Here is a 57,671-nt window from a genome sequence, read left to right on the forward strand (position 1 = left end):
CAGCATGCCCTGCTGCATCGGCGACAGCGGATAGATGTCCTCGACCTGCGCGAGCGGCAAGCCCAGGCCGTCCAGTCGTTCCTGGCTCAGCGGTGCCAGAGGGAAGTCCGACGGCGTGGCGCCACGGTGCTCGGGCTGGCAGCAATGCTCGATCAGGGCCTTGAGTTCCTCGGCGTAGTCGTCGGCCAGTTGCTGGATGGTCGCCTTATCGAACATCTCCTGGCTGAAACTCCAGTTCAGGTTCAGCTCGCCGCCGTACACCTGGCCGTTGATTTCCAGCCAGTTGCCCAGGGAAGCCTCCGGGCTCTGCTCGGCGCCGGCGAAGTCGCCGGACGGCGCGAACAGACCTTCGGCCTCGCCGCCGTCGAAGCTGGCATCGAACTGGCCGAGGTAGTTGAAGGTGATCCGCGGCCGTGGCAGTTGCCCCAGCGCCTCGCGGATCCGCGGACTGCCCAGGTAACGCAGGGCGCCGAAGCCGATGCCCTTGTCGGGGATCGCCCGCAGCTGCTCCTTGATCGCCTTGAGCGAGTCGGCCAGGGTCGGCGCCGGCACCAGCTTCACCGGGTAGATACTGGTGAACCAGCCCACGGTGCGGGTCAGGTCGATGTCGTCGAACAGGTCTTCGCGGCCGTGGCCTTCCAGGCGGATCAGGGTCGATTCATGGCCGCTCCAGCGGCCGATGACCCGGGCCAGGGCGGTCAGCAGCAGATCGTTGATCTGAGTGCGATAGGCCGCCGGCGCGTCCTGCAACAGCTGGCGGGTGAAGGCCTGGTCCAGGTGGGTGGTCACGCTCAGCGCGTGGCGGTTGCTCAGGCTGGCGTGGGGGTTGGCGCACGGCAGCTCGGCCCGGGCGTCCTGCAATTGCCCCTGCCACCAGGCCAATTCGCGCTCCAGGGCCTCGCCCCGGGCATGGTGCTGCAGGCGCTGGGCCCAGTCGCGGGTCGAGCTGGTCTTGGCCGGCAAGACCACGGCCTCGCCCGCGGCCAGTTGGCGGTAGGTGCTCTGCAAGTCTTCCAGCAGGATGCGCCACGACACCCCGTCCACCACCAGGTGATGGATCACCAGCAGCAGGCGCTGGGAACCGTCGGCCAGTTCGGCGAGCACCGCGCGCAACAGCGGGCCGGCGCCGAGGTCCAGGCTGCGCTGGGCCTCTTCGCCGAGGGCAGCGAGTTCCTCGACGCCCTGCAGGGTGCTCTGCCACAGCACCCGGTCGGCCTGGTGCTGCTCGGCCGGACGATAGCTCGCCTGCCAGCCGGCGCCGTCCGCGACGAACTGCGAACGCAGCGCATCGTGCTGCACCAGCAGCGCTTGCAGGGCCTGGGTGAGGAGCGCCGGGTCCAGGCGCTCATGGGTGCGCAGCACCACCGACTGGTTCCAGTGATGACGCTCGGCGATCTCGTCCTCGAAGAACGCCTGTTGGATCGGCAGCAGCAACAGCTCGCCGCTCAGCGCCGCCTGATCGATGACCAGCCCCTCGGCGCCCTGGCGCGCGACCGCGGCCAGGCTGTGCACGGTCTGGTGCTGGAACAGGTCCTTGGGGGTGAAACGGATGCCGGCCTGGCGGGCGCGGCTGACCACCTGGATCGAGATGATCGAGTCGCCGCCCAGTTCGAAGAAGTTGTCGTTCAGACCGACCTGGGGCAGGCGCAGGACCTCGGCCCAGATCGCGGCGATCTGCTGCTCCAGCTCGCTCTGTGGCGCCACATATTCTTGTTGCAGCAGGCTGGCGTCCGGCTGCGGCAGGCCCTTGCGATCGAGCTTGCCGTTGGGGGTCAGGGGCATCTGCTCCAGGAACATCAGGTGCGCCGGCACCATGTAGTCCGGCAGCCGCGCCTTCAGTGCCCGGCGCAGGGCTTCGCGGCAACCGGCCTGGGCGGCGCTATCGCTGGCCACTGTCGGATCCAGCGCGACGATATAGCCCACCAACTGCTTGCCGCTCGGCCCATCCTGGGCCACCACCACCGCTTCGCGCACCACGTCCTGTTCGCGCAGGCGCGCTTCGATTTCCCCCAGCTCGATCCGGAAGCCACGGACTTTCACTTGATGGTCGACGCGCCCCAGGTAATCCACCACCCCATCCGGCCGGCCACGGGTCAGGTCACCGCTGCGATAGGCGCGGCTGCCCGGCTTGCCAAATGGATCGGGCACAAAACGTTCGGCAGTCATCGCCGGACGCTCCAGGTAACCCCGGGCTACGCCCTCGCCACCCAGGTACAACTCGCCGGCCACGCCAATCGGTTGCAGGTTCAGTTGCGCATCCAGCACGTAGCCGCTGCGGTTGCCCAGCAGTTCGCCAATCGGTGCGTAGGCCGCGCCACAGGGATCGCCCTTGCGGGCTTTCCACAGCAATGGGGTGACCACGGTTTCGGTCGGGCCGTAACCGTTGAACAGGTAGGTCGGACGCAGCGCGCGCCAGGCCAGGTCGTAGCTGGACTGGGCCACCGCGTCGCCGCCGAAGCAGTACACCCGCACCGCCGGTGGGTTGCCGTCGCGTTCGGCGTGCTCGGCCAGCTGTTGCAGGTACACCGGCGGGAACACACCGACGGTCACACCATGGCGCTTCATCTGCTCATAGGTGTGTTCCGGCAGCCACAGGCTGTCGTCGCGGATCAGCACCCGGGCACCGTTGATCAGCGGGTGCATCCAGCCTTCGTGGGAACCGTCGAAAGCGAAGGACATAAAGTGCAGTTCGCAATCCGCCGCGGTCATTTCATAACGCTCGCCGGTGGCGATGATATGCGCCACCAGCGGCCCGTGGGACACCGCTACGCCTTTCGGCATGCCGGTGGAGCCGGAGGTGTAGATCACGTAGGCCAGGTTGTCGCCGTCCAACTTCACGCTCGGCGCTGTGTCGTCCTGCCCTGCCCATTCCTCGCTGCGGTCCACCGCCAGACTGTCGAGCCCTTCCGGGATCGGCAAGCGTTGCTGCACCGCGGTGTGGGTCAGCAGCAGCTTGGCGCGGCTGTCCTGCATCATGTACAGCAGGCGATCCCGCGGGTACTCCACGTCCAGCGGCACATACACGCCACCGGCTTTCAGCACCGCGAGGAACGCCACCATGATCTCGGCGCTGCGCGGCATGGCGATGGCCACCCGCACTTCCGGGCCGACGCCCCGGGCGATCAGCGCCCGGGCCAGACGGTTGGCGCGGCTTTCCAGCTCGCCATAAGTCAGCTGCTGGTCACCGAACAGCACCGCCACAGCGTCAGGATTTTCCCGCGCGCGGTCGGCCACCAGTTCATGCACAAGACGCTGGGCCGGGAAGCCGGAATCGGTGCGATCCCACAGGGTCAGGATCTGCTGCCGCTCGGCATCGTCCAGCAGGTTCAGCTGGCCGATGCTCTGCTGCGGATCGGCGACCATGGCCTGCAACAGGTTCTGCCAGTGCCGCGCCATGCGTTCCACGGTGGCCGGCTCGAACAGGTCCTGGGCATAACCCAGGGAGGCCCAGATCCCCTCCTCGGCTTCCTGGATATCCAGGTCCAGGTCGAAGTGCGCGGTGCGGCTGTCCCACTCCAGGCCCTCGACCCGCAGGCCGGGCAGTTGTTGCTCGGCGCGCCCGCCACGGGCCTCGGTCTGGTGGTTGAACATCACCTGGAACAGCGGGTTGTGGCTCAGGCTGCGCTCCGGCTGCAGCGCTTCCACCAATTGCTCGAATGGCAGGTCCTGATGGCTCTGGGCTTGCAGGGCGCGTTGCTTGGTCTGTTGCAGCAACTGGGCGACGCTCATCTGCCCGTCGATATCGGCCTTGAGCACCTGGGTGTTGACGAAGAAGCCGATCAGGCGCTCGGTCTCGACCCGGTTGCGATTGGCGATCGGCACGCCGACGCGCACGTCTTCCTGGCCGCTGTAACGGTGCAGCAGGGTCTGGAACGAGGCCAGCAACAGCATGAACATCGTCACGCCCTGTTGCTGGGCCAACGCCTTGAGTTGCATGGCCAGCTGCGCGTCCAGGTCGATGCCCAGGCGCGCGCCGCGATGGCTTTGCACCGCCGGGCGCTGATGGTCGAACGGCAGTTCCAGCACCGGCTGCTCGCCGCCCAACTGCTCCACCCAATAAGCCAGCTGGCGCTCGCGCTCGCCGGCGTCCATCCAGTGGCGCTGCCAGACGGCGTAGTCCGCGTACTGGATCGGCAGGGCCGGCAATTCCAGCGCCTGGCCTTGGCTATAGGCGCCATACAGCTGCACCAACTCATCGACCATGATCTGCATCGACCAGCCATCGGAGACGATGTGGTGCTGCACCAGCACCAGCACATGCTCGTCCGCGGCCAGGCGCAGCAGCCGGACCCGCAACAGCGGCCCCTGCTCAAGATTGAACGGCCGGGCGATCTCGGCTTCCACCAGCGACTTGAGCCGCGCCTCGTCAGCCTCGCCCTGCTGGATCTCGACACCGGCGGCGGCCGCGATCACCTGCAGCGTACGCTGGCCATCGTGGTGCAAGTGGGTGCGCAGGCTTTCATGCCGCGCCAGCAGGGTGTCGAAGCTGCGTTGCAGGGCAGAAAGGTCCAGCCGGCCCTTCAGGCGCAAGGCGCTGGGGATATGGTAGGCGGCGCTTTGCGGCTCCAGCTGCCAGAGGAACCACTGGCGCTCCTGAGCATAGGACAGGGCCAAGGGCTGCTGGCGATCCACCGGCAGCAGGGCCGGCGCCTGCCCGCCCTCGACGGCGCTCGGCAAGGCGCGCACGAAACCGTCGAGGCGCGGCTGTTCGAACAGGGTCTTGAGCGGTACTTCCAGGCCCAGGGCGTGGCGCAGGCGCGACACCACCTGCATGGCCAGCAGGGAGTGCCCGCCCAGTTCGAAAAAGTGATCGGTGAGGCCCACACGCTCGGCCCCCAGGATATCCGCCCAGATCGCCGCCACCTGTTGCTCCACCGCGCTCACCGGCGCGATCCAGGCTGGCTGCGCCTGGCTGGCGTCCGGCTTGGGCAGGGCCTGGCGGTCCAGCTTGCCATTGGGGTTGAGCGGCAGGCGGTCGAGGAACAGCAGGTGCGCCGGCACCATGTAGTCCGGCAATTGCTCGCGCAGCAGTGCCTTGAGCTGTTCGCCCAGGGCCTGATGGTCTTCCGCCGAGGCCAGCGGTTGCGCCGCCACCACATAGCCGATCAGTTGGCTGTCGACAGCCAGCAGCACCGCTTCGCGCACCTCGGCCTGGGCCAGCAGCAGCGCCTCGATTTCCCCCAGTTCGATGCGGAAGCCACGGATCTTCACCTGATGGTCGACCCGGCCGACGTACTCGATCACCCCATCGGCGCGGTAACGGGCCAGGTCGCCGGTGCGGTACAGGCGCTCGCCGCTACTGGAGAACGGATCGGCCACGAAGCGCTCGGCGGTCAGCGCCGGACGTTGCAGGTAGGCCCGCGCCAGGCCGCTGGCGCTGCCGATATAGAGTTCGCCCACGGCCCCCAGCGGCGACAGGTTGAGGTCGCGGTCCAGCACATACAGGGCGCGCCCCGGCAGCGAACGGCCGATGGGGCTGGCGGTGGCGCCCACCCCTTCGTGACCGGTGCTGCAGTCCAGCACGCTGGAGACCACCGTGGCCTCGGTCGGACCATAGGTATTGAGCAGGCGCACCTGCCCCAGGCCGGCCCGCAGCCATTGGGCCGGGCCGTCCAGCGGCATGGCTTCGCCACCGATATGGATCTGCCGCAGGTTCCCGTAGGAACGCGGGCCGGCCGCCAGGCAATCGAGCAGGAACAGGTTCCAGTAGGCGGTCGGCAAGTCGGCCAGGGTGATGCTCTGGCGGATGATTTCGTTGTACAGCCGGGCGCTGTCCCACAGCTCCGGCCCGCGCAGCACCACGCTGGCGCCCCGGGTCAGGGCCGGGTACAGCTGCTCGACGAAACCGTCGAAGTTCAGTGTGGCGAACTGCAGGACGCGATCATCCCGGGTCAATTGCGAATACCCCGCGGCGATGCCGGCGAACTCGCCCAGGGCGCGGTGATCGATGGCCACGCCCTTGGGCTTGCCGGTGGAGCCGGAGGTGTAGATCACATAGGCCAGTTGCCGCGGATCGAGCGCCAGGCCCGGATCGCTCTCGGCGCACTGCGCCAGTTGCGCATCCGCGCGGTCGAGCTCCAGCACCGCCAGAGCGGCCGGCAACGGCAGGCGCTGGCGCAGGTGGGACTGGGTCAGCACCAGGCGCACGCCGCTGTCGTCGAGCATGTGCACCAGGCGTTCGCGAGGGTATTGCGGGTCCAGCGGCACATAGGCGCCGCCGGCCTTGAGCACCGCCAGCAGGCTGACCACCATGGCGAAGGAACGCTCCACCGCGATCCCCACCAACACTTCCGGGCCCACCCCCTGAGCGATCAGGTAATGGGCCAGGCGGTTGGCCTGGCGGTTCAGTTCGGCGTAGCTCAGGGACTGCTCGTCCAGCACCAGGGCCACGGCCTCGGGATGCTGTTGCGCCTGGGCCTCGAACAGCCGGTGCACCGGGCCTTGCTCCAGGACGGTCGCGCCGGCATTCCATTCCCGGACCATGCGCTGCTGCTCCGCCGCGCTCAGCAGCGGCAGCTCGCCGATCAACGTCTGCGAGCTGGCGAGCATGCCGTGCAGCAGGCCCTGCCAGTGCTGCGCCAGGCGTTCGATGGTGCTGGCGTCGAACAGGTCGGTGGCGTAGTTCAGGGACGCCCAGAGGTCGTCGCCGGACTCCTGGGTGTCCAGGCTCAGGTCGAAGTGGGTGGTGTGGCTGTCCCACTCCAGGCCCTCGACCCGCAGGCCGGGCAGCTGCTGTTCACGACCCGCACCGCGGGCCTCGGCCTGGTGGTTGAACATCACCTGGAACAGCGGGTTGTGGCTCAGGCTGCGCTCCGGTTGCAGCGCCTCCACCAGTTGCTCGAACGGCAGGTCCTGGTGGGCCTGGGCTTCCAGGGCACGCTGCTTGGTCTGTTGCAACAGCTGGGCGAGGGTCATCTGCCCGTCGAGGTCGGCCTTGAGCACCTGGGTGTTGACGAAGAAGCCGATCAGGTGCTCGGTCTCCACCCGGTTGCGGTTGGCGATCGGCACACCGATGCGGATGTCCGACTGGCCGCTGTAGCGGTACAGCAGGGTCTGGAACGAGGCCAGCAACAGCATGAACAGGGTCACGCCTTCGCGCTGCGCCAGGCCCTTGAGGCTCGCCGCCAGGGCCGCGTCCAGCTTCAGGTCGAGGCGCGCGCCGCGATGGCTCTGCACCGCCGGGCGCGGATGGTCCAGGGGCAGCTCCAGCACCGGCTGCTCGCCGCCCAGCAGGGCGCACCAGTACCCCAGCTGGCGTTCTTTCTCCCCCGCTTCCATCCAGCTGCGCTGCCACAGGGCATAGTCGGCGTACTGGATCGGCAGCGCCGGCAGTTGCAGCGCCTGGCCCTGGACGTAGCCGGCATACAGCTGCACCAGCTCGGCCACCATCACCTGCATCGACCAGCCATCGGAGACGATATGGTGCTGCACCAGCACCAGCACATGTTCGTCCTCAGCCAGGCGCAGCAGCCGGACCCGCAGCAGCGGGCCCTGCTGCAAGTCGAAGGGCCGGGCGATTTCCGCTTCCACCAGGGCCTGGAGCCGGGCCTCGTCGGCGCCCTCGGCCGCGACCTGGACGATCTCGATCCGGGCCTCGGCGTCCACCACCTGCAGCGTGCGCTCGGCGTCCTGCCGCAAGCGGGTGCGCAGGCTTTCATGGCGCGCCACCAGGGCATCGAAACTGCGTTGCAGGGCCGCCAGATCCAGCTGGCCCTTCAGACGCAGGGCGCTGGGGATGTGGTAGGTGACGCTGTCGGGCTCCAGTTGCCAGAGAAACCACTGGCGCTCCTGGGCGTAGGACAGCGGCAGGCTGTCGACCAACTCGCGGGTCGGGGCAATCGGCAGCTGGGCGAAGCTCAGGCCGCGGCTTTGCAGGCGCGTGTAAAACAGCTTGCGTTGTTCCAGAGGCAGGCGAACGAAGCGAGACACCAGATCGATATTTTCATTGGAAAGCATTTGTTCAAATCGCCTCAAGTTCGCTCATGAATTGTCTTAGATCGTCAAAGTCGTCGGCGCTGCCCGAGCGGCAATCGCCGGCGGCCTTGGCGTAGGCCTGCAGCGACTCGGTCTGGAACAGCGCGGCCAGCGGCACTTCCAGGCCCAGTTCGGCCTGCACCCGCGAGGTGATCTGGGTCGCCAGCAGGGAATGCCCGCCCAGCTCGAAGAAGTGGTCGGTAAGGCCCACCCGCGGCAGGCCCAGGACCTCGGCCCAGATCGCCGCGATCTGCTGTTCCAGCTCGCTTTCGGGGGCCACGTATTCCTGTTGCAGCAGGCTGGCGTCCGGCAGTGGCAGGCCCTTGCGGTCCAGCTTGCCGTTCGGGGTCAGCGGCATCTGTTCGAGGAACATCAGGTGCGTCGGCACCATGTAGTCCGGCAGGCGCGTCTTCAGCGCCCGGCGCAGGGTGTCGCGGCAGGCGGCCTGGGCCGCGCTGTCCGCGGCCACGGTCGGGTCCAGCGTGACTATGTAGCCCACCAGCTGCTTGCCGCTCGGCCCGTCCTGGGCCACCACCACCGCTTCGCGGACGGCGTCCTGCTCGCGCAGGCGCGCTTCGATCTCGCCCAGCTCGATACGGAAGCCGCGGACTTTCACCTGATGGTCGACCCGGCCCAGGTAATCCACCACGCCGTCGGGACGGCCGCGGGTCAGGTCGCCGCTGCGGTAAGCGCGGCTACCCGGTTTGCCGAATGGATCGGGAACGAAACGCTCGGCGGTCAAGGCCGGACGTTCCAGGTAACCCCGGGCCACGCCCTCGCCACCCAGATACAGCTCGCCGGCCACGCCGATCGGTTGCAGATTCAACTGCGCGTCCAACACATAGCCGCTGCGATTGCCCAACAGCTCGCCAATCGGCGCATAGGCCGCGCCGCACGGATCGCCTTTGCGGGCTTTCCACAACAATGGGGTGACCACGGTTTCGGTCGGGCCGTAGCCGTTGAACAGGTAGGTCGGACGCAACGCGCGCCAGGCCAGGTCGTAGCTCGACTGCGCCACCGCATCGCCGCCGAAGCAGTAGACACGGACTGCCGGCGGGTTACCGTCGCGTTCGGCGTGCTCGGCCAGTTGTTGCAGATAAACCGGCGGGAATACGCCGACGGTCACACCGTGACGGTGCATCTGCGCGTAGGTGTATTCCGGCAGCCACAGGCTGTCGTCGCGGATCAATACCCGGGCGCCGTTGATCAACGGATGCATCCAGCCTTCGTGGGAACCGTCGAAAGCGAAGGACATGAAATGCAGCTCGCAATCCGCTGGAGTCATTTCATAGCGCTCGCCGGTCGCGATGATGTGCGCCACCAACGGACCGTGGGATACCGCCACGCCTTTCGGCATGCCGGTGGAGCCCGAGGTGTAGATCACGTAGGCCAGGTTGTCGCCGTCCAGCACCACTTGCGGCGCGCTGTCGTCCTCCCCTGCCCAATCCTCGGTACGATCCACCGCCAGGCTATCGAGCCCTTCCGGAATCGGCAGTTGCTGCAACACGGCGGTATGGGTCAACAGCAGCTTGGCCCGGCTGTCTTGCATCATGTACAGCAGACGATCCCGTGGGTATTCCACGTCCAGCGGCACATACACGCCGCCGGCTTTCAGCACCGCCAGGAAGGCCACCATGATCTCGGCGCTACGCGGCATGGCAATCGCCACCCGCACTTCCGGGCCGACGCCACGGGCAATCAGCGCCCGGGCCAGACGGTTGGCGCGGCTTTCCAGTTCGCCGTAGGTCAGCTGTTGGTCGCCAAACAGCACCGCCACTGCTTGCGGATTTTCCCGGGCACGGTCAGATACCAACTCATGCACCAGCCGCTGGGCCGGGAAGCCGGAGTCGGTGCGATCCCACAGGCTGAGGATCTGCTGTTGTTCGTTGGCGTCGAGCAGCACCACCTGGCCGACGCTCTGCTGCCGGTCGGCCGCCATGGCCTGCAACAGGTTCTGCCAATGCCGGGCCATGCGCTCGATGGTCGCCGCCTCGAACAGGTCGGTGGCGTAGTTCAGGGACGCGCGCAGTTCGGCCGGCGCCTCCTCGATATCCAGGGCCAGGTCGAACTGGGCCACGCCCTCCTCCCAGGTCACCACCTCGATATCCAGCTGCGACAGGGAGCGCAACTGGCTGTCGGCCAGGGTCACGCGGTGGTTGAACATCACCTGGAACAGCGGGCTCAGGCTCAGGCTGCGCTCCGGTTGCAACGCCTCCACCAGTTGCTCGAACGGCAGATCCTGGTGGGCCTGGGCTTGCAGGGCGCGTCGCTTCACCTGTTGCAGCAGTTGGGCGATGGTGGTCTGCCCGTCGATCTCGGCCTTGAGCACCTGAGTGTTGACGAAGAAGCCGATCAGTTGCTCGGTCTCCACCCGATTGCGGTTGGCGATCGGCACGCCGACGCGGATATCTTCCTGGCCGCTGTAGCGGTGCAGCAGCGCCTGGAACGAGGCCAGCAACAGCATGAACAGGGTCACGCCTTCAGCCTGGGCCAGGGCCTGCAGCTGCGCCAGCAGCGGCGCCTCCAGGGTCAGGTCCAGGCGCGCGCCGCGATGGCTCGGCACGGCCGGGCGCTGACGGTCGAACGGCAATTCCAGCACCGGCTGTTCGCCGCCCAACTCGCCGACCCAGTAGTCCAGCTGGCGCTGTTTCTCGCCGGCCTGCATCCACTGGCGCTGCCAGACCGCGTAGTCCGCGTACTGGATCGGCAGCTCCGGCAATTGCACGTCCTGGCCCTCGCTGTAAGCGGCGTACAGACGCACCAGCTCTTCCACCATCACCTGCATCGACCAACCGTCGGAGACGATATGGTGCTGGACCAATACCAGCACATGCTCGTCCTCGCTCAGACGCAGCAGCTTGACCCGCAGCAGCGGCCCTTGCCGCAGATCGAACGGCCGGGAAATCTCCGCCGCCACCTGGGCCTTGAGGCTCGCCTCGTCGGCCGCGGCCACTGCGATCTCGATGGTCGCCTCGGCGGCGATCACCTGCACCGTGCGCTCGCCGTCCTGCTGCAAATACGTGCGCAGGCTTTCATGACGGGCCACCAGGGTGTCGAAGCTGCGCTGCAAGGCCATCGGCTCCAGCCGGCCCTTCAGGCGCAGGGCGCTGGGGATATGGTAAGCGGCGCTTTCGGGCTCCAGTTGCCAGAGGAACCACTGGCGTTCCTGGGCATAGGACAGCGCCAGCGGTTGCTCGCGGCCGACCTTGCCGATCGCCGGCACCTCGCTGGCGACATTGCCCAGGGCCTTGACGAAATCCCCCAGCAGCGGCTGCTCGAACAGGGTCTTCAGCGCCACCTCGATGCCCAGGGCCTGACGCACCCGCGACACCACCCGGGTGGCCAGCAGGGAGTGGCCGCCCAGTTCGAAGAAATGGTCTTCCAGGCCGACCTGGGCGGCGCCGAGGATATCGGCCCAGATCGCCGCCACCTGCCGCTCCTTCTCGCTGACCGGCGGCACATGGCGTTTCTGCAACAGGCTGGCGTCCGGCTTGGGCAGGGCCTTGCGGTCCAGCTTACCGTTCGGCGTCAGCGGCATGCGCTCCAGGAACAACAGATAGGCCGGAACCATATAGTCCGGCAGCGACTCGCGCAGGGCCGCCTTGAAGCGCTCGCGCAGGGTCGCCTGCTCCGCTTCCGCGACAGTGTTGTGGGTGACCAGATAAGCGATCAGCTGATCGTTCTCGGCCAGCACCGCCGCTTCGCGGACCTCGGCCTGCTCGCGCAGGGCGCTTTCGATTTCCCCCAGCTCGATGCGGAAACCGCGCACCTTGACCTGGTGGTCGACCCGGCCGATGTACTCGACCACGCCGCCCTCGCGGTAACGCGCCAGGTCGCCGGTGCGGTACAGGCGCTCGCCAGTGCTGGAGAACGGATCCGGCACGAAGCGCTCGGCGGTCAACGCCGCCCGGCCGAGGTAACCACGGGCCAGGCCGACCCCGCCGATCAGCAGTTCGCCTGCCGCCCCCACCGGGCACGGCGCCAGGTCGGCGCTGAGGATGAACAGCGCGGTATTGGCAATCGGCCGGCCGACAAAGGGCTGGGCGTCGAACAACCGGCAGGCGGCCGACCAGATGGTGGTTTCGGTCGGGCCGTAGAGGTTCCATACCGTGCCTTGCAGGTCGAGCAGGCGCTGGGCCAGATCGCTTGGCAGCGCCTCGCCGCCGCACAGGCACTTGACGCCGCGCAGCAGGGAACGCCGCTCGCTGTCGAGCAACATGCGCCAGGTCGACGGCGTGGCCTGGACCACGCTGGCCGCCTGGGCCTGCGCCAGGTCGAGGATGGCTTCGGGGTCCAGCGACAGCTCCTTGTCGCCCAGCACCACGGTCGCGCCCACGCTCAACGGCACATAGAGCTCCAGGGCGAAGATGTCGAAGGAGAAGGTGGTCAGCGACAGCATCCGCGCCTCGCGGCCAATCTCCAGGGTGCCGGCCATGCCGCTGGCGAAGCTGCTCAGCGCCTGATGGCGGACCATCACGCCCTTGGGCTTGCCGGTGGAACCGGAGGTGTAGATCACATAGGCCAGGTGCTCCGGCGCCAGGGCTACCTTGGGATTCTCGACGCTGAACAGCGCGTCGACCGCCGGATCGTCCGCCAGCAGCACCCGCGGGCCGCTCGGCAGTTGCAGGCGCTGGCGCACAGGCTCCTGGGTCAGCAGTACCCGGGCACGGCTGTCTTCGAGCATGAAGGCCAGGCGTTCGGCCGGGTATTGCGGATCGAGCGGCACGTAGGCGCCGCCGGCCTTGAGGGTCGCCAGCAGGCCGACCACCATCGCCACCGAGCGCTCCAGCGCCACCGCCACCAGCACGTCCGGGCCGACCCCGGCGTCCAGCAGGCGATGGGCCAGGCGGTTGGCGCGGCGGTTCAGCTCGCCGTAGCTCAGGGCTTCGCCGTCGAATTGCAGGGCAATCGCCTCAGGCCGGGCCAGCGCCTGGGCTTCGAACAGCTGGTGCACGCCCTGCCCCTGGGGGTAGGCGGTCGCCGTGGCATTCCAGTGCTGCACCATCTGCTGCCACTGCGGTTGGCTCAGCAGCGGCAAGTCATCCAGGCGCGCCGTGGCCTGGGTGACCACGGCCCGCAGCAGGTTCTGCCAGTGTTGCAGCAGGCGCTGGGCGGTGGCCGCGTCGAACAGGTCGGTGGCGTAGGTCAGCGACGCCCACAGGCCGTCGGCGGTCTCCTGGGTGTCCAGGTTGAGGTCGAACTGCGCGGTATGGCTGTGCCACCCCAGGCCCTCCAGCGCCAGGCCAGGCAATTGCCGGGCGTTAGCGGCAGCGCTCTGGTGGTTGAACATCACCTGGAACAGCGGGTTATGGCTCAGGCTGCGCTCCGGTTGCAGGGCCTCCACCAGTTGTTCGAACGGCAGGTCCTGATGGCTCTGGGCTTGCAGGGCGCGGTGCTTGACCTGTTGCAGCAGGCCGGCAAAGGTCAGTTGACCGTCGATATCGGCCTTGAGCACCTGGGTGTTGACGAAGAAGCCGATCAGGCGCTCGGTTTCCACCCGGTTGCGGTTGGCGACCGGCACGCCGACGCGGATATCCGCCTGGCCGCTATAGCGGTACAGCAGGGTCTGGAACGAGGCCAGCAACAGCATGAACAGGGTCACGCCCTGCTGCCGGGCCAGGGCCTTGAGCTCCGCCGCCAACTCTGGCTCCAGCGCCAGGTCCAGGCGCGCGCCACGGTGGCTCTGCAGCGCCGGGCGCGGACGGTCCAGGGGCAATTCAAGCACCGGCTGCTCGCCGCCCAGCAGGTGTTGCCAGTAGTCCAGCTGGCGCGCCTGCTCTCCGGCCTCCATCCACTGGCGCTGCCACAGGGCGTAGTCGGCGTACTGGATCGGCAGCGCCGGCAGTTGCAACTCCTGGCCCTGGCTGTAGGCCGCATACCACTGCACCAGCTCGTCGACCATGATCTGCATCGACCAGCCATCGGAGGCGATGTGGTGCTGCACCAGCACCAGCACATGCTCCTCTTCGCTCAGACGCAGCAGGGTGACCCGCAGCAGCGGCCCCTGCTCCAGATCGAACGGCCGAGCGATCTCCTGCTCCACCAGGCTGGCCAGGCGGATTTCGTCGGCCTCCTGCAGGTGGATCTGGACGGAGCTGGCGGCATCGATCACCTGCCAGGTCTGCTCGCCGTCCTGCAACAGGCGGGTGCGCAGGCTTTCATGGCGCGCCACCAGGGCATCGAAACTGCGCTGCAGGGCAGACAGATCCAACCGGCCTTTCAGGCGCAGGGCGCTCGGCACATGGTAGGCGGCGCTTTCGGGATCCAGCTGCCAGAGGAACCACTGGCGTTCCTGGGCATAGGACAAGGCCAGCGGCTGGCCCCGCTCCAACACCCGCATCGGTGGCGTATCGGCGCCTTGCACCGCGGCGCATGCCGCGGCAAACGCGCCCAGGGTCGGCTGTTCGAACAAGGTCCGCAGCGGTACTTCCAGGTTCAGTTCATGACGCACCCGGGAGATGACCCGGGTGGCCAGCAGCGAATGCCCGCCACGCTCGAAGAAGTGGTCGCCGAGGCCGATCGGCGCGCTCTGCAGCACCTCCTCCCAGATCGTCGCCAACTGTTGCTGCAAGTGGGTTTGCGGGGCCTCATAGACCTTGGTGCCCTGGTTCAGGTCGGGCTTGGGCAGGGCCTTGCGGTCCAGCTTGCCGTTGTTGTTCAGCGGCAGGCGTTCGAGCAACAGCAGGTGGCTGGGCAGCATGTAGTCCGGCAACGAGCGGGCCAGGGCCTGCAGCAATTGCTCGCGGTAGGCCTGCTGCAGCGCTGGGGTCACCTGGGTTGGATCGCTGGCCACCACGTACGCCACCAGCTGCGCGCCGGACGGGCCGTCCTGGGCGATCACCGCCGCCTCGCGTACCTGTTCCAGGGCTTGCAGGCAGGCTTCGATCTCGCCCATTTCGATGCGGAAACCACGGATCTTCACCTGGTGGTCGATACGCCCGACGTACTCCAGGTCCGCGCCGTGGTAGCGCGCCAGGTCGCCGCTGCGGTACAGCCGCGCCCCCGGCTCGCTGGCGAACGGATCGGGCAGGAAACGCTCGGCGGTCAGGCCCGGGCGGTCGAAATACTGTTGCGCCAGACCGGACGCTGCGCCGATGCACAGCTCGCCGACGCCGCCGGCCGGCAACAGCTGGCCGGCGCTGTCGAGCACATACAGCGCGCGGCCGCCGATGGCCCGGCCGATCGGCACGCCAAAGGCATCGCTGGCGTCTTCCAGGTGGCACTCATGCACGCTGGAGACCACCGTGGCCTCGGTCGGGCCGTAGGTATTGAGCAGGCGCACATGGCCCAGCCCGGCCTCGTGCCACAGGCGCAGGCCTTCCACCGACATGGCCTCGCCGCCCACGTGGACTTGGCGCAGGCGGCCCAGGGAACGCTTGGCGTCGAGCGCGCATTCCCGGGCCAGCAGGTACCAATAGGCGGCCGGCAGGTCGGCCAGGGTCACGCCATGGCGCACCACTTCGTCCGCTAGCTGGCCCACGTCCCACGGCTCGTCGCCGCGCATCACCAGCGCCGCGCCGACACAGAGCGGCGGATAGCACTGCTCGACAAAACCGTCGAAGCTGGCGGTGGCGAACTGCAGCACCCGGTCCTCGGCGCTCAGCCGCGAATAATCGGCGGCGGTCTGGCAGAACTCGCGCAACGCGCCATGGGCGATAGCCACGCCCTTGGGCTGGCCGGTGGAGCCGGAGGTGTAGATCACATAGGCCAGGTCGCTGGCGGTGGCGCGGTTGTGCGGATCGCTGTCGGCATAGGCCGCCAGCTCAGTGGGCAAGTCGCCCAGGTTCAAGCGTGGCAAGGTGGCCGGCAACACCAGGTCCGGCAGCAGCCCGGTCTGGCACAGCAGCAGGTCCAGGCGGCTGTCCTCGAGCATGTAGGCCAGGCGCTCGGCCGGGTATTTCGGGTCCAGCGGCACATAGGCCGCGCCGCTCTTGAGCACCGCCAGCAGGCTGACGATCAGCTGCGGGCCACGCCCCATGGCCAGGCCGACCCGTTGCCCGGGGGCCACGCCCTGCTCCAGCAAACGATGCGCCAGGCGGTTGGCCAGGGCATTCAACTGGCCGTAGCTCAGGCGTTGCTCACCGGCTTGCAGCGCCAGCGCCTCCGGCGTGGCGGCGGCCTGGGCGGCGAAGCGCTGATGCACCAGTTGCTCGCTGTGCAGCTGCAATGCCACCGGCTGGCTGAGGGCGAGAAGCGCCCCGTGGCCGGCCGCGTCCAGCAGGCGCAGTTCGCCCAGTGCAGCTTGCGGCTGGCTGACCATCTGCTCCAGCAGGTGCAGCAGGTTGGCGCCCAATTGCGCCACCTGGATCTCGCTGAAACGCGCCCGGTCATGGCTGAATTCCAGGCGCAACCCGGCGCCGAGCTCGATGCCCAGGGTCAGCGGATAGTGGGTACGTTCATGGTTGTGCAGCGCACCGAAGCTCAGGCCGGCCGGCGCGCCGCCCTTGAGGGCCTCGGCCACCGGGAAGTTCTCGAACACCAGCAGGCTGTCGAACAGCGCCGTGCCCTGCTGCCCGGCCCAACCCTGGATGTCGTAGAGCGGCACGTGTTCGTACTCGCGCATGCTCAGGTTGAGCGCTTGCAGCGCCGTCAGCCACTGCGCCAGCGGCTGGTCCGGCGCCGGCGCGCAGACCAGCGGCAGGGTGTTGATAAACAGCCCCAGTTGCTGCTCGATGCCCGGCAAGGCCGCCGAGCGCCCGGACACGGTGGCGCCGAACGCCACGCAATCCTGGCCGGTATAGCGTTGCAGCAGCAGGCCCCAGGCGGCCTGGATCAGGGTGTTGAGGGTGACCTTGTGCTGACGGGCGAAGTCCGCCAGGCGCTGGGTCGCCGCCGCGTCCAGGGCCAGGTGCTGCTCGGCACTGCCGCTGCCGTCCACCGGCGGGCGCAGGGCCTCGGCCAGCAGGGTCGGAGTCTGCAGCGGCGCCAGCGCGGCCTTCCAGAACTGCTCGCCGGCTGTGCTCGACTGCTGCTGCAACCAGCCCAGGTAATCGCGGTACTGGCCCAGCGACTGGCCTGGCGTTTGCCCGGCATAGTCCTGCAGCACTTCGGCCAGCAGCTGCGCGTTGCTCCAGCCGTCCATGAGGATGTGGTGGCTGGTGTAGATCAGGTGCCAGGCCGCGTCACCGCGGCGCACCAGTTGCAGGCGCAGCAGCGGCGCGCGGTCCAGCTCGAAACCGCGGTCGCGCTCGGCGCGGGCCAGGGCGTCGAGGTCGGCGTCGCGGTCCTCGATCACTTGCAGTTGCAGGTCGACCTGACGCCGCACCACCTGATGGGCGACCTCCAGCCCTAGCCAGTGGAAGCTGCTGCGCAGGATCGCGTGGCGGTTCAGCGCGGCTTGCCAGGCACGCCCGAAAGCGTGGATATCCAGGCCCTGGATATCCAGGCGCAGCTGGTTGATATAGGCCTCGGCCTGGGGCTCGTACAAGGTGTGGAACAGCATGCCCTGCTGCATCGGCGACAGCGGATAGATGTCTTCGATGGCGCCGCTGTCCGGCGCCAGGGCCTCCAGTTGCTCTTGGCTAAGGCTCGCCAGCGGGAAGTCCGACGGCGTGGCCTGGCCGGCCGGAACGCTGCAGCAATGCTCGATCAGCCCCTGGAGTTCGGCGACATAGGCATCGGCCAGCCGCTGCACGGTGGCGTCGTCGAACATCTCGCGGCTGAAGCCCCATTGCAGCGCCAGCTCGCCGCCGTAGACCTGGCCTTCCAGGGTCAGCCAGTTGGCCAGCGGCGCCTCGGGGTCCTGGGCCCGGCCGCTGCGTTCCGCGGCCGGGACCCACAGCGCGGTATCGTCGAACTGCCGGTCGAACTGCCCCAGGTAGTTGAAGGTGATGCGCGGCGCCGGCAGCGCCTGCAACAGCTCACGGCCGCCCGCCGCGCCCAGGTAGCGCAGCAGGCCGTAACCCAGGCCCTTGTCCGGCACGGCGCGCAGTTGTTCCTTGATCGCCTTGATCGCGCCCGGCAGTTCGGCCTCGGGTTGCAGGCGCACCGGGAACAGGCTGGTGAACCAGCCGACCGTGCGGCTCAGGTCGATCTCGGCGGACAGATCCTCACGGCCGTGGCCTTCGAGCTGGATCAGCGCCGCCGGCTGCCCGCTCCAGCGGCACAGCACCCGCGCCAGCGCGGTCAGCAGCAGGTCGTTGACCTGGGTGCGATAGGCCGCCGGCGCCCGTTGCAGCAGTTGCTGGGTCAGCGCGCTGTCGAGCCGCGATTCGATCTTGCGCTCCAGGCGGTTTTGCAGGCCGCCCTGTGGGTTATCGCACGGCAGGTCGGCCCCGCCCTGCTGCTGCGCCTGCCAGTACGGCAGTTGCGCGTCCAACTGTGCGGCCTGGGCTTGCAGCTGTGCAGCCCAGGCCTGGTAGGCGCTGGTCTTGGCCGGCAGGGCCGGTGTCTGGCCCGCCGCCAGTCGCTCGTAGGCCTGCTGCAGGTCTTCCAGCAGGATTCGCCACGACACGCCGTCCACCACCAGGTGATGGATCACCAGCAACAGGCGCTGGCTGCCGTCGGCCAGTTCCACCAGTGCGGCGCGCAGCAGCGGTCCGTTCTGCAGGTCCAGGCTGCGCTGGGCCTCGTCGCACAGGGCGGCCAGGGCTTCGGCGCTGTCGGCCTGGCACTGCCACAGGCCGCTCTCGCCCGACACGGCGCCGTGGCTTTGCTGCCAGCCGTCGGCGCCCTGGGCAAAGCGCAGGCGCAGGGCATCGTGGTGTTCGAGCACCGTGTTCAGCGCACCGTCCAGCCACTGCGCTTGCAGGCTCTGGCGCGGGGTCAGCAGCAGCGACTGGTTCCAGTGGCCACGCTCGGCAATCGCCTGCTCGAAGAAGTACTGCTGGGCCGGGGTCAGGATCACCTCGCCGCTGACCGGGCCCTGGTCGATCACGCTCTGGCTTTCGAACACCGCCGCCAACGCCAGGCTGCGCACGGTCTGGTACTGGAACAGGTCCCGCGGGCTCAGGCGGATGCCGGCCTGACGGGCACGGCTGACCACCTGGATCGAGATGATCGAGTCGCCGCCCAGTTCGAAGAAGTTGTCTTCCAGGCCGACCTGCTCCAGCCCCAGCACCTCGCCCCAGATCGCCGCCAGGGCTTTCTGCAGGGCGTCTTCGGGGGCGATGAAAGCCTGCTGCGACGCCGCTTCCGGCAGCGGCAGCGCCTTGCGGTCGAGCTTGCCGTTGGCGGTGACCGGCAGTTTCGCCAGGGGCACCAGGTAGGTCGGCACCATGTATTCCGGCAGGCTGCCCAGCAGCCAGGCCTTGAGTTGCTGCTGCCAGTCGGCCGCCGGTTCGGCGTCTTCCAGCACCAGGTAGCCCACCAGTTGCTTGCCCCCCGGCACCAGCACCACCGCCTCGCGCACCAGGGGGTGCTGCAGCAGCCGGGTCTCGATCTCGCCCAGTTCGATGCGCAAGCCGCGCAGCTTGACCTGATGGTCGAGGCGGCCCAGGTATTCGATGACCCCGTCGGCGCGCTGGCGCACCCGGTCGCCGGTGCGATACAGGCGCGCGCCGGCCTCGAACGGGCTGGTGACGAAACGCTCGGCGGTCAGGCCTGGGCGGCGGTGGTAACTGCGGGCCAGGCCGGCGCCGCCCAGGTACAGCTCGCCGGCCACGCCCGCCGGCACCGGCGACAGCTCGGCGTCCAGCACATAGGTGCGCAGGTTGGCGATCGGCCGGCCGATGGGCACGCTGTGGGCACCCTCGTCGACACAGGTCCAGTGGGTCACGTCGATGGCCGCTTCCGTCGGGCCGTAGAGGTTGTACAGGCCGGCAGCAGGCAGCTTGGCGAACACCTGCTGCTGGGCATCCAGGGGCAAGGCTTCGCCGCTGCAGACGATGCGCTTGAGGCTGGAACAGGCCTGTACGCCCGGCTCGTGGATAAAGGCCTGGAGCATCGACGGCACGAAGTGCAAGGTGCTGATGCGGTGTTGGACGATGGTCTCGATCAGCCGCGCCGGCTCGCGGTGGGCGCCCGGGGCGGCCACCACCAGGCGCGCGCCGGCGAGCAACGGCCAGAAGAATTCCCAGACCGAGACGTCGAAGCTGAACGGGGTCTTTTGCAGGACCGCGTCGCTGGCGTCCAGGCCGTAGGCCTGCTGCATCCAGCACAGGCGGTTGACCAGCGCGGCGTGGCTGTTGCCGGCGCCCTTGGGCTTGCCGGTGGAACCCGAGGTGTAGATCACGTAGGCCAGGTTCAGCGGCTGAGTCATCTGCGCCAGCGGTGCTTCGCTGTAGCCGTCCAGCCAGTCCCGCTCCTGGTCCAGGCCCTGATCGAGGATCAGGGTTCTGACCGCCTCGGTCGGCAGTACCGGCAGCAGCGAACTTTGCGTCAGCAGCAGGCCGATGCCGCTGTCCTCGATCATGTAGGCCAGGCGCTCCTGGGGGTATTCCGGGTCCAGCGGCACATAGGCGCCGCCGGCCTTGAGGATCGCCAGCAGGCCGACCACCATTTCGATGGAGCGCTCGATGCAGATCCCCACCAGCACGTCGGGGCCCACGCCCTGCTCGCGCAACAGGTGCGCCAGCTGGTTGGCCCGGGCATCGAGCCGGGCGTAACTCAGCTCACGCTCGGCGAACACCAGGGCCGGGGCCTGGGGCGTGCGTTGCACCTGCTCTTCGATCAACTGGTGCAGGCAGCGCTCGACCGGGTAGCGGGCCTCGGTCCGGTTCCACTCCTCGACCAACTGCTGGTGTTCGGCGGCGGCCAGCATCGGCAGCTCGCCGATCCGCTGGGCGCCATCGGCGACCATCGCCTGCAACAGGCGGGTCCAGTGCTGCGCCATGCGCTCGATGGTGGTGGCGTCGAACAGGTCGTTGGCGTAGGTCAGCGCGGCCTGCAGCCTGCCGGACTTCTCGAAGGTGTCCAGGGTCAGGTCGAACTGGGTGGTGCGGCTCTGCCATTCCACCAGGCCCAGCTCCAGGCCCGAGGCGGTGCTGACCGTGGCGATATCGGCAACCTGCGGCTGGTGGTTGTACATCACCTGGAACAGCGGGGTGTGGCTCAGGCTGCGCTCCAGCTTGAGGGCTTCCACCAACTGTTCGAACGGCAGGTCCTGATGGGCCTGGGCGCCGAGGGCGGCTTCCTTGACCTGTTGCAGCAGGTCGCCGACCCGGGTCTGCCCGTCCAGCCGGGTGCGCAGCACCTGGGTGTTGACGAAGAAGCCGATCAGCCCTTCGACTTCCGCACGATTACGGTTGGCGATCGGCACGCCGACGCGGATGTCGCCCTGCCCGGTGTAGCGGTGCAACAGCACATTGAAGGCGCCGAGCAGCAGCATGAACAGGGTCACGTTGTGCTGCTTGGCGGTGGCCCGCAGTTGCTCGGCCAGGGCCGGCTCGATGGCGAAGTCGTAGCGGGTGCCGCGATAGCTGGGCATGGCCGGGCGCGGATGATCGGTGGGCAGCTCCAGCACCGGATGCTCATCCCCCAATTGCCCCTGCCAGTACTCCAGCTGGCGCGCCTGCTCCCCGGCTTCCAGCCAGCGGCGCTGCCACAGGGCGTAGTCGCTGTACTGGATCGGCAAGGCCGGCAATTGCGGGGTTTCCTGACGCTCATGGGCGTCGTAGAAGCGGATGAACTCGTCGATCAGCACGTTCATCGACCAGCCGTCGGAGACGATGTGGTGCAAGGTCAGCAGCAGCACATGCTCTTCGGCCGCCAGTGGCAGCAGCTTGACCCGCAGCAGCGGGCCGGTGCCGAGATCGAACGGCAACAGCGACTGGCGCTGGGCCTCAGCCGCCACCGCCTGTTCCCGGGCCTCCGGCGCCAGGGCGCTGAGGTCCAGCGTTTCCACCGGCACCGCGACCTCAACGGCTACCTGCTCCAGGCGCTCGTCGGCATGGCGCTGGAACACCGTGCGCAGGGTTTCATGGCGCGCCACCAGACTGGCGAAGGCCTGCTCCAGGGCCGGCAGATTCAAGGCACCGCGCAGGCGCACCGCGCCCGGCAGGTTATAGGCGCCGCTGTGGGGGTCCATCTGCCAGAGGAACCACATGCGGCGCTGGGCATAGGACAGCGCCTGGCGATCCGCGGCGGCGATCCCGGCCGGAATCGGAAACAACGAAAAGTCGATGTTTTCCGCCCGCAGACCATCGAGGAACAGCCGCCGTTTTTCCAGCGGCAGCTCGATAAATCGACTGGCGAGTTTCAGGGACTTTTCAGCATTCATCTGGCTTCATCCATAGGCATTGGGTATCGAGCAAAGGCTCGGCTATCCCTACGGAACGGATGGGCCTGGGGAAAAATTAACCCCCACGGCGGCGCGCCAGACCGCGGCCCGCCGTTAAATTCCACGGTGGGCGACTCGTCAAGACAAGACCATCCCTTGCCCAAGGTCGCCCTCATGTCTTCTGCCACCTCCCTGGCCGGCTTGCTGGCCAACAGCCCCCTGGCGAACGGCTTGCGCAAACTGGTCGGCGCCGGTAGCCGCCAGCCCCGCGCCTACCGCCTGATCAACGTCGAACTCAAGCGGCGGATCGACCTCAGCCCGAGCCTGGCGCGCTTCGTGTTCAGCGGCGAGGACGTCGCCCACACCCGCACCCTGGCACCGGACCAGCGCATCAAGCTGCTGTTTCCCGGCACCGACGGCTGCCCGCCCGACCTGCCCCGCGAAGGCGACTGGCACGCGGCCCGGCGCAAGCTGCCGGCGGACCGCCAGCCGCCCATGCGCACCTACACCATCCGCGCCCTGCGCGCCGAGCCCGCGGAGCTGGAGGTGGACTTCGTGCTGCACGGGGTCAACGGCCCGGCGTCGCGCTGGGCAACCCACGCCAAGGTCGGCGACCACCTGCAGATGGCGGTGCCCAACAAGGCCTTCAGCGGCGACCCCGGCGGCTACGAATGGCAACCGCCGGCCGGCATCCGCAAGGTCCTGCTGATCGGCGACGAAACCGCGCTGCCAGCCATCGCCGGGATTCTCGAAGACCTGATGGAGTACCCGGTGCCGCCGGATGTCCAGGCGTTCATCGAGGTGCCCCACGAAAGCGATTGCCTGGCCCTGCGCCACCACCACCAGACCCGCCTGAGCTGGCTGCCCCGGGATGTGCTGGGGGCCAGCCATGGCGAGGCGCTGCTGCATGCCGCCCGGGAACTGGCCGAGCTGCCCGCGCCGAGCCGGCACTCCCGCGCCCTGAAACCCCAGGAGAACAGCGACGAGCTGCGCCCCTGGGATTCGGCGACCCCTGCGGACAACAGCTTCTATGCCTGGATCGCCGGCGAGTCGGGCACGGTGATGAAGATCCGCCGGCACCTGATCAACGAGCGCGGCCTGGAGCGCGGCAACCTGGCGCTGATGGGCTACTGGCGCCTGGGCCGCTCGCTGGACTGATCCTTCCCCACACACCACAAGACCCGGCGCCAGGTGCCGGGACTTCGGTGTTCGCCGCCTCTTCAGTCGGCCAACGCCAGCCGCCCGTGCCGGCGCCGATGGGGTTCCAGGTGGTCCTTGAGCAGGCGCAGCACCTTGGCTTCGTGTTCATGGATAAAGAAGTGCCCGCCGGCCAGCATGTCCAGCGAGAAGCTGCCGCTGGTTTCCCGGCGCCAGGCCATCAGTTGTTCGGTGCTGGCCCGGTCGTCCTTGCCGCCCAGTACGTGCACCGGGCACTGGAGCGGGGTGCGCTGTTGCGGGCGGAAGCTGCCGCACAGCAAGAAGTCGGCGCGCAGCACCGGCAGGGTCAGGCTCATCAGCTCCCGGTTGGCCAGCACCTCCTCGCTGGTGCCGTTGAGGGTGCGCAGCTGTTCGATCAGTTGCGCATCGCTTTTCGGCTCGCAGAGGTCGCGGTCGTACTCGCGGCGCTCGCTCGGCGCCGCAGTGCCCGAGGCGAACAGTGCCAGCGGTTCGGCGCCGCCCAGCTGGCGCAGGGCATGGGCCATCTCGCAGGCCAGCAGCGCCCCCAGGCTATGGCCGAACAAGGCGTAGGGCGCCTGGGTGTGTGCCAGATGCTCCCTGGCCAGTTGCCGCGCCAGCGGCGCCAGGTCGGTCTGCAAGGCTTCGCCGAAACGCGCGCCCCGCCCCGGCAGTTCCACCGGCGAAAGCTTCAGCCATTCCGGCAGTTTGCGCCGCCAGCGGCTGTAGACCATGGCGCTGGCCCCGGAATACGGCAGGCACAGCAGCGTCAGCTGGGTCACGGTGTTCCCCTTGAAAAAAACGATGGTAAGGAGTGAACGTGCCGCCTGGACGGCAAATTAGTCGCGGCACCGCCAACACTCCTACCGTCGATCGTCGGCGTGTGCCCCATCGGCGTCAGGCCCTGGGGCACCTGGTCGACCGCTCCCGAGGGCTGGTTGCATCAGGTGGAGTCGGTGTCCACCTCGCTGTCGGTGAATGTCTGGGTCGACTCCAGGCGCGGCGGGTAAGCCTCAGGCCAGCGCCAGCTGGCCGCAGGTCAGCCGGCGCCAGCTCTGCACCGCCGCCCCGAGCACCACCGCCCCCGCCGCCAGCGCCACCCAGAAGCCGCTGCGCGCACCGAAGGCATCCACCAGCCAGCCGGAACCGGCGGCGCCGATGGCCACGCCGATGCTCAGCCCGGTGATCAACCAGGTCAGGCCTTCGGTGAGCTTGGCCGGCGGCACTATGTTCTCCACCAGGGCCATGGCGACGATCAGGGTCGGGGCGAAGAACAGGCCGGCGACGAACACCGCCAGGGACAGGCCGAAAATGTTGCTCGCCAGCAGCAGCGGCAAGGTGGTCACCGCGGTGGCGATGCCGCCATACATGAACAGCCGGGGCAGCGGGATCTCCAGTTTCAACGCGCCGAAGGCAATGCCCGCCAGGCAGGAGCCGATGGCGTACACCGACAGCACGATGCTCGCCGCCGCGGGTTGTCCCTGCTGCTGGGCGAAGGCCACGCTGACCACGTCCACCACACCGACTATCACCCCCATGGCGATCATCAGCAGCACCAGCAGGCGCAGCTCCACGGAACGGATGATCGAGCCGTGGTGCTGAGGCTCATGGGGGTGCACCGGCGGCTCGGTCGCCCGCTGCGCCACCAGCGCAGTGACACCGATGGCCAGCATCAGCAGCGCCGCCAGCGGCCCGGCCTCGGGGAATACCGCCACGCACAGGCCCACCGACAGCGGTGGACCGACGATGAAGCACACCTCGTCGAGCACCGACTCCAGGGCGTAGGCGGTCTGCAATTGCGGCTGGCCGCGGTACAGCTCGGTCCAGCGGGCGCGGACCATGGCCGACATGCTCGGCATGCAACCGGCCAGGGCGGCGAACAGGAACAGCGTCCAGAGCGGCGCCTGCAAACGGGTGCACAGCAGCAACGCCAGCAACGCCCCGCCGCCCAGGCCCGCGGCGATCGGCAGCACCCGGCCCTGGCCGAAACGGTCGACCATGCGCGACACCTGGGGCGCGCAGAACGCCGTGGCCAGGGCGAAGGTGGCCGCCACCGAACCGGCCAGCGCGTAACCGCCCTTGAGTTGCGAGAGCATGGTGATCAGGCCGATGCCGGTCATGGAGATCGGCATCCGCGCAATCATCCCCGCCACCACGAAAGCGCGGCTGCCGGGGGCGTTGAACAGCTCGCGATAGGGATTTGCCATAGTCGGTACACCTTTTTCTGAGGGCGGTAACTTGCCAGAAAAACACCGCAGGGAAAAAATACATACGGTGCGTATGTTAAAATCATGAAAACATACGCGCCGTATGTCAAACCCTTTATCAGTCTCCTCCCACACACAAGAGTGCCTGCCATGAGCCCGCGTCAACGCGCCGAGATGATCGAGGAAACCCGCGGCAAACTTATCGCCAGTGCCCGCCAGGCGTTTGGCAGCCTGGGTTATGCCAACACCTCGATGGACGACCTGACGGCCGAGGCCGGCCTGACTCGAGGTGCCCTGTACCACCATTTCGGCGACAAGAAAGGCCTGCTGGCGGCGGTGGTCGAACAGCTCGACGCCGAGATGGACCAGCGCCTGGACGCGATCTCCCGCGGCACCGACGACCTCTGGGGCGCCTTTGCCCAACGCTGCCGCACCTACCTGGAAATGGCCCAGCAGGCGGAGATCCGGCGCATCATGCTGCAGGACGCCCGCGCCGTGCTGGGGGACCAGTTCGAGGCCAGCGAAGAACGCTGCGTGTGGTCCTTGAGCGCCCTGCTCGATGAGCTGATGCAGGCCGGCCTGGTCGTCCCCGCCCCCAGCGAGGCCCTGGCACGCTTGATCAACGGCAGCCTGCTCGACGCCTCGCTGTGGATCGCCCGGGACGAGCAGCCGGGGCAACGCCTGCAACAGGCCCTGGCCGGGCTGGCGGTATTGCTGGAGGGGTTGCGGGTGCGCTGACCAGGCTGCGCTCGAGGTCGGCGGCATTCCGACGCAGTCCTCGCCAAACCTGGGCCCGCGGTTTGTCAGGAAGAACCAGTTGCCCGGTTCACGGCCTCCGGCCGATCGCAGCCTCGCTGGCGCTCGGCAGCGGCTACAGGGGCCACGTGGGGTATCAGCAAGAACGGTTCGCGGCGACGGCGGTTTGCAGGCAGAATAGGCCGCCCGGCCTGCTCAAGGACTGCCATGCGCCAGGTACTGCTGATCATCGATGTGCAACCTTCGTTCAACCCACCGGACTGGCTGGTGGACGGCATCGACGCCCTGCTCGGCCAACTGCCGTCAGTGGCCACGGTCGAGCGCCACGACGAAAGCCAAACCCCCTTCGCCCGCCAGCTCGGCTGGCAACCCGCGCCGGACGACGACAGCCTGGTCGCCGCCGACCGGGTCTTCATCAAGCATGGCTACGCCCCCACCGCCGAGACCATCGACTACCTGCGCAGCCTGGCCCCCGAGCGGGTGCTGGTCTGCGGCATCCAGACCGAGACCTGCGTGCTCGCCGCCGGCTTCGCGCTGTTCGACGCCGGCCTGCAACCGACCCTGATCACCGACCTGACGGTGGGCTCGTCGCTGGACCGCAGCGGCCAGCTCGGGGTGCGCTTGTGGCAGCACCATTTCAAGCACCTGACCACCCGCGCCGAGCTCTTTAGCTACTAGCTCTTGGCCTCCTTGCTCATGACTTGGCGGGAGCGAGCCGGCTCGCGATCAGGCGTTCGGCCCTGCAACAAAAATCGCAGCAATGCCATCACGTTGATATCATTCATTGCCTTGGCGGCGCCCACTTCTATCGGCTATCGCGCTGCCCTCTCTGGAAATGGAATCCTCATGTATCTCGTGCGTCCCCTGGCCATCCTGGCCCTTGCCCTGTCCACCTCCGCCTGTACCGTCTTCGTCCGTTCCGCAGCGGTTTCCCATAGCCAGGCCGACCCGGTCCCCCAGGATCGCCTGCTGGCCAACCAGAGCCCATCCGCCGGCCCGGCCAAGGTGGTCATCACCCGGGATGAAGGCATGAACGCCATGGGTTGCTACGTGGGGGTCAAAGCCAATGGCACCCTGATCGGCCGCTTCGCCGCCGAAGAAACCGCCACCTTCTACTTCCCCGCGGGCGTGGTGGACATGACCGTGATCCAGGACCCGCAAGGCGGCGGCCTGTGCGGCAAAGGCTGGCTGCCCGGGGTGACCACCTCCCATCTGCTGAGTGCGCAAAAGCCGTACTACATGCGCATCAGCACCGGTAACTATCGTCGGCCGAGGATCCTGCAAACCGACGACTGAGCCAGCCATCGGCCTGTGGCTTGAGCCATCGCGCCGAGCTACGGGCCGCTGTCGTTTTCTGCCCCACTCCCACGCCCACGAGGAATCAGGCATGAGTTACTTCGTACATATCTCCTTCGATCTCAAGAATGCCAAGGCTTCGCCTCACGGCACCCATGCCTACAAGCTGATCGGCAAGGCCCTGGAAAAAATCGACTACGCCAAGGTGGTCAAAGGCAAGCGCAAGAAAACCGAAACCAAACTGACCGCCAACACCTTCATCGCCGAGTTCGAGAAGGCAGGCGCACACCAGACCGACATCACCCAATTCGTCACCAAAGAGCTGCGAAAAATATTCAAGACCTATCAAGTCGAAGAGAAATACTTCATTTCCACCGGCACCCAGTGGGCCTGGAAGATCGGCAAATTCAGCAAGAAGAAATAACCGGCCCAAGAACGCAGACAGGCCCCGCCGGCCAACGAGGCACTGGCCTGGCGCGCGGATTGAGCTAAGGTTCTGGCTTTCCTTGCCACTGGATCCGCCATGAGCCGCCCTCTCCCTGTCCAGTACGTCCAGACGCCGCGCCTGCGCATCGCCTACGAACACCACGGCCCCGAAGGCGGCGAGCCGGTGATCCTGCTGCACGGTTTTCCCTACGACCCGCGCAGCTACGACCAGATCGCCCCCGAGCTGGCGGCGCGCGGTTATCGGGTGATAGTGCCGTACCTGCGCGGCTACGGCCCAACCCGTTTCGCCGGCCCGGCCATCATGCGTTCCGGGCAACAGGCGGCGCTGGGCCAGGACCTGCTGGACCTGATGGACGCCCTGGCCATTCCCCGGGCCGCCCTCGCCGGCTACGACTGGGGCGGTCGCGCCGCCTGCATCGTCGCGGCCCTGTGGCCCGAGCGGGTGCGCTGCCTGGTGAGCGCCGACGGCTACAACATCCAGGACATCGCCCAGGCCGGCGAGCCCCGGGCGCCGGAGACCGAGCACCGGCTGTGGTACCAGTACTACTTCAATACCCGGCGCGGGGTGGACGGGCTGAGCGCCAACCGCCGCGAGCTCTGCGAGCTGCTGTGGCGCCTGTGGTCGCCGACCTGGGAACAAGGCCCGGCCCTCTATGGGCAGAGCGCGCCGTCCTTCGACAACCCGGACTTCGTCGAGGTGGTGATCCACTCCTATCGCCATCGCTTCGGCTATGCCCCCGGCGACCCGGACCTGGAAGCCATCGAGCAGGCCCTGGCGCAACAGCCGCCAATCCGCGTACCGACTATTTCCCTGTGCGGCGCCGACGACGGGGTCGGCCCGGTCATCGAGCCGGACCCCGACATCGAGCTGTTCATGGCCGGCTACCAGCGGCGCGTGCTGCCCGGGGTCGGGCATAACGTGCCCCAGGAAGCGCCCCGGGCCACCCTCGAGGCCCTGCTGGAGTTGCTGCAAGGCGCTTGAAGGGGGGCAACGGGCGCAGGCGCGCCAGGGAAAAATCGGTACACTGCGCGGCTTCGATACCCCCCACAGGACATGGAATGTTATCCGCCGCTTCTCCCCGACCCGGCCTGCGCCGGGCCCTGGTGCTCTGGCTGTATGCCGCCGGCGCCGGCCATCTGCTGGTCGGCCTGCTGCTGACCTGGGCCGGCCACAGCACCCTGTTCGACGACTACCTCGCCAGCATCGAACACGCCTTCTGGGGCGCCGCCGCTCCCGCGCCAGGCCGGGCCCAGCAAATCTGGTGGCTGGGGCTGTTCGGCGCCACGCTGCAAAGCTACTCCCTGTATCTGCTGGCCCTGGTGCACCTGGGCGCGCGCCTGCGCAGCCCGGCGGCCTGGGCCTGGCTGATGGCCGGCATCCTGCTGTGGGCGCCCCAGGACATGTGGCTGTCCTGGCAGATGCACATGCACGCCCACCTGTGGATCGACAGCCTCGCCCTGCTGGTCCTGCTGCCGCCGTTACTGTGGCTGTACCGCCACGACCGCCGGACCTGCGCTCTTCCCTCGTAAAAGGACTTCACTATCGTGGCTGATCTGCCAATCCTGCACGGGGCCATCGCCCTGTTGCTCGCCCAAGGTGTGCTCGGCGCCCTGGACACCCTCTACCATCACGAACTCACCGTGGCCCTGCCGCAACGCCACAGCGCCCGCAAGGAGCTGGGCATCCATGCCCTGCGCTCGTGCTTCTACGGGGTGCTGTTCATGGGCATCGCCCACCTGGCCTTCCAGGGTGTCTGGGCACTGGCGATCGCCGTGCTGTTCGCCCTGGAAATCGGCCTGACCCTGTGGGACTTCGTGGTGGAGGACCGCAGCCGCAAGTTGCCGGCCATCGAGCGCATCATGCACACCGTGCTGGCGATCAACGCCGGGGCCTTCTTCGCCCTGTACGGCTTGCAACTGCTGGAGTGGTCGCGCTTGCCCAGCGCCTTGAACCCGATCGACCTGGGCTGGCAAGGCTGGGCCCTGAGCCTGTTCGCCATCGGCGTAAGCGCCTCGGGGATTCGCGACGGCCTGGCAGCGTTGCGCCTGCAGCGCCAGGGCCAGGCGACCAATCCCTTCGCTGGCGGCCCCGGCAAGCGGGTGCTGGTCACCGGCGGCACCGGTTTCATCGGCGAGACCCTGGTCAACCAGCTGCTGGATGCCGGGCACACCGTCTGCGTGCTGGCCCGCGACCCGCTGCGCGCCGCCTACCTGTTCGACGGCCGCGCCCGCTGCCTGCGCTCCCTGGACAAGCTGGGCCATGGCGAAGTGTTCGATGTGATCATCAACCTGGCCGGCGCCCCGGTGGCCGGGCCGCGCTGGTCGGCCAGGCGCCAGGCGCAATTGCTGGCCAGCCGGGTCGGCACCACCGAGGCCCTGCTCAACTGGCTGCAACATGCCCGGCACAAGCCAGAGCTGTGGATCCAGGCTTCGGCCATCGGCTTCTACGGCGTGCGCGACGCCAGCCAGAGCCTGGACGAAAACGCCGAGCGCGGTACTGGCTTCATGGCCGACCTGTGCGCGCGCTGGGAGTCCTCCGCCGAACCGGCGGCCCGCTTCGGCGTGCGCCAGGTAGTGCTGCGCCTGGGCATCGTATTCGGTCCCGGCGGCGCCCTGAAACCCTTGCTGATGCCCTTCTACTTCGGCTTTGGCGGGCGCATGGGCGATGGCCGGCAGATCATGAGCTGGGTGCATCGCGACGATGTGCTGCAGGTGATGGCCCGGGCCATCGACGACCCTGCCCTGACGGGCACCTACAACCTGGTGGCGCCGGACGCGGTGAGCCAGGGGCACTTCGCCGAGACCGCCGGCAAGCTGCTCAAGCGCCCGGTGTGGCTGCATGTGCCGGCCGCGCCGGTGCGGGCCCTGGCGGGGGAAATGGCCCAGCTGTTCTTCGATGGCCAGAAGGTGGTGCCGGCACGCCTGCTCCAGGCCGGCTATCGCTTCCGTTACCCGACCCTGGACGCCGCCCTGCGCGACCTGACCTGAGGACTGTCGATGAGCAAGCCCCTGTTGTACCTGCTGGCGGGCAATGGCAGCGCCGCCAACTGGTGGGACGATGCCCTGCCGCACTTCCGGCGCTATCGGGTAGAGCCCCTGGAACTGCCGGGGTTCGGCGACAACCCACAAGCGCCCTGCGGTGACCTGGGCGAATACGCCGAGGCCCTGCTGGGCATGACCGTCCCGGGCGGCGCCATTGTCGCGGTGGGGGTCAGCGCACTGATCGTGCTGCACGCCTTGCAACGTCGCCCCGGGCATTTCTCGCGCAGTGTGCTGCTGTCGCCGGTGGGGGCCTTTCTCTGGCAACGACGCTTGCCGGCGCTGATGTCGCCGCTGCCGGTACGCCTGCTGATTCATGGCTTGCTCAGCCGCAGGCCCGAGTGGTTCGCCCACAAGTTTTCCCGGCAGCCGTGGACGCCAGCGCAGTACCGGCGCATGGGCTCGGGTTACGCCCGCTGCCGGGCCTTCGTGCCGTTGTGGGAGCAGTTGCGGGCCGACACCGCGCTGCCGCTGCTGGAGTGGATCGCAGACCCGGTGGAGCTGGTCTGGGGCGACCAGGACCGGCTGCTGGGGATTACCCAGGCCGCGGCCTGGTCGGCGATCCTGGCCCGGGCCGACCTGCGGATCAGCCTCCAGCCGGGCTGGGGTCATTACCCCTGGATCGATGCGCCCGCCGCGTTCGTCGCCTGGCTGGAGTCCGGCGACAAGGGCTTCGTCGCCCACACCAAGGGCGGTCGCCTGCGCCTGGCGGAACTGGCCGGCCAGCCGGTGCCCGGCGCCCTGTCCCTGGACAGCCCCAGCGACCCGCGCCTGCCGGCCCTGCTCGGCAGCCAGCCCGAGGCCCTGTGGGCCGTGCGCTCCTCCAGCTACGGCGAGGACCAGGCCGACTCGGCCAATGCCGGGCTCAGCACCACTTACCTGCGGGTCGCCAGCACCGACGTCGCCCTGCGGATCGATGCGCTGCGCAAGGACGGGGTCGAGGAAGTGGTGGTGCAGCGTTTTGTCCAGCCGAGCCTGTCCGGGATCGCCTTTGTGCGCCATCTGTCAGTGGAGCTGGAATGGGTCGAGGGCCATCTGGAATGCCTGGCCGACGGTCAGGTCAGCCCCCAACGGGCGGTACTCTCGCGCCTCGGCACGGCCTGGCGCAGCGGCACCTTCGCCACGACCGCCGGCCTGAGCGCCAGCGCCCTGTGGGATTTCCTGCAAGGGGTGCTGAAGGTCTTCCACTATGTGCCCGGGGATATCGAATGGGCCTGGGACGGCCGTCAGCTGTGGCTGCTGCAATACCGCCCCATCAGCGACTATGGCTGGCGCCGGCACCTGACCGCGGCCAACATCGCCGAAATCCTGCCGCCGCAGCCCAGCCGCTTCGTCGAGTACGGCCAGCGTCGGGCGGCAGCGAGCATTCCGGCGATCATGGCGCGCTGGGACGCCCGGGTACTGCAGGACAATGAGCCCTTCACCGCCCTGTTCGGTGGCGCCTCCTACATCAACAACGACCTGTTCCTGGCGCGCCTGGCCGACTGGGGCCTGCCCGCTTCCGGCTACGCCGGCGAAGTGGGCGGCGCGACACCGGCCCTGCCCTTGCGCCCGCTGCGGCTACTGCGCTCGCTGCCGCGTTTCCTGCGCATGCAGCACATCGCCCGGGACCATCTGCCGGGCCTGGAGCGCGGTCTGCGGAGTTTCGACGACGAGCTGGCGCAGTTGCACCGGGCCGGCGCCGACGGCCAGCAACTGGCGGACTGGTTCAGCCGTTTCTATGTGTTCGTGGTCCAGGGCAACCTATGCATCGCCACCGCCCTGGCCAGCAGCGGCGGCGCCTGGCTGGGGCGTCCGCCCACCGCCTACGACAACCTGGAACACAGCCCCCATCGCCTGCCCTGGGAAACCGACCCCGGCACCCCGCGCCCGCAGGGCGCGGAACTGCCGCTGCAGGCCTTCCCCCGCTGGAGCCGCGCCGTCGCCCTGGCCCATCGCCTGGGATTGCCGGGCCTGCGCGGCTATTACCTGCAAGTGCGCGAGTGGTACCGGGACAACCTGATGCGGATCTTTTTCCGCCTGCACCACGCCATGCCCGAGGCCGATCGCGGCTACTGGTTCGCCCCCCATGAGCAGGCGCGCAGCCGTGGCGGCAGCTTCTGGCAGGACGGCCGGGAAGGCAGCGAGCAAGCCAGCGGCTTCATGATCTATCCCGGGCAGGCCCAAGGCGTACTGGGGGTCGAGATCCTGTTGGAGGAAACCCTCGATCCCGGCCGTCATGCCCATTACCAGCAGGCCCGGGCCGTGATCGCGCGCATGGGTGGGCGCCTGTCACACGGCTCGACCCTGCTGCGCGAACTGCGCAAGCCTTCGGCGGTGCTGCCCCAGGTAGACCCGGCCTGGATCGGCCGCGAGGTGCGCTACGAGGACGGACGCCTGAGCCTGTTGGAGCCCTGATCACCCAGACGTCGGCGGCGCGGCGAAACGCTCCCGATACGCCTGTGGCGTCACCCCCACGCCCCGCAGGAAGCTGCGGCGCAGGGTTTCTTCGCTGCCGAAGCCGCATTGCACGGCAATGCGCTTGATCGCCACGGTGCTCTCGCCGAGCAGGCGCCGGGCGCTTTCCACGCGGATCTGCTCGATGGCCCGGGCCGGGGTCTGGCCGGTGTCGGCACGGTAGTGGCGCACGAAGCTGCGCTCGCTCATGCCGGCCTGTTGCGCCAGGGTCGGGATGCTCAGGTCGCGGCCGAGGTTTTCGGCGATCCAGGCGTGCAGGTCGTCGAAGCGGCTGCCCTGTTTCTGCAGGGCCAGGGTGGCACTAAACTGCGCCTGGCCCCCCGGACGCTTGAGGAACACCACCAGTTGCCGGGCCACCTCCAGCGCCAGGGCATGCCCCAGGTCCGCCTCCACCAGGGCCAGGGCCAGGTCGATCCCGGCGGTGACGCCGGCCGAGGTCCAGACCGGGCCTTCGTTGATGAAGATCGGATCGGCTTCGACCCGCAAGCGCGGGTATTGCCGCGCCAGTTGCTCGCAGCGGGTCCAGTGGGTCACCACCCGGCGCCCGTCGAGCCAGCCGCTGGCAGCCAGCAGAAAAGCCCCGGTGCACACCGACGCCACCCGCCGCGCCTGCGCGGCCTGCTGGCGGACCCAGGTCACCAGCGCCGGGTCCTCGGCCGCGACATAGACACCCCAGCCACCGGCGACAATCAGGGTGTCGCAGGGCGTGCCCGGCGCCGGCAAGGGCTCGGCCAGCAGCGCCAGTCCGGCGGACGTGAGCACCGGCCCATCGCTCGCGGCGATCACGCTGACCGCGTAGGGCAGTGGCAAACCTTTGCTGCGTGCCAGGTCGTTGGCCGACGCGAACACCTGCAACGGACCGGTGACGTCGAGCACCTGGGCGTTGGCGAAGGTCAGGACCTGAACGGTTTTCGGGGTATGGGGCATGGCTGGCGTAAATCGTGGGTAGGTTGGCGTATGCGCCAAATCCTAGGGCGCTAGAGTCGAATCGTCCAGCCGTATCGGGCTAGGCACCTTCGAACTTTCCAGGGAGATACCCATGACACTGCAGATCGGTTTCCTGTTGTTCCCCAACGTCCAGCAACTGGACCTGACCGGCCCCTACGATGTGCTCGCCTCGCTGCCGGACGTGCAGGTGCATCTGCTCTGGAAGACCCGCGAACCGGTGATCGCCAGCACCGGCCTGGTGCTGCAGCCGACCACAAGCTTCGCCGACTGCCCGCCGCTGGACGTGATCTGTGTCCCCGGGGGCTCAGGGGTCGGGCCGCTGATGGAGGATCGGCAGACCCTCGACTTCATTCGCCAACAGGCGGCGCAGGCGCGCTATGTCACTTCGGTGTGCACCGGGTCCCTGGTGCTCGGCGCCGCCGGGCTGCTGCAGGGCAAGCGCGCCACCACCCATTGGGCCTATCACCACCTGCTGGAGCCACTGGGCGCCATCGCGGTGCAGGAGCGTGTGGTGCGCGACGGCAACCTGTTGAGCGGCGGCGGGATCACGGCCGGGATCGACTTTGCCCTGACCCTGGCCAGCGAACTGTTCGACGAGGCCACGGCGCAACGGGTCCAGTTGCAACTGGAGTACGCCCCGGCTCCGCCTTTCGCGGCCGGCAGCCCACGGACAGCGCCCGCGGCAGTGGTGGAAGAAGCCCAGCGGCTGGCAGCGAATGCTCTCAGGCAGCGCGGCGAGATCGTCGAGCGGGTGGTGAAGCAGTGGCGGCAGGCCTGAGACAGCGCCTGTAGAGGCAGGAAGGGAGAACCAGATGCGGACCAGAGCAACCTTTTCGGCCAGCTGAGCCCTGGCCGCATCTTCGATGGACCAACGTCAGGCCGGGACTGCTTCCTCACAGGCCTCGCGGACGTAGTCGAGTACCTGCTGCACAGTCTGCAGGCCGTCGGCTTCATCGTCCGGGATGTTGAAGTCGAACTCGGCCTCCAGGGCCGACACCAGCTCGACCCGCGCCAGCGAGTCCGCCCCCAGGTCCTCGACGAACGAGTCCTGGTTGCGCAGTTGTGCCAGGTCGGCGCCCAGTTCGGTCGCCACTACTCTTTTCACACGTTGTTCGAGCGTTTCCATAGTCATTCCCTTGCAGTTGGATGCGTACGAAAAATCAGTGGCCGGCCTCTGCCGGCCACCGGGTTACTGCGTCATGCCCAGGCCGCGTCAGACCGCGGTCAGGTGCATGAAACCGCCGGAGAAGCGGCCGCTTTCCGGCACGAAGCACAGCACGCGCTGGCCTTTGTGCAGGCGACCGGACTCCAGCAGTTCGTGGACCATGATGTAGATCGACGCCGCGCCGGTGTTGCCGCGTTGGGACAGGTTGGTGTACCAGCGCTCCTGGGGAATCGCCATTTCGTTGCTTTCCAGGCACTCGGCGATCGGCTTGCGGAAGTACTCCGAGGACATGTGCGGCAGGAACCAGTCGATGGATTCGGGTGACAGGTTGTGCTTGATCATCACCTCCCGGAGCGGTCGGCCCAGGGTGTACTTCACCACGTTCTCGTTGAGCAGGCGCACGTCCTGCTTGATCGCGAAGATCGAGCGCGCAGCCCAGTCTTCCGGGGTCAGGAGTTTCCAGCCGGTGAGGCTTTCGTCCTCGGCCTTTTCCGCGCCGGCATACATGCAGGTCGGCAGCTCGTTGGCGTAGGAGAAGATGTCGACCCAGTCGATGCGCAGCGACAGGCCGTCGGTACGTGGCTTGTTCTCGACCAGGAAGGCCCCGGCGCCGTCGGACAGCATCCAGCGCAGGAAGTCTTTCTCGAAGGCGATTTCCGGACGGGCCGCCAGTTGCGCCACCAGTGCCTCGTTTTCCGCGGTGAAATTGCGCGCATGCAGCACCGGCGACAGCACCTCGGACGCCGTGGCTACGGCGTTGTCGGTGGCGCCCGAGAGTACCGACAGGTAGGCGTATTTCAGCGCGGTGAGGCCAGCCAGGCAGATACCGGCGGTGGACACCACTTCGCAAGGCTTGTTGCCCAGCTCGCCGTGCACCATCACCCCGTGGTTGGGCATCAGTTGGTCCGGCAAGGTGGTGCCGGTGGACAGGCACTGCATGTTATCCAGGGCAAAACCGTCGCCCACCAGACCCTTGATCGCCTCGGCGGTGATCTGGGCGTTAGTGAAGCGAGGAACACCGGTTTGCGGGTCCAGAACATAGTAGCGCTGCTTGATTCCGTTATTGCGCAACACTACTTGCCGAGACCGTGAAGGTCGCCCGCCCACATACCCGAGAATGCTTTCCATCGTATCGTTATCCACCGCCTCGCCAGGCATGAAAGTGGATGTTTTCGTAATATAGGCAAACGCTTCACTCATGATGAAATTTACTCCTTTTTTTCAATCGTTAGTTGCGAACCGGACGGTTGTTCGTAATAACGCTGTAATTCGTCAATACGCGCCCGGAGAATGGGTTGAAGCAAACGGCGTAACACTAGGGAAATCGGTAGAACCGTCATGATGACCAGCAACAGATAAACGATGAACAGGCACAGCAAGAGTCGCCGTAGCCATTGTCCATACTTGCCGAAACGGCAAATGATGCCCGACCAGAACTTGAAGCCTCTATAAGCCGCACGCTCGCTGAGTATCAATCCGGGGTTGACGGTTGCCGCCCCCAGCCCTGCCAGCATCGGCCCTTCGGCTTTCTCTTTATTGGCATACAGGGCGGCATTCAATGCCCGCCCGAAACGTGCGGCGCCCTGCACATCCTCGGCGCTGATCCCGGCCTTGGGCAGGCCGAGGAAGGACTCGCGGCTGCCGGTGAACATCCAGCGCGGCGTGGTGATCAGGGTGGCGAAGGTATTGGCGCGGTCGGTCAGCACCACGTTGTCGCGCAACGTCGCGCCGGCCTCGTCCAGCAGGCGCTTGACCACCTCCTGGGCCATCAGCCACATGTTGCGGCAGGCGATCACCGTGACCACCGGACGCCCGGCCAGCAGGCGCTTGCCCTCCGCGCTCTTGAGAAATGCGGTGATCAGCGGCGACGGCGACAGGAACCACACCTGATACGCCAGGATCACCAGGTCGAAGGGGCCGGTATGGTCGGTGTGCACCGGCTCGATGGCCGGCGGACTGAGTTGGACGGTCTCGGGAAACACGTCGAAGAACTTGCCCACCGGCCAGGGGAACGGATAGGCGACGCGGGGCTTGAGCACCACTTCATGGATCTGGACTTCCTGCCCCGAACGCAAGGGCGCGACCAGGCTTTCGACCACCTCGCTCAACTGGCCGCTTTGCGAATACCGAACCACTAGAACATGTTTCATAAGTGTGGGGACCTTTTGCTTCATAATCACAAAGGCACGCCAGAGATCATGTGCGATGAACTTCAGCATGAATGTCGATTTTTATTTTTTTCAGGCACGACGAAAAAAAGTGCACTTCCTTGTTGCAAGTCGAACGTAGAGACAAAAGATGATCAACGACGAAACGGCAGCAGTCTGAACAACGACCTGATAGTGAGCCGAAACCGGAAAACGCCCGCCTCGTGTGACAGACTTATTACATCCTTCCTGGATAGAAATAATCTGTGCTGGGAACAGGACCCGTCTTCTGGCTGAAACTCTATCTGCAACTCGCTCGTTGTAAACCTACCAAGTCTGGTAGGTATTGCGCCCCTATCCAACCGGCAGCCTTACATGCTCTTATCGGAACTTTTTTTCATCTAAGGAACTTGATTCGTTGGTGGCGAGTGGCCCTTATCCAGAAAGGCTTGCGGATCGGCCGGCAGGTTGTTCGGGGAGGGCTGGCGCCCGGGACTTTTTCACAGGCGAAAAAAAACCCGCCGAAGCGGGTTTTTTTCAAGACCATTACGACATCCTGTCGTTGCAATCCTTGCAATGGTCGGTCTTCCTTGACCCTGAGCGCGTCCTGCGCTGCAGTTGGTGAGAGAAGATTAAGCCTGTCGCGCAATCGGCAACAGACGAGAAAGCTGGCAGTGCATGTAAGCCTTTTGCCATAGACTGACTTCCGCAAGCCCTTAGTTCACCCAACGCCCTGGCCTGGGCTTTCCAGGGCGTGGAGGGCCAGTTCCGCCACCTGCAGTTGGTGTTCCGCGCTGGCGGTGTCGGCATCTTCCAGGAACCATGCGGCGGACAACCCGGTATAGGCCAGCACCCATTGCAGCAGGCGCCGGCGTTCCAGCCCCGCGGCCCGGGCAATGACCTCGACCTGGCGGGTGAAACGCCGCGGATCGCTGCTGGTGGGCAGGTCCGGGTTGCAGATCAGGTTGGCGAAGTCGAAACCCCGTTCGCCCATGACCCGCTTGGGGTCGATCACCAGCCAGCCGCGCTGCTCGAAATCCAGCACATTGTCGTGATGGATATCGCCGTGCAGCACCACCTGCTCCCGCGGCGTGGCCAGCAATTCGTCGGCCGTGGCCAGACAACGCCGCAAAACCCCGCCCTCGCGCCGGGCCGCCGGCCCCAGGGCCTTGAACCATTCCGGCAAGCCCAACAGCGGCGGCAAGGGCGCCGGGCGTGGCGCATGCAGGCGCGCCAGGCTGGCACAGACGATCCGACTGACCTCGTCGTCTTCGCCGGCCAGCGCCATCCGCATCAGCGAGCGCTGGCCCATGGCCCGCTCCATCAACAGCCCGTCGCCGTGCTGGGCATAGACCCGGGCGGCACCCTCCCCGGCCCACCAGGCCATCAGGCGGTTACCGTGTTTTTCCTCGTCGTCGAGGGCGATCTTGAGCATGGCCGGCGCGTCGTCCAGGCGTACCGGCAACAGGTGGCTGCCCGGTGTGACCACAGGTGCGCCATCGACCTGCAGGTTCCAGCGTTTCAGGTAAGGCTCGAACATCCGTGACTCTTTGGGTTATGACTCGACAAAGGCCTGTAATTGGCCCAGGGCATGATCCCACTGTTGGCTGATCACCTCCAGGGAATGCCGGGCCTCCACCAGCCGGGCCGGCTCGAAGGCCCACAGGCGCTCACGCCCCAGCTTGGCGTCGCGCACCAGGCCGGCCTGGGCCAGCACCCGCAGGTGCTTGGTCACCGCCTGGCGGCTGATGGCGGTACCCAGGGTCAGTTGGCTGATCGACAGCGCGCCGCCGCCACACAAAAGGACGACGAGCCGTAAACGGGTCTCGTCGCCCAGTGCCGCGAAGATCATGGCCGACCCGCCCAGCGCTGCCGTCATCGGCAGTCGGGGGGCGGCACGGTTGTCAGGGGCCAAGGTAGGTCTCGATATTGCTCATCTGTTCATCCCAGCCACGGCTGTTCATGCGAAACGCCTTGAGCCGCCGTTCGGGGGGAATGCCGTCGAAGCCCGACTCGACCACCCGCAGCAAGGTGCCGCCGTCCAGGTCTTCGAGCTCGAATTGCACCAGGGTGCTGGGCTCGCCGGAATAATCGACATCCGGCTCCACCGCGTAAGGGTGCCAGCTGAAGGCGAACAGGTATTCGGGCTCCAGCCGCTCGACCCGGACGTCCCAGACCAGGTGTTCGTACCCGGGATAGGTAATCTGCCCCCGGACGCGTTGCCCGACGACAAAACGCTGGCCCGCCAGCGCCACGCCGAACCAGCTGCCGAAGGCCTCGGCATCGGCCAGCGCGGCCCAGACCCGGGAACGGGGTGCCTTGAGCAGGATCTTTCTTTCGATACGATCGGATGAGTTCATGGGGGTCACCTCCAGTACTGAACCCTAGCTCGCCCTCGCACAAGCGCAACCTTGAAGTTGCACTTTGCGATAAAGACGGACATGCGGTCATGGGCGGGGTGCCGGAATGCGGGGCGGGGTGCCGGAATGCGGGTCGGGGAGTCGGGTCTGCGGTGGTCTTGGGATTTTTCGCGAGCAAGCTTCGCTCCTACAGGTGTTGCGGGGTTCACGCCCGTCTGTAGGAGCGAAGCTTGCTCACGATGGCGGTAGCAGCACCTAGCGCACGAACACCTGGGCGGTGGTGATCGCCATGTCCCCGCCCGGCAACTTGATGTTGCCAAGGGGTTTCAGGCTGTCGGCATCGAAGATCGCCACGTCATTGAAAGTCCCCGCCAGGTAGATCTTGCTGCCGTCCCGGTTGAAGGAAATGCAGTAGTAGGAATGATCCAGGGTGGCGGATTGCAGCAGTTTCTTCTGCTGGATGTCGTACTTGGCCAGGCGGTTGAGCACGCCGAACATCAGGTTCGGGTCCTTGGGCGAGCGCATGCCACTGAAGTAGATTTCCGTCAGCGGACCGAAGTCGGTGGTTTCGCTCTTGCCGGTCGCAAGGTCGACGCTGAACAGGCCGTAGAGGTACTCGGCGGTGGCCGGGTCCTGCTTGCCGTCCTTGAATTTCGCCGCGGTATAGAGCAGCGAGAAGTCATGGCGCCAGGTCTGCTGGTTCCACACGTACAGCACGTCCGGTGCGCTGTAGTTCGGGCGTTTCCAGTGGCGGCTGGGAATCAGCACGTCGAACTTGCCGGTCTTCACGTCCACCTTGTAGATATCCGCCCCGGCCACATACAGGGTACCGTCGTCGCCGCTCTGCATGATGGTCAGCTGCCGGGGCGCCGGGAAGCTGCGTACGGGCCTGGCCTGCAGCCCGGCATCGGTGGCATAGACGTCCAGCCGCGGCGGCTTGACCTCATACCGATCGTTGAGCATCAGCGTCGGGTTGGCCACGGTGTACAGCTCCTGGCCGTCGTGGCTGACGGTGAAGGCGAACATCGAGCGCGCCTTCTCCCCCGGTTGCTGGGTGATGCTGGCGTGGAACACCTGCTTGCAGCTGTCCAGCTCGACGCCGTAGATATCGGCGTAATGGTTGTTCAGCACATAGGCGACCTTGCGGTCCGGCGCCAGCTGCACGGTGCCCGGGCCGAAGGCATCGGGCAGCTTGCAGGTCTTGTACAGCCTGTCGCTGGCCAGGTCGATCACGTGCAGGTTGTTCGGGTAGTTGGTGGCGACCATGTATTCATGGCCGGGGTCGAGCGCTTTGTTTGCCGTGTTGTCGTCGGCCAGGACGCCGAGGGAACAGGCCCCCAGGACCGCGGAAGCGGCCAGGCCGCAGGCATTGATCAATCGCATGCTGGAATCCTTCTACTGTCCGGTTATTTGTCTTTGGCCTATTTATCTTTGGGAAACACGGTGCCGAGGTTGCGCCAGTTCTCGTTGGAGGCCTGGGCGTCCTTGTTCCAGTCGGGGTAGGTACTCATCATGTCCGGCACCTGGGCCGGCCACCAGCATGGGTCGGAGCAGCCATAGAGGTCGGCCTCCATCGGCTGACACAGCGACGACACGCCGCCGAAGGCATCGATTTCCCAACCCGGGTCGGTGGTCGAGGCGCAACCGGCCACCGAACTCATGGCCACCACTTCCTCGATCCGGTTCTCGTCGGCGGCCTGTTCCAGCTGCTGGGCTTTGTTATTGATCGGCTTGAGATGTTTCATGTCAGTGAGCCTTGCGCGGGGTGATGTAACGGCTGATGAACCCAGGGTTGTGGGCCATGATCCGGCTGTAGACCTCGATGCCGAAGTCCACCCAGTCACGCATCAGTTCGCAGTAGTGATAAGTCGGGTGCGCCGGGTCGCCGTAGCGGGCGTAGCTTTCGTGGTAGCAGCCACCGGAACACAGGTTGCGGATGCGGCAGCTGTCGCAGCCGGTGTTGGTGCGGTCCAGGCGCCGGGACAGGAAGTCGTTGAGCTCCACCTGCTTGACCCCACCGTCGCGCACATTGCCGAAGGTCGGCAGCGACGAGCCGGTAAAGCGGTGGCACAGGTTCAGCTCGCCCTTGTGGTCCACCGCCAGCATCTTCAGCCCGGCGCCGCAGGGCAGTGCCTTCTTGTGGCCTTCGTGGATATCGGTGATCAGCTGGTGCAGGTTGGAGAAACCGATATTGCGCTGCTCCAGGGCCGCCTCCAGATAACGCCGGCCCAGGCGCTTCATGCTGGCGAAGACCTCGATCAGCTCGTCGCCCGTGAGGTTGAAACTGCTGATATCCCCCGAGGTCACCGGGGCGAAGCCGACCTCGGCGAACCCCAGCTCGTTGAACAGGTGATCCCAGATCGTCTCCACATCGGTGACGCCGGTGGTCAGGGTCACCCGCGCGCCCACCGGGCGGCTGTCGTAGCGCGCCAGCAGCATCTGCGCCTTGCGCCGCACCACGTCATAGGTGCCCTGCCCGCCGACGGTGATGCGGTTGCGGTCGTGCACGGTCTTGGGCCCGTCGATGCTCACCGACAGCCCGAAGCGGTGGGCATTGAGGTAGTCCACTGTCTCTTCGGTGAGCAGCGTGGCGTTGGTGGTCATGACGAACTCGACGGACTTGCCGGCCGCGGCGAATCGCTTCTCGCAGTAGTCCACCATGTGCTCGATCAGCGGGCGGTTGCTCAGCGGCTCGCCGCCGAAGAACACCACGGTGAAACGCTCTTCGTCGGGGGATTCCTCGAGCAGCATTTCCACCGCGGCGATGGCCGTCTCGACGTCCATCTTCTTGCCCGCCGAGGGCTTGTCCAGGTCTTCCTTGTAGCAGTAGGTGCAACTCAGGTTGCAACCGGTATTGACGTTGAGTACCACGGTATTGATCGCCGTGCGCTCGACCCGTTTCAGCGCGATGTCCGGGGTCAGCGGCGAGCCGTCGCTGACCAGTTCCAGGGCGATCAGCTCGCGCAGGGTCTCGACGATTTCCTCGCCGTCGTACTGGCTGCCCAGCCGCTGGATCAGGTCGGTGGAAGAACAGCCCGGCCCGCGCAAGGCATCGATGATGCTGCCGGTCAGGGCGTCGCTGGCGAACAGCGAACTGCTGGGGATATGGAACAGCATGCGGTCGGCGTCGACCCGCACTTCGTGCAGGTTGCGCTCGACCAGATTCAAGATGGCGCCCATTGCAAACCTCCTGTGCCGGCCCCTTTTGGCGGGGCCTGCGGTCATTCCGGGAAAGTGTCTTGAGAGAACCGAGTGCGCCTTACGGAATGGGTGGATTGTTCCAGCGTTGCACGGTGACGATCAGGTGACCCTCGCCGGTCAGGGACTTCCCGGCATCGTCGACGGCGGCGATCACCTTGAGGTTGCCGGCATTGTTGGTGGACATCTTGCGCGCCGGGTTCGGCCCGGCATCGCCTGGGGTGAACACGCCCGCGTCGGCCTGCATGGTGCCGGCGAACTTGAGGTCCTCGTCCTCCCGGGCGCGGTCGTCGAAGGCCTCGACCTTCCACTGCGCGGGGAACACGCCGATGCGATACGGCTGGCCATCGGCGCCCTTGCCCCAGGCCTCGGCGTCGAAGCGGCCCTGGACCTTGGGCGTCGAACCGCCGCCCTCGCCGATTCGCGCCACCGCGAAGGCCGGCACCACCTTGACCTCGGCGACCTGGCTGTACACCGCCAGGCTCGGGCCTTGCAGACTGCCGACGCTGACCGCGCGCAGCCCCGCCGGGGCATTGGCCGCCGCCTTGACCTTGACCTTGATCCGCCCGGCGCTCTGCTCGAGCACGTCGACGACTTCCACCCCTTTGCCGAAGCTTGGCTGGCCGCTCAAACCGCTGCCGATCAGGGTCACTTCGGTTTCGCTACCGGCCTTCACATAACCCGGCTGCACCGCCAGCAAACGCTGGGCGCCCTGTTTGGCGGCGACGAAATCGAGACCGCGCTCATCGTGCTCGGCCTCGAACATCCGCCCCTGCAAGGCATTGCCCTGGGCGGCGAACACCTGGCGCAGAGTCACGCCGTCGATGGTCACATTGCCGCGCCATTCGTAGCCGCTGTAGAGGATCGCGCTGCCCTCGCCGTTGAACGGGCTGCCGTCGGCATACTGGCCCTTGACGCTGACCTTGAAGGTGTCGCCGTCACCGACCGTGACACTCATGCTACCGGCCAGCTCGCCCTTGCCCGGCATGTGACCGCTGAAGCTCCAGTCGCCGGCCAGGGTCGCGGCTTTCGGCGCCTTGCCCAGCCACTGTTTCCAGGCCGGGTTGTCCAGCGGGTAACGCTTGGCCAACAGCGGCACCATCTCCTGGCGCGCCAGGTCGAACCAGTCCCGGTCGCGGGACAGCGCCTGGTACTCCAGGGACGGCCATTGGCCGAGGTGGAAGTTCACCAGCCGCTCCCACTCCTGGGCCGGACGCCGTTGCAGGGCGACCCGCGCGCCGGAGTGGCAGCGGCCACACATCTGGCTGGTCTGTTCGTCAAAGGTTTCCACGGTGTTCAGGCGCCGCTCCAGGGCATAACGCACGCCGTCGGTTTCGCTCGGCGCCAGGCCCTGGGTGTCGGCCAGGTACTTGACCAGGGTGCGGCGATCGTCGTCGCCGATCTTGAGGCCGTGCATGGTCTGCATGCGGGCGATGCTCATCAGCCAGCCTTCCGGGGTCTTGCGTTGGTGGCTGATGCGGCTCAGGGCCCCGCCCTCTTCCGGGGTATGACACCCCTGGCAGGTTTCCTTGAGGATGCTTTGGGCATCGCGCGCGGCCAGGCTGGGCGGGGAATGCAAGGCGGCGCAGACCGCCAGCGCCAGCAGGCCGCTGGACAGGCCCGCTCGGAATCTTTTCTTCATCAAGGTCGCCCTCCAGGGAGCTTTCTTATTGTTGTGCGTCGTTCTTAGGGTTTCGGCCATGGCCGGTCGCGCCAGGCATGGAGGCAAGAGAAACAACTGAAGCGAGCAATACACGGAGCGTGCCAGCTTATAAAAGCTGCTTCTTATCAACGACTTGCCTGGACTCCAGGGCGCCTCTCCCTGGCAATCGCCGACCCGCCGCGTTTAATTTCGCGACACCTGTTCCAGTCTGAGACGAACGCGACGCAGCGCCGGCGCCTTCAGAGCCAAGCACAGGGCGAGGGAGAGAGCGACCTGCGCCACGGGCTGTGTCAAGTCGGGCGATGCGGCTTTCAAGGACCGCCGCTCAGGGTCACGGGATCGCCGAAACACCCCCGAGAATGCTGTAGCACCGCCCTCCGCAACTGCTACGATGCCTGGCTTAACCGCTTCAGCCACTGGCCCTGACGAGGCCCGACAGGAACTGCGCCATGCTCAATGCCCTGCTGTTCGATCTCGACGGCACCCTGACCGACACCGACCAACTGCACCTGCTGGCCCTGCAACAATTGCTGCTCGAAGAAGACGGCCGGGTGTTCACCCAGGAAGAGTTCGAGGCCCATGTCAGCGGCCAGGCCAACGCCAACATGTGCCGCTACCTGTTCCCCGAGCGTTCGGTGGCCGAGCACGAGGCCTTCGCCGATCGCAAGGAGGCGCGCTTTCGCCAACTGTCGCCGCAACTGACGCCGATGCCGGGCCTGCTGCGCCTGCTGGACTTCGCCCGGGAACGAGCGATCGGCGTGTGCGTGGTGACCAATGCGCCACGGGCCAATGCCGAGCACATGCTGGAGGTGCTGGGCCTGCGCGAGCGGTTCGCCACCGTGCTGGTGGCCGAGGAGCTGCCCCGGGCCAAGCCCGACCCGCTGCCCTACCTCACCGGCCTCGAATGCCTCGGTGCCCGGGCCGAGGCCGGGATTGCCTTCGAGGACTCGATCCCCGGCCTGACCGCCGCGGTCGGCGCCGGGATCTTCACCGTCGGCCTGGCCACCAGCCAGCGCCCCGAGGCGCTGCTGGCCGCCGGCGCCCATCTGGTGGTCGAGGACTTCGACGACCCACGGCTGTGGGCCGTGATCGAGCGGATGCTCGGCCCGCGCTGATCCTGCGCCATGCCCGGCCCGGCCGGGCAACTCAGAAATAACCCGAGGCTTTTCAGTTCTGTCTGATGGTTCGACGGGCGTGCGCTCTTGAAGATAGCGCCCCGCATGCCCGTTGCCCCAAGGACCTTCATGAACGCCCTCATCTCGCTCCCTCTGCTGGCCCTGCTTGGCCTCGTCGCCAGTACGAGCCACGCCCAGGACGCCCCCGAACCGGCCTTGCCGGAGACCACCAGCAGTTGCCTGGCCCGGGGCGAGGCGATCCAGCGCAGCCTGGAAAAACTCCTGCCCGACCCGCAGTACCAGCAACTGGCCGGCCTGCAGCGGGTGCTGGCCCCCCTCAGCCGTTACTGCGACGGCCTGCATTTCGAACACAACCCGCCCCTGCGCCAGGCCGAGTACCAGGTGTTGCTGCGGCAGATGGAACTGGACGCCGCGCAGCGTTATGGCGACCCGCGCATCATCGACAAACGCAAGGCCCGGCTGATCCATGCCCTGCAAGTCCTGCAGTACGCCCTCGGCGCCCACGACGGCTGAGCCGCATCCTGGCCGGCGCGTTTTCCGGCGCGAGTTTTCCCAGAAGATTCAACGACCTGCAAAATCCGCCCGAGAAATACTCAGAATCCTTCGCAAATGTGAATGCAACTAATTGTTATAAAAGGGGTTTTGTAAAAATGTATTAAAATTGTTTCCAGATTTGCCGATGGGTTTCGTAGGACAAAAGGAGCAATCTGGAAATGAGAAACAATCAACCCGTTACACAACGTGAAGTGGCTCTGGGGTCGAATCAGAAACTCATCTCCACCACCGACGCCCGTGGCGTCATCAGCTACTGCAATGACGCCTTCGTGGAAATCAGCGGTTTCGATCGCGACGACCTGATCGGCGCTCCACAGAATATCGTGCGTCATCCCGACGTCCCGCCCGCCGTATTCGCCCATATGTGGGCGGCGCTGAAACAGGGCCAGCCGTGGATGGGCATCGTCAAGAACCGCTCGAAAAGTGGTGACCATTACTGGGTCAACGCCTACGTCACACCGATTTTCGAGGGCAGCAAGATCGTCGGCTACGAGTCGGTGCGGGTCAAACCCAGCGCCGAACAGATCCGCCGCGCCCAGGACCTCTACCAACGTCTCAACAGCAAACAGCCCGCCATCCCTCGCCGGCATCGCTGGCAGCCGGCCCTGTTGGACTGGGCGCCGCTGCTGACCGCGGGCCTGGCCGGTTGCCTGGGCGGCCTGTGGCTGGCGCCGCCCCTGGCGCTGGCGGTGGCCGTCGGCGTATCCGTGCCCCTCGCCCTGCTGGTGAGCCAACGCCAGGGCAATGCCGCCCGGCGCCTGCTGCGGCTGGCCGATTCGTCCACCTGCGACCCGTTGATCGCGCAGATGTACAGCGACGCCCAGGGCCCCCAGGCCTGCCTGGAAACCGCCTTCGTCAGCCAGGATGCGCGCCTGAAGACCTGCCTGACCCGCCTGCAGGACAGCGCCGAACACCTCAATGCCCTGGCCGGCCGCTCCGATACCCTGGCCAGCGACAGCTCCCGTGGCCTGGACCGCCAGCGCGTGGAAACCGAGCAGGTGTCCGCCGCGGTCAACCAGATGGCCGCCACCACCCAGGAAGTCGCCAGCCATGTGCAGCGCACCGCCGATGCCACCCAGGCCGCCAACCAGTTGACCGGCCGCGGCCGCGAAGTGACGCGCGATACCCGCGAGGCCATCGAACGCCTGTCGGCGGTGGTCGGCGAAACCGGGCAGAACGTGGCGCAACTGGCCAGGGACAGCGATGAAATCGGCACCGTGGTGGATGTGATCAAGGGCATCGCCGACCAGACCAACCTGCTGGCGCTCAACGCTGCCATCGAGGCGGCCCGCGCCGGGGACATGGGCCGCGGTTTCGCCGTGGTGGCCGACGAGGTGCGCCAGCTGGCCCAGCGCACCGCGCAATCCACCCAACAGATCCACGAGCTGATCACCCAGCTGCAGACCTCCTCGCAGAACGCCGTGCAGAGCATGGAAAACGGCCAGCGCCAGGCCGAGGAAGGTGTGGCCCGGGTACTGGAGGCGGACCAGGCGCTGCTGGGGATCAGCGAAGCGGTAGCCAATATTACCGACATGACCACCCAGATCGCCGCGGCCACCGAGGAACAGAGCGCTGTGGCCGAAGAGATCAGCCGCAATATCAGCACCATCGCCCAACTGGCCGACCAGACCTCGGAACAGGCCCATCATTCGGCCGAACTGAGCAAGGAACTGATCCAGACCGCCACCACCCAGTATTCGCTGGTGGAGCGCTTCAACCGTTAGGCCGCTCCAAGCTGCACCCAGACCTGAAAAAACGGCGCTTTCCCATTCCGGGTAAGCGCCGTTTTTCCTGGAGCGAGGTTCAGGACTGGGGCAAGAAACCGACACCTGTGAAGGACCTTTGGGGATTCCCACGCTCGACGCCATGGTGGAAGTCCCGGCGTTGCAGGCGCAGGTCCGTCTGCGCCGCCTGCTCGATGGCGGCAAGGCGCTGATTGATCAGCAGCAGTGCCATGCGTCGGTTGTCATGCTGGCTGCGTTCGGACTGCACCTTGACGCTGATGCCGGTGGCCAGGTGGGTCGCGCGTACCGCCGAATCGGTCTTGTTCACATGCTGCCCGCCGGGGCCGGAGGCGCGCAGGGTTTCAAAACGGATCTGGCTTTCCTGGTGTCGCTCCGGCGCCGTGAAGACCTGGCCGGCGAAGAACCAGTTCTTGCGTTTGTGCCCCGGCCGATACGGGCTCTTGCAGACCCAGAGCAGCGTCCCGCTCCAACGCCTGGCCACGCTTGCCGCCCGATCGCCGTCGAGGCCGATCAACAGCGACTTGTACGTGCCCCGACAGGCCCCGGGCTCGCTTTCGACGAGGCTGATCCGGACCTGCTCCGCCTCGGCTTCTGTGTCGAGGCGCTGCAGGGCCTTGGCCACCGCCAGTTCACATTCCGCCGGTCCTTGGGCCGAAGACAACTGCAACAGAATCATCAGCAGCACCCCCGGCGTTTGTAGGTCAGTACCGGCTTGAGTCGAGCGATCAGCCTGATCAGGCCGGCCTCGAGCAGGCTGCCGACCACGCTGTCGATGCTCTTGTAGGCCTCGGGGGCCTCCTCGTACATCAGCACCCGGTCTTCGCAGATCACCCGGCTGCCGAGTGCCGTGCGCTTGAGCTGGTCGAAGCTGAACCGGGAAGCCAGGCGCCCCTTGCAATCGCCGCGAATCCACTTGCGACCGGCGCCATGGGCCAGCGAGTACAGGCTGGCGGCCTGTGGCACGGGCTGCACCAGGTAGCTGTAATCGCCCCGGGAGCCGGGGATGACGACCACGCCCTGATCGGAAGGGGTCGCGCCTTTGCGGTGGATCCAGCCCGCAACACCGTCGACGGTCGCGGGCGAGACCAGGTTGTGGTCGATGTCCAGGGCCGCGTGGCCCCGCGCCCGCAGATTCGCCAGGATGCGTTCGGCGATCAGGCGCCGGTTGGCTTGGGCAAAGCGCAGGGCTTGGTCATGGCGTTGCAGATAGTCGATCCCGGCTGCGCTGTCGGCCGCGATGCCGGCATGACCATGCAGGTCGATATGTCGACGCAGAATGGCCTCGCCCAGCCCGCGGGAACCGCTGTGCACCAGCAGCAGGAGCGATTTGCGGTCCAGCTGCAGCGCCTCCATGAGTTCGCTGGAGTGGACCTGGTCGATCTGTTGCAGCTCGGCGAAGTGGTTGCCGCCGCCAATGGTGCCCAACGCCTGCTCGTGGCCGGTGGCGGAGAATCCCAGCTGTGCCAGGTCCTCTTGCCAGTGCTCGTCCAGCGCGGTGTCGATGTTGCCGATTTTCTTTTCGAGCTTGTCGAGGTTCAGCCTGGCGCTGGCAATGTCGGTCTGCCACAGCGTCATGCCGCAGCCGATATCGTTGCCTACCAGCGCCGGGTAGAGGGTCTCGGTGGAGAAGAACGCCGCGCCCACCGGATAACCCCGGCCGGGGTGCAGGTCCGGCATGCCGACCACGCGTTGCATGCCTTGAAGTTTTGCCGTTGTTTGAAGTTGCTGGATCGCTTGATCTTCGATCCAGGTGTTGTCGGAGGCGATAAGTGATACGCCGGCCGACACATTGCGGATGCAATTGCCCATGTCCAATTCCTGATTGGAGAAAAAATAAAGTCAGGGAGTGGCAGGTCGGATCCGGGTTAAGCGGGGCGCTGAATAACAGCGGGTACAGCGTTTAAACCAGGCACGTCCTGCAAAGAGCGATCGGGTATTTCATGGTGGATCTCCTTTGCTGAAGTGTGGGAAGGGGCGCGCAGGTTAATCGCGTATGGCCATCATGGCAACGGGCAATGCCGGTTTTTTATCTGCCAGGGTCTGAGGCGGGTGGCGGGCAAGGAGCCCGCCCGACACCCCGGATGCGCCGGGGTGTCCCCTTTGCGGGCGGGAGCGGGGACTATAAATCCGCTGACTGGCGACCTCTATCAGGCAAGTCCTAAAGTGCTGCCTGCGGGCTCATTCCCCTGGCCTCACTGCTCCTCGGCCTTCTGCTCCTTGCAGTCCTTCAACAGTTGCTGCTCCTTGGCCGTATGGTCGGCTTCCAGGAAGCTCAACAGTCCAGAATCGCCCTTGGTGTGCCAGCGGTAGCTGTTCTGTTCGTCGTCGGCGACGTACAGCGCACCGGAGCCTGAGCGGGCGATATGCATCGGGATCAGTTGGCCCTTGTAATACAAGGTGGCGAACGAGGCGCCGTTCTCGATATTCAGGTACGCCGCCTGCACCTCTACCCCACCCTCGCAGCGATAGCTGGCCAGACTGCTCTGGTACGCCGGCTGTTCCTGTTCGGCCGGGGTGGCGCCCGCCTGGGCGAAGAAGGGAACCAGCAGCGCGGCGGTTCCGAAAATCGTTGATAGCTTCATGCACATCTCCTTGTTCAATGCCCCCGTAGGACGAATCCGCGCCCCATAAGTTCAAGCCGGACCGCGCAGGGCCCGACCCAGGCTGCGACCTTCGAGCCGCCTCCCACCCTCGAAGTCGCTGCTACGCTTGCAATCCGGGCCGGCCCGCTATCCGCAACACCCTTCGCGGCTCCTGAACCTGCCCCCACACCACCTGAACCAGAGGAAAGCACCATGGGATCAAACGGAAGTGATCACAACTGCACCCAATGCGGATGCCACAACCCCGTCTGGAATACCCTCAAGGACAGCCTTGATCCAACCGGCCTGACGCCCAGCGCGCTGGAGCAGGCTGCGGACGCGAGCGGCCAATCCGTGATTTTCACCGGCGGCACCATCTACCCCTTGCGCGACGGCAACATGAGCGAGCGGGTCGAGGCCCTGGGCATCCACGCCGGCGACGTCGTCGCCTCGGGCCCCCTGGCCAGGGTCGAAGCCCGCATGCAAGCCCTGGGCATCGCCTACAAGGTCCAGTCGCTGAACGGCAAGACCCTGCTGCCCGGCCTGATCGAGCCCCACGTGCATATCGTGCAGTCCTGCGCCATCGAGGGCTGGTGGAACCTGGGCCCCTTCGACGACGACCCGCGCGACAACCAGCGGCTGAGGAAGGAGCCCTACGACTGGAACTGGATGAAGCTGTTCATCCAGGACAACCTTCCCACGGACGGTTCGAGCTGGTTCCTGGGGCGCATGGTCGATCCGGCCATGATGCCCTTCGAGCTGGTGCAAGGCGGCCTGAACAAACTCATTACCTTTCATTGCAACCCCGACTTCGATCCGGCCGCCGCCAACGTCGGCAACCTGGACAGCATCACCCGGCAGCACCCGATCCTGATGATCAGCGCGTCCATGCACACCGTCTACCTGAACAGCGCCGCCTGCCGGGCCGTCTATGACAGCCCCAAGAACGCCAAGCTGCGCGAACAGTATCCGGACTATGCGCAGTTCCTCGCCACCACCCAGGGCGTGATGCAGGAAGAGGCCGGCGTGACCGCCGCCATCAACGCCATTCCAGCCAGACAGGCCCTGCCGCAACTGCTGAAGATCTTCCATAACCTCTACAAGTACTTCCAGGAAGCCTCCAGCCGCGGGGTGACCCTGCTTTACGACGCGATGATGGACACCCAATCCAAGTGGGTACTGGGCGCCTATTTCCTGGCTCACCCCAGGAACCTGCGCATCGGTTACGCCGCCGCCTGCAACGGCACCGCCGAGAGCATCGGCAAGCTGCCGCCCTACCGCCCGGCCACCCGGGAAGAGGCCCGGACCTTCTATCAGGGCGGGGTCAAGCTGGTGTCCGACGGCTCCAACCAGGGGCTGACGGGTTACCAGGCCCAGCCCTACTGCTGCGAGACGCAGCCGCCCCTGGGCAACTTCAACTTCTGCGACAGCGGCGACACGACCCCGAGCACCACGCCCGGCGCCTACAAGAGCACGGTGCGCCTGGCCATGGAAACCGGCTGGCCGCTGATGATCCACGCCAACGGCGACCGGGCCATCCAGTTCACCCTGCAAGCCTATGAGGACGCCCTGCAGGGCTGCAGCGGCCTGGAAAAAAGACACCGCATCGAACACTGCTCGCTGCTGACCGCGGACCAGCTCAAGGACATGCAGCGCCTGGGCCTGTCGCCGAGCTTCCTGATCGGCCATGTCGGCTATTGGGGCTACTCCTTCGAGAAAGCCATCTTCGAAGACAAGGCCAACCGCATGCTCGACCTGTGCCAGTCCGCCCTGGACCACGACCTGCGTATCTCGCTGCACAGCGACTGCACGGTGACGCCCCTGGGGCCCCTGCGCTCCATGGAGCAGGCCGTGACCCGCAAGATGGAAGGCATACGCGACAGCCATGGCAAATTCGTCCGCGACCCGCGGCTGCAGCCCACCCTCAACGAAGCCGAGTGCCTGACCCGCCAGCAAGCCTTGAAGGCCATCACCTACGACGCCGCCTGGCAGTGTCATGCCGAAGCCTGGGCCGGGTCCCTGCAGGACGGCCACTTCGCGGACTTCGTGATCCTGGCGCAGGACCCCCTCGACGAAAGCGTGCCGGCCACCAGTATCCGGGACATCAAGGTCTGCGAAACCTGGAAGGGCGGACACAAGGTCTACGCCAATCCCGATAAGTGACCCGCAGGCGCAGGCCTGGCGCCCGCCCCTGCGGTCGGGCGCCAGGCCACGCGCAACCGTCTCAAGCCCGTCTCAGATTGCGACATTTCTCCCCCGACACGGCCCCAGCCGATCGGCGCCTCCCCCCGAGATTGCGGCCTTGCGGCCAACTGGCACAGCCATTGCGAAAGCCCTCGCCTCACGTCTAACAAGAGGTCCTGCCATGGCTATTGCAACCCTGCTTCCCGCCACCACCGCGTTTATCCAGCGCGCCCCGCGCATGCTGATCGGCGCCGAATGGGTCGAGGCCGCCGACGGCCAGACCATGCCCTTGCACAACCCGGCCACCGGCGAGGTACTGTGCGTGGTGCCGCGCGCCACGGTGGACGATGTCGACCGCGCGGTACTCGCCGCGCGCCAAGCCTTCGACGATTCGCTCTGGAGCCGTGCCCGCCCGCGGGAGCGGCAGAACCTGCTGTGGAAACTCGCCGACCTGATGCAACGCGACGCCGAGCTGCTGGCCCAACTGGAATGCCTGAACAACGGCAAGAGCGCGGCGGTGGCCCAGGTCATGGACGTGCAACTGGCCATCGACTTCCTGCGCTACATGGCCGGCTGGGCGACCAAGATCGAAGGCAGCAGCGTCGAGGTGTCGCTGCCGTTGATGCCGGGCGACCAGTTCCACAGTTTCATCCGCCGCGAAGCCGTGGGCGTGGTCGGCGCCATCGTCGCCTGGAACTTCCCCCTGCTGCTGGCCTGCTGGAAGCTCGGCCCGGCCCTGGCCACCGGCTGCACCGTGGTGCTCAAGCCGGCCGACGAAACCCCGCTGACCGCGCTGAAACTCGCCGAGCTGGTGCAGGAAGCCGGCTACCCCGACGGCGTGTTCAACGTGGTCACCGGCACCGGCATCACCGCAGGCTCAGCCCTGACCCGCAATCCGCTGGTGGACAAGCTGACCTTCACCGGCTCCACCGCGGTGGGCAAGGAAATCGGCAAGACCGCCATGGACTCGATGACCCGGGTCACCCTGGAGCTGGGCGGCAAGTCGCCGACCCTCGTCATGGCCGACGCCGACCTTGCCAGCGCCGCGGCCGGCGCCGCCAGCGCGATCTTCTTCAACCAGGGCCAGGTCTGCTGCGCGGGCTCCCGGTTGTATGTGCAGCGCAAGCATTTCGACAGGGTGGTGGCCGACATCGCCGGCATCGCCAACGCCATGAAGCTCGGCAGCGGCCTGGACGCCAGCGTCGACATGGGCCCGCTGATATCCGCCCGGCAGCAGGAGCGGGTCTCGCGCTACATCGAAATGGGCCGGGAAAGCGGCGCCACCCTCGCCTGTGGCGGCGAGCGGTTCGGCCCGGGGTATTTCGTCCAGCCGACGGTGATCGTCGACGTCGACCAGCAGCACCCGTTGGTGCAGGAAGAAATCTTCGGCCCGGTGCTGGTGGCAATCCCCTTCGACGACGAAGCCGATGCCTTGCGCATGGCCAACGACAGCCCCTATGGCCTGGGCGCGAGTATCTGGTCCAACGACCTGGCGGCGGTGCACCGGATGATCCCGCGGATCAAGTCCGGTTCGGTCTGGGTCAACTGCCACAGTGCCCTCGACCCGGCGCTGCCGTTCGGTGGCTACAAGCTGTCCGGCGTCGGTCGGGAGATGGGCCATGCGGCGATCGAGCATTACACCGAGTTGAAATCGGTGTTGATCAAGCTGTAGGCACGACTTCCGGGCCGCTCGCGGGCAAGCCTCGCTCCTACGGGAAACGTATTCTTCCGTAGGAGCGAGGCTTGCCCGCGATCAATCGCCCAGACAACACATCCCCTCAAGGCCGATACCCCTGCCCCAGCAACCACCCGCGCACCGCCCTGCCCTGCTCTTCGTTCAGGCTGGCCAGGGCTGCGTCGGGCCCTTGGTGCTGCAACCGACGCAACACAGGCGCCAGCTCCACGCCCTGCACATGCCAGATACCCAGCGGCTGATCCGGGGTGATCACCACCTCGGCGGCGTCCACCAGGCCGTCGCGCAACACCGGGGCGCGTTCGATGCGCAAGGCGGCAAAGGCCGCCGCGCGGTGAGCCGGTTCGCGATCCGGCCATTGTCGGCGGGCCTGCCAGAACGGCTGTTCGGCCCACCGTTGCTCGTCGGCATAGAAGTCCCGGCCGATACGGGCGAAGCGCAGGAACAACTGCTCCACCCGCTGGCCATGGAAGCGCTGCGCCAATGCCGCCCGTTCGGGACGTTGCAGCAGGGTGTTGATCACCGCCGGCGCCTGCAACGCCGAGGACAGCGACTGGAAAATCCCGTTGCCCGACAACGGGTCCACGGCCATGGCCGCGTCGCCGACGCGAATCCAGTTCTCGCCGCACACCTGCGGGCAGAGGATCGCCGTGCTGCTACGCGCATGCAGTTGCCCATCGAGTTGCGGCCCGGCGCCGAAAAAATCCCGAGCCAGGGCTGAATCCAGTCGGCGCCGGCGGCAATAATCGAGCAACTGCGCCTTGCCCGGCAGATCGGCGCTGGCCACGTCCACCGTCAGTTGCCAATAACACTGGCCGTCGGCCTGGCGCGCCATCCATGACCAACCGTCTTCCAGGCTTTGCACCGCGCTGGCGGTACTGCCCGGCGTGCCCTGCCAGCGGTTGAGCAGGCTGAGGGTTTCCGGCCCTCTCACCGCCTTACCAAGAGACTTGCCCAAGGCCGGCGCCTGACGCCCGCGCGCCTCCACCAGGAAGTCCGCGCGGCGCTCGGCCTGCCCTTCGATCCGCAGCCGATGCCCCGTCGCCGTCGAATGCACCTCCAGCACCCGGCCTTCGATCAACTCGACGCCGGCCGCGCGCAAATCCTCGCGCAGGCCGCGATCGAAACGCGGGCGATCCAGCAGGTATTCGACATTCTGCGCATGCTGCTCGCCGTTCCACGCCACCTGACGCTGCGAAGCTTGCAAAGCGCTCTGCAGCGCCCGCTCCAGGCCGGCGCCGCGCAGCGCTTCGAGCACCCGCAGCGACACCCCTTCAAGGGCCGGGAAGCGGCGCCATTCGCTGACCAGCGCCACCGCGTAGCCCAGGCGCCGCAAGCCCAGGGCCACCGCGGCCCCGGCCGGGCCGGCGCCGAGAATCAGGATCGGTTTCATGGCCAGCCACGCCGTTCGGGGCCGTGGTAGCGGGCATGGGTGCGTAGCCACTGGACGATGTGCGAGTTGTCAGCGTCGGAGTGCTCGCTCAGGTAACGGGCGATATGCCCGCTCAACGCCGCGCAGCCCAGGCTGGCGCCGGACTGGCCGGGGTGGCTGCCCTGCACGCAGGCGGCGAAGTCGGCCTGCGGGCTGTCGAGCCACGACCATTCCCCGGGGGTGCAGCGGGCATCGCCGGTCACCCGCAACACGCCCGGGTAACGGGCCGGGTAGACCCCCTCGCCCTGGGCCGGGCTGGAAGCGCACAACAGCACCCCGCGCGCCTGGGCCGCGGTGCAGGCTTCGCGCAGCAGGCTGCGGTCCTGGCGCAGGCCCAGGCTCAGGTTGACCAGCCGCACCTGCTGGCTCACCAGCCAGTCCAGGGCGCTGGCGATCTGCAGCGCGCTGGTGACCCCGCGCTGATCGAACACCTGGGCGACGCAAAAATACGCCTGGGGCGCGCGCTCGGCGATCGCGTCGATGATCGCGCTGCCATGGCCGAGCGGATCGTCGCGCAGGTCGCCCTCGCCCACGCCGTCCTCCACCAGGTAGAAGCGCCGCCCGGCCACGACCCGCGGGCGTTGCCCGGGCAAGTGCCCGCTGTCGACCACACCGATCCGCAGCTCAGGCTTCATGCGTCACCTGCGTGGGCCGCAGCAGGCCGTCCACCAGTTCGAAGCGCAGGTCGGCGTCGGCCAGGGTCGAGGGCCGGTGGCTGATGAGAATCCGCGTGCGCCCGGCGAACAGCCGGTCGATGGCCTCGATCACCTCGCGCTCGGTGCTTTCGTCCACCGCCGAGGTGGCTTCGTCGAGCACCAGGATCAACGGGTCCTGCAACAGCGCGCGGGCAATCGCGATCCGTTGTTTCTGCCCGCCGGACAACTGCTGGCCGCGCTCGCCCAAGGGGCTGTCCAGGCCTTCGGGCAGCGAGGCGACCAGGCCGTCCAGTTGCGCCAACCGCGCCACTTCGGCCACCGCCGCCTGCGGTGCGTCGGGCACACTGTAGGCCAGGTTGTCGGCCAGGCTGCCGCGAAACAGCACGATGTCCTGGCTGACCACGGCGATGCGCCGGCGCAGCTCGAACAAGTCGAGTTGGCGCAGATCGATGCCGTCCAGCAGCACCTGCCCGGACTGCGGGTCGTGGTGGCGTTGCAGCAGATCGATCAGGGTCGACTTGCCAACGCCGGAGCCGCCGCTCAGGGCCACCTTCAGCCCATAGGGAATGCGCGCCTCGATCCCCCGCAGGGTGCTCGGCCGCCCTGGGTGGCTGAAGTGCACGGCCTGGAAATACAGCTCGCCGCCGCTGGGCATCGGCAGCGCTTGCGCCGGGGTGGTCACGCTCGGCGCTTCGCC

36 protein-coding genes and 2 pseudogenes (2 of these 38 only partly in view) are annotated in these 57,671 nt (G+C 66.9%); 17 read left to right on the top strand and 21 right to left on the bottom strand.

What is annotated here, in order from left to right; translation table 11 throughout:
* Positions 1-7,860 carry the 5' portion of a non-ribosomal peptide synthase/polyketide synthase gene (locus ACQKQA_RS02395; RefSeq protein WP_427553180.1) on the bottom strand. The gene continues 3,921 nt to the left of window position 1, outside the view, so only the first 7,860 of its 11,781 coding nucleotides appear in the window; it begins with the start codon at positions 7,858-7,860; its stop codon lies beyond the left edge, outside the window.
* Positions 7,861-7,960: 100 nt separating this feature from the next.
* A complete protein-coding gene (locus ACQKQA_RS02400) occupies positions 7,961-22,132 on the bottom strand; it encodes a non-ribosomal peptide synthase/polyketide synthase (protein WP_427553108.1) in 14,172 nt (4,723 codons plus the stop codon).
* Positions 22,133-22,306: 174 nt separating this feature from the next.
* Between ACQKQA_RS02400 and ACQKQA_RS02405 the strand changes: the two genes are divergently transcribed.
* The gene (locus ACQKQA_RS02405) at positions 22,307-23,290 is read left to right on the top strand and encodes a siderophore-interacting protein (RefSeq protein ID WP_427553110.1); all 984 of its coding nucleotides are present in this window, start codon (positions 22,307-22,309) and stop codon (positions 23,288-23,290) included.
* A gap of 62 nt (positions 23,291-23,352) precedes the next feature.
* Here ACQKQA_RS02405 and ACQKQA_RS02410 read toward each other — a convergent pair whose 3' ends face one another.
* Positions 23,353-24,090 (bottom strand): thioesterase II family protein, encoded by a 738-nt coding sequence (locus tag ACQKQA_RS02410; RefSeq protein ID WP_427553112.1) that lies wholly within the window; start codon positions 24,088-24,090, stop codon positions 23,353-23,355.
* Positions 24,091-24,234: 144 nt separating this feature from the next.
* Here ACQKQA_RS02410 and ACQKQA_RS02415 point away from each other — a divergent pair.
* A pseudogene (locus ACQKQA_RS02415) lies at positions 24,235-24,318 on the top strand (cupin-like domain-containing protein); the annotation flags it as partial.
* Positions 24,319-24,321: 3 nt separating this feature from the next.
* Here ACQKQA_RS02415 and ACQKQA_RS02420 read toward each other — a convergent pair.
* Positions 24,322-25,515: an MFS transporter gene (locus tag ACQKQA_RS02420; RefSeq protein ID WP_427553114.1), complete on the bottom strand. Its 1,194-nt coding sequence runs from the start codon at positions 25,513-25,515 to the stop codon at positions 24,322-24,324.
* Between the two features lie 150 nt (positions 25,516-25,665).
* On the opposite strand from ACQKQA_RS02420, the gene ACQKQA_RS02425 reads away from it, so the two are divergent.
* From ACQKQA_RS02425 to ACQKQA_RS02460, 8 genes are all read left to right on the top strand, one after another.
* Positions 25,666-26,253 (top strand): TetR/AcrR family transcriptional regulator, encoded by a 588-nt coding sequence (locus ACQKQA_RS02425; RefSeq protein ID WP_427553116.1) that lies wholly within the window; start codon positions 25,666-25,668, stop codon positions 26,251-26,253.
* Positions 26,254-26,478: 225 nt separating this feature from the next.
* The gene (locus ACQKQA_RS02430; RefSeq protein ID WP_427553118.1) at positions 26,479-26,949 is read left to right on the top strand and encodes an isochorismatase family protein; all 471 of its coding nucleotides are present in this window, start codon (positions 26,479-26,481) and stop codon (positions 26,947-26,949) included.
* A 168-nt stretch (positions 26,950-27,117) separates the two neighbouring features.
* Positions 27,118-27,567, top strand: a complete 450-nt coding sequence (locus tag ACQKQA_RS02435) for a hypothetical protein (protein WP_427553120.1) — start codon at positions 27,118-27,120, stop codon at positions 27,565-27,567.
* Positions 27,568-27,658: 91 nt separating this feature from the next.
* The gene (locus ACQKQA_RS02440; RefSeq protein WP_427553122.1) at positions 27,659-27,991 is read left to right on the top strand and encodes a hypothetical protein; all 333 of its coding nucleotides are present in this window, start codon (positions 27,659-27,661) and stop codon (positions 27,989-27,991) included.
* 99 nt (positions 27,992-28,090) lie between these two features.
* A complete protein-coding gene (locus ACQKQA_RS02445; RefSeq protein WP_427553124.1) occupies positions 28,091-28,996 on the top strand; it encodes an alpha/beta fold hydrolase in 906 nt (301 codons plus the stop codon).
* Between the two features lie 77 nt (positions 28,997-29,073).
* Positions 29,074-29,544 carry a hypothetical protein gene (locus tag ACQKQA_RS02450; protein WP_427553126.1) on the top strand — a complete coding sequence of 157 codons (471 nt, stop codon included), beginning with the start codon at positions 29,074-29,076 and terminating at the stop codon, positions 29,542-29,544.
* 15 nt (positions 29,545-29,559) lie between these two features.
* Positions 29,560-31,002 carry a TIGR01777 family oxidoreductase gene (locus ACQKQA_RS02455; RefSeq protein WP_427553128.1) on the top strand — a complete coding sequence of 481 codons (1,443 nt, stop codon included), beginning with the start codon at positions 29,560-29,562 and terminating at the stop codon, positions 31,000-31,002.
* Between the two features lie 9 nt (positions 31,003-31,011).
* Positions 31,012-33,450 carry an alpha/beta hydrolase gene (locus tag ACQKQA_RS02460; protein WP_427553130.1) on the top strand — a complete coding sequence of 813 codons (2,439 nt, stop codon included), beginning with the start codon at positions 31,012-31,014 and terminating at the stop codon, positions 33,448-33,450.
* Here ACQKQA_RS02460 and ACQKQA_RS02465 read toward each other — a convergent pair whose 3' ends face one another.
* Positions 33,451-34,437, bottom strand: coding sequence for a GlxA family transcriptional regulator (locus ACQKQA_RS02465; RefSeq protein WP_427553132.1), 987 nt, complete (start codon positions 34,435-34,437; stop codon positions 33,451-33,453). It abuts the gene before it with no gap.
* A 112-nt stretch (positions 34,438-34,549) separates the two neighbouring features.
* Here ACQKQA_RS02465 and inhA point away from each other — a divergent pair, with 112 nt between their 5' ends.
* The gene (gene inhA, locus ACQKQA_RS02470) at positions 34,550-35,236 is read left to right on the top strand and encodes an isonitrile hydratase (RefSeq protein WP_427553134.1); all 687 of its coding nucleotides are present in this window, start codon (positions 34,550-34,552) and stop codon (positions 35,234-35,236) included.
* Positions 35,237-35,332: 96 nt separating this feature from the next.
* On the opposite strand, the gene darC is transcribed toward inhA, so the two are convergent.
* The 10 genes from darC to peaA all read right to left on the bottom strand — a co-directional run bounded on the left by darC (position 35,333) and on the right by peaA (position 44,970).
* Entirely contained in the window at positions 35,333-35,590 is a 258-nt protein-coding gene (gene darC / locus ACQKQA_RS02475; protein ID WP_427553136.1) for a 2-hexyl-5-propylresorcinol biosynthesis acyl carrier protein DarC, read from the bottom strand.
* Between the two features lie 81 nt (positions 35,591-35,671).
* Positions 35,672-36,823: a beta-ketoacyl synthase DarB gene (gene darB, locus ACQKQA_RS02480; RefSeq protein ID WP_427553138.1), complete on the bottom strand. Its 1,152-nt coding sequence runs from the start codon at positions 36,821-36,823 to the stop codon at positions 35,672-35,674.
* 8 nt (positions 36,824-36,831) lie between these two features.
* Complete coding sequence (gene darA / locus ACQKQA_RS02485; protein ID WP_427553141.1) at positions 36,832-37,773, bottom strand: 2-hexyl, 5-propylresorcinol biosynthesis aromatase DarA; 942 nt, start codon at positions 37,771-37,773, stop codon at positions 36,832-36,834.
* A 718-nt stretch (positions 37,774-38,491) separates the two neighbouring features.
* Positions 38,492-39,310: an aminoglycoside phosphotransferase family protein gene (locus tag ACQKQA_RS02490; protein ID WP_427553143.1), complete on the bottom strand. Its 819-nt coding sequence runs from the start codon at positions 39,308-39,310 to the stop codon at positions 38,492-38,494.
* A 15-nt stretch (positions 39,311-39,325) separates the two neighbouring features.
* A complete protein-coding gene (locus tag ACQKQA_RS02495) occupies positions 39,326-39,685 on the bottom strand; it encodes an ArsR/SmtB family transcription factor (RefSeq protein ID WP_427553144.1) in 360 nt (119 codons plus the stop codon).
* Entirely contained in the window at positions 39,675-40,130 is a 456-nt protein-coding gene (locus ACQKQA_RS02500; RefSeq protein WP_427553146.1) for an SRPBCC family protein, read from the bottom strand. The genes ACQKQA_RS02495 and ACQKQA_RS02500 overlap by 11 nt, the downstream gene beginning before the upstream one ends.
* 255 nt (positions 40,131-40,385) lie before the next feature.
* Entirely contained in the window at positions 40,386-41,513 is a 1,128-nt protein-coding gene (gene peaD, locus ACQKQA_RS02505) for a quinohemoprotein amine dehydrogenase subunit beta (RefSeq protein ID WP_427553148.1), read from the bottom strand.
* A 38-nt stretch (positions 41,514-41,551) separates the two neighbouring features.
* Entirely contained in the window at positions 41,552-41,875 is a 324-nt protein-coding gene (gene qhpC / locus ACQKQA_RS02510; protein ID WP_075120802.1) for a quinohemoprotein amine dehydrogenase subunit gamma, read from the bottom strand.
* Between the two features lies 1 nt (position 41,876).
* On the bottom strand, positions 41,877-43,310 hold the full coding sequence (gene peaB / locus ACQKQA_RS02515) for a quinohemoprotein amine dehydrogenase maturation protein (RefSeq protein WP_427553152.1): 1,434 nt from the start codon (positions 43,308-43,310) through the stop codon (positions 41,877-41,879).
* Between the two features lie 79 nt (positions 43,311-43,389).
* A complete protein-coding gene (gene peaA / locus ACQKQA_RS02520; protein ID WP_427553154.1) occupies positions 43,390-44,970 on the bottom strand; it encodes a quinohemoprotein amine dehydrogenase subunit alpha in 1,581 nt (526 codons plus the stop codon).
* A 470-nt stretch (positions 44,971-45,440) separates the two neighbouring features.
* On the opposite strand from peaA, the gene ACQKQA_RS02525 reads away from it, so the two are divergent.
* From ACQKQA_RS02525 to ACQKQA_RS02540, 4 genes and pseudogenes are all read left to right on the top strand, one after another.
* Positions 45,441-46,106 (top strand): HAD family hydrolase, encoded by a 666-nt coding sequence (locus ACQKQA_RS02525; RefSeq protein WP_427553156.1) that lies wholly within the window; start codon positions 45,441-45,443, stop codon positions 46,104-46,106.
* Between the two features lie 129 nt (positions 46,107-46,235).
* Positions 46,236-46,640: a DUF1090 family protein gene (locus ACQKQA_RS02530; RefSeq protein ID WP_427553157.1), complete on the top strand. Its 405-nt coding sequence runs from the start codon at positions 46,236-46,238 to the stop codon at positions 46,638-46,640.
* A gap of 200 nt (positions 46,641-46,840) precedes the next feature.
* Positions 46,841-47,110, top strand: a pseudogene (locus ACQKQA_RS02535) (PAS domain-containing protein); the annotation flags it as partial.
* 210 nt (positions 47,111-47,320) lie between these two features.
* The gene (locus tag ACQKQA_RS02540; RefSeq protein WP_427553182.1) at positions 47,321-48,406 is read left to right on the top strand and encodes a methyl-accepting chemotaxis protein; all 1,086 of its coding nucleotides are present in this window, start codon (positions 47,321-47,323) and stop codon (positions 48,404-48,406) included.
* Positions 48,407-48,485: 79 nt separating this feature from the next.
* Here the strand turns inward: ACQKQA_RS02540 and prfH are convergent, their stop codons facing one another.
* The 3 genes from prfH to ACQKQA_RS02555 all read right to left on the bottom strand — a co-directional run bounded on the left by prfH (position 48,486) and on the right by ACQKQA_RS02555 (position 51,009).
* Complete coding sequence (prfH, locus tag ACQKQA_RS02545) at positions 48,486-49,103, bottom strand: peptide chain release factor H (protein ID WP_427553158.1); 618 nt, start codon at positions 49,101-49,103, stop codon at positions 48,486-48,488.
* Positions 49,103-50,236 carry an RNA ligase RtcB family protein gene (locus ACQKQA_RS02550; RefSeq protein WP_427553159.1) on the bottom strand — a complete coding sequence of 378 codons (1,134 nt, stop codon included), beginning with the start codon at positions 50,234-50,236 and terminating at the stop codon, positions 49,103-49,105. The genes prfH and ACQKQA_RS02550 overlap by 1 nt, the downstream gene beginning before the upstream one ends.
* Positions 50,237-50,619: 383 nt before the next feature.
* Positions 50,620-51,009 (bottom strand): MliC family protein, encoded by a 390-nt coding sequence (locus ACQKQA_RS02555; protein WP_427553161.1) that lies wholly within the window; start codon positions 51,007-51,009, stop codon positions 50,620-50,622.
* 213 nt (positions 51,010-51,222) lie between these two features.
* Here ACQKQA_RS02555 and ACQKQA_RS02560 point away from each other — a divergent pair, with 213 nt between their 5' ends.
* Both ACQKQA_RS02560 and ACQKQA_RS02565 read left to right on the top strand, forming a co-directional pair.
* Positions 51,223-53,172 carry an amidohydrolase gene (locus tag ACQKQA_RS02560; RefSeq protein WP_427553162.1) on the top strand — a complete coding sequence of 650 codons (1,950 nt, stop codon included), beginning with the start codon at positions 51,223-51,225 and terminating at the stop codon, positions 53,170-53,172.
* A gap of 202 nt (positions 53,173-53,374) precedes the next feature.
* Positions 53,375-54,865, top strand: coding sequence for an aldehyde dehydrogenase family protein (locus tag ACQKQA_RS02565; RefSeq protein ID WP_427553163.1), 1,491 nt, complete (start codon positions 53,375-53,377; stop codon positions 54,863-54,865).
* 106 nt (positions 54,866-54,971) lie between these two features.
* On the opposite strand, the gene qhpG is transcribed toward ACQKQA_RS02565, so the two are convergent.
* The 3 genes in view from qhpG to ACQKQA_RS02580 are tightly spaced (each overlapping or abutting the next) and all read right to left on the bottom strand, a layout consistent with a single transcriptional unit that may run on beyond the window.
* On the bottom strand, positions 54,972-56,279 hold the full coding sequence (qhpG, locus tag ACQKQA_RS02570) for a flavin-dependent monooxygenase QhpG (RefSeq protein ID WP_427553164.1): 1,308 nt from the start codon (positions 56,277-56,279) through the stop codon (positions 54,972-54,974).
* A complete protein-coding gene (gene qhpE, locus ACQKQA_RS02575) occupies positions 56,276-56,953 on the bottom strand; it encodes a subtilisin-like serine protease QhpE (protein WP_427553166.1) in 678 nt (225 codons plus the stop codon). The genes qhpG and qhpE overlap by 4 nt, the downstream gene beginning before the upstream one ends.
* Positions 56,943-57,671, bottom strand: the 3' end of a protein-coding gene (locus tag ACQKQA_RS02580) for an ABC transporter ATP-binding protein (RefSeq protein WP_427553168.1). The gene runs 990 nt beyond the window's last position; 729 of the gene's 1,719 nt are visible here — the last part of the coding sequence; its start codon lies off the right edge, out of view; the stop codon is at positions 56,943-56,945. The genes qhpE and ACQKQA_RS02580 overlap by 11 nt, the downstream gene beginning before the upstream one ends.

Origin of the sequence: Pseudomonas sp. NPDC089530, assembly GCF_050280705.1 — a bacterium.
Lineage (GTDB): Bacteria > Pseudomonadota > Gammaproteobacteria > Pseudomonadales > Pseudomonadaceae > Aquipseudomonas.

What these genes read in the sequence shown, in the direction of transcription:
- ACQKQA_RS02400 (WP_427553108.1), bottom strand. Translation starts at nt 22,132, where the DNA reads ATGAATGCTGAAAAGTCCCTGAAACTCGCCAGTCGATTTATCGAGCTG.
- ACQKQA_RS02405 (WP_427553110.1), top strand. Translation starts at nt 22,307, where the DNA reads ATGTCTTCTGCCACCTCCCTGGCCGGCTTGCTGGCCAACAGCCCCCTG.
- ACQKQA_RS02420 (WP_427553114.1), bottom strand. Translation starts at nt 25,515, where the DNA reads ATGGCAAATCCCTATCGCGAGCTGTTCAACGCCCCCGGCAGCCGCGCT.
- ACQKQA_RS02425 (WP_427553116.1), top strand. Translation starts at nt 25,666, where the DNA reads ATGAGCCCGCGTCAACGCGCCGAGATGATCGAGGAAACCCGCGGCAAA.
- ACQKQA_RS02430 (WP_427553118.1), top strand. Translation starts at nt 26,479, where the DNA reads ATGCGCCAGGTACTGCTGATCATCGATGTGCAACCTTCGTTCAACCCA.
- ACQKQA_RS02435 (WP_427553120.1), top strand. Translation starts at nt 27,118, where the DNA reads ATGTATCTCGTGCGTCCCCTGGCCATCCTGGCCCTTGCCCTGTCCACC.
- ACQKQA_RS02440 (WP_427553122.1), top strand. Translation starts at nt 27,659, where the DNA reads ATGAGTTACTTCGTACATATCTCCTTCGATCTCAAGAATGCCAAGGCT.
- ACQKQA_RS02445 (WP_427553124.1), top strand. Translation starts at nt 28,091, where the DNA reads ATGAGCCGCCCTCTCCCTGTCCAGTACGTCCAGACGCCGCGCCTGCGC.
- ACQKQA_RS02450 (WP_427553126.1), top strand. Translation starts at nt 29,074, where the DNA reads ATGTTATCCGCCGCTTCTCCCCGACCCGGCCTGCGCCGGGCCCTGGTG.
- ACQKQA_RS02460 (WP_427553130.1), top strand. Translation starts at nt 31,012, where the DNA reads ATGAGCAAGCCCCTGTTGTACCTGCTGGCGGGCAATGGCAGCGCCGCC.
- ACQKQA_RS02465 (WP_427553132.1), bottom strand. Translation starts at nt 34,437, where the DNA reads ATGCCCCATACCCCGAAAACCGTTCAGGTCCTGACCTTCGCCAACGCC.
- inhA (WP_427553134.1), top strand. Translation starts at nt 34,550, where the DNA reads ATGACACTGCAGATCGGTTTCCTGTTGTTCCCCAACGTCCAGCAACTG.
- darC (WP_427553136.1), bottom strand. Translation starts at nt 35,590, where the DNA reads ATGACTATGGAAACGCTCGAACAACGTGTGAAAAGAGTAGTGGCGACC.
- darB (WP_427553138.1), bottom strand. Translation starts at nt 36,823, where the DNA reads ATGAGTGAAGCGTTTGCCTATATTACGAAAACATCCACTTTCATGCCT.
- darA (WP_427553141.1), bottom strand. Translation starts at nt 37,773, where the DNA reads ATGAAACATGTTCTAGTGGTTCGGTATTCGCAAAGCGGCCAGTTGAGC.
- ACQKQA_RS02490 (WP_427553143.1), bottom strand. Translation starts at nt 39,310, where the DNA reads ATGTTCGAGCCTTACCTGAAACGCTGGAACCTGCAGGTCGATGGCGCA.
- ACQKQA_RS02500 (WP_427553146.1), bottom strand. Translation starts at nt 40,130, where the DNA reads ATGAACTCATCCGATCGTATCGAAAGAAAGATCCTGCTCAAGGCACCC.
- peaD (WP_427553148.1), bottom strand. Translation starts at nt 41,513, where the DNA reads ATGCGATTGATCAATGCCTGCGGCCTGGCCGCTTCCGCGGTCCTGGGG.
- qhpC (WP_075120802.1), bottom strand. Translation starts at nt 41,875, where the DNA reads ATGAAACATCTCAAGCCGATCAATAACAAAGCCCAGCAGCTGGAACAG.
- peaB (WP_427553152.1), bottom strand. Translation starts at nt 43,310, where the DNA reads ATGGGCGCCATCTTGAATCTGGTCGAGCGCAACCTGCACGAAGTGCGG.
- peaA (WP_427553154.1), bottom strand. Translation starts at nt 44,970, where the DNA reads ATGAAGAAAAGATTCCGAGCGGGCCTGTCCAGCGGCCTGCTGGCGCTG.
- ACQKQA_RS02525 (WP_427553156.1), top strand. Translation starts at nt 45,441, where the DNA reads ATGCTCAATGCCCTGCTGTTCGATCTCGACGGCACCCTGACCGACACC.
- ACQKQA_RS02530 (WP_427553157.1), top strand. Translation starts at nt 46,236, where the DNA reads ATGAACGCCCTCATCTCGCTCCCTCTGCTGGCCCTGCTTGGCCTCGTC.
- prfH (WP_427553158.1), bottom strand. Translation starts at nt 49,103, where the DNA reads ATGATTCTGTTGCAGTTGTCTTCGGCCCAAGGACCGGCGGAATGTGAA.
- ACQKQA_RS02550 (WP_427553159.1), bottom strand. Translation starts at nt 50,236, where the DNA reads ATGGGCAATTGCATCCGCAATGTGTCGGCCGGCGTATCACTTATCGCC.
- ACQKQA_RS02555 (WP_427553161.1), bottom strand. Translation starts at nt 51,009, where the DNA reads ATGAAGCTATCAACGATTTTCGGAACCGCCGCGCTGCTGGTTCCCTTC.
- ACQKQA_RS02560 (WP_427553162.1), top strand. Translation starts at nt 51,223, where the DNA reads ATGGGATCAAACGGAAGTGATCACAACTGCACCCAATGCGGATGCCAC.
- ACQKQA_RS02565 (WP_427553163.1), top strand. Translation starts at nt 53,375, where the DNA reads ATGGCTATTGCAACCCTGCTTCCCGCCACCACCGCGTTTATCCAGCGC.
- qhpG (WP_427553164.1), bottom strand. Translation starts at nt 56,279, where the DNA reads ATGAAACCGATCCTGATTCTCGGCGCCGGCCCGGCCGGGGCCGCGGTG.
- qhpE (WP_427553166.1), bottom strand. Translation starts at nt 56,953, where the DNA reads ATGAAGCCTGAGCTGCGGATCGGTGTGGTCGACAGCGGGCACTTGCCC.